Origin of the sequence: Streptomyces sp. NPDC018947 (assembly GCF_044390505.1) — a bacterium.
Classification (GTDB): domain Bacteria; phylum Actinomycetota; class Actinomycetes; order Streptomycetales; family Streptomycetaceae; genus Streptomyces.
In genome coordinates this window covers 115344-168274 of record NZ_JBIRZD010000019.1, presented here as the reverse complement: position 1 = coordinate 168274, position 52931 = coordinate 115344, and the positions used below count along the sequence as shown (strand labels likewise).

At 70.6% G+C, this 52931-nt stretch carries 56 protein-coding genes and 2 pseudogenes; 41 read left to right on the top strand and 17 right to left on the bottom strand.

The features are described 5' to 3' along the window. Positions 1–885: 885 nt before the first annotated feature. From ACH499_RS30460 to ACH499_RS30340, 25 genes are all read left to right on the top strand, one after another. A complete protein-coding gene (locus ACH499_RS30460) occupies positions 886–1257 on the top strand; it encodes a hypothetical protein (protein ID WP_399019876.1) in 372 nt (123 codons plus the stop codon). A 69-nt stretch (positions 1258–1326) separates the two neighbouring features. Continuing rightward, on the top strand, positions 1327–1875 hold the full coding sequence (locus ACH499_RS30455; RefSeq protein ID WP_399019874.1) for a hypothetical protein: 549 nt from the start codon (positions 1327–1329) through the stop codon (positions 1873–1875). Positions 1876–1994: 119 nt separating this feature from the next. Beyond that, positions 1995–3170: a DUF932 domain-containing protein gene (locus tag ACH499_RS30450; RefSeq protein ID WP_356207024.1), complete on the top strand. Its 1176-nt coding sequence runs from the start codon at positions 1995–1997 to the stop codon at positions 3168–3170. 293 nt (positions 3171–3463) lie between these two features. Further along, complete coding sequence (locus ACH499_RS30445) at positions 3464–3952, top strand: hypothetical protein (RefSeq protein ID WP_356207022.1); 489 nt, start codon at positions 3464–3466, stop codon at positions 3950–3952. Then, the gene (locus ACH499_RS30440) at positions 3945–4151 is read left to right on the top strand and encodes a hypothetical protein (protein WP_399019871.1); all 207 of its coding nucleotides are present in this window, start codon (positions 3945–3947) and stop codon (positions 4149–4151) included. The genes ACH499_RS30445 and ACH499_RS30440 overlap by 8 nt, the downstream gene beginning before the upstream one ends. 246 nt (positions 4152–4397) lie before the next feature. After that, positions 4398–4811: an SsgA family sporulation/cell division regulator gene (locus ACH499_RS30435; protein WP_399019869.1), complete on the top strand. Its 414-nt coding sequence runs from the start codon at positions 4398–4400 to the stop codon at positions 4809–4811. Positions 4812–4956: 145 nt separating this feature from the next. Continuing rightward, positions 4957–5766, top strand: a complete 810-nt coding sequence (locus ACH499_RS30430; protein ID WP_399019867.1) for a hypothetical protein — start codon at positions 4957–4959, stop codon at positions 5764–5766. Between the two features lie 148 nt (positions 5767–5914). Then, entirely contained in the window at positions 5915–6280 is a 366-nt protein-coding gene (locus ACH499_RS30425) for a hypothetical protein (RefSeq protein ID WP_399019865.1), read from the top strand. A 13-nt stretch (positions 6281–6293) separates the two neighbouring features. Beyond that, positions 6294–6587, top strand: a complete 294-nt coding sequence (locus ACH499_RS30420; RefSeq protein WP_399019863.1) for a hypothetical protein — start codon at positions 6294–6296, stop codon at positions 6585–6587. A gap of 181 nt (positions 6588–6768) precedes the next feature. Beyond that, positions 6769–7383 carry a hypothetical protein gene (locus ACH499_RS30415; RefSeq protein ID WP_399019861.1) on the top strand — a complete coding sequence of 205 codons (615 nt, stop codon included), beginning with the start codon at positions 6769–6771 and terminating at the stop codon, positions 7381–7383. Between the two features lie 2 nt (positions 7384–7385). Next, positions 7386–7715 carry a hypothetical protein gene (locus tag ACH499_RS30410; RefSeq protein WP_399019859.1) on the top strand — a complete coding sequence of 110 codons (330 nt, stop codon included), beginning with the start codon at positions 7386–7388 and terminating at the stop codon, positions 7713–7715. A 74-nt stretch (positions 7716–7789) separates the two neighbouring features. Next, positions 7790–8134, top strand: a complete 345-nt coding sequence (locus tag ACH499_RS30405; protein WP_399019857.1) for a hypothetical protein — start codon at positions 7790–7792, stop codon at positions 8132–8134. Between the two features lie 62 nt (positions 8135–8196). Further along, entirely contained in the window at positions 8197–8499 is a 303-nt protein-coding gene (locus tag ACH499_RS30400; protein ID WP_399019855.1) for a hypothetical protein, read from the top strand. After that, entirely contained in the window at positions 8496–8987 is a 492-nt protein-coding gene (locus tag ACH499_RS30395) for a hypothetical protein (protein ID WP_399019853.1), read from the top strand. The genes ACH499_RS30400 and ACH499_RS30395 overlap by 4 nt, the downstream gene beginning before the upstream one ends. A 228-nt stretch (positions 8988–9215) precedes the next feature. Further along, positions 9216–10685, top strand: a complete 1470-nt coding sequence (locus ACH499_RS30390; RefSeq protein ID WP_399019851.1) for a ParB/RepB/Spo0J family partition protein — start codon at positions 9216–9218, stop codon at positions 10683–10685. 90 nt (positions 10686–10775) lie between these two features. Next, positions 10776–11147, top strand: coding sequence for a hypothetical protein (locus tag ACH499_RS30385; RefSeq protein ID WP_399019849.1), 372 nt, complete (start codon positions 10776–10778; stop codon positions 11145–11147). Positions 11148–11315: 168 nt separating this feature from the next. Next, on the top strand, positions 11316–11858 hold the full coding sequence (locus ACH499_RS30380) for a hypothetical protein (RefSeq protein WP_399019847.1): 543 nt from the start codon (positions 11316–11318) through the stop codon (positions 11856–11858). A 191-nt stretch (positions 11859–12049) separates the two neighbouring features. Beyond that, on the top strand, positions 12050–12388 hold the full coding sequence (locus ACH499_RS30375) for a hypothetical protein (protein WP_399019845.1): 339 nt from the start codon (positions 12050–12052) through the stop codon (positions 12386–12388). Between the two features lie 64 nt (positions 12389–12452). After that, complete coding sequence (locus ACH499_RS30370; RefSeq protein WP_399019843.1) at positions 12453–13064, top strand: cell envelope biogenesis protein OmpA; 612 nt, start codon at positions 12453–12455, stop codon at positions 13062–13064. Positions 13065–13102: 38 nt separating this feature from the next. Then, on the top strand, positions 13103–13909 hold the full coding sequence (locus tag ACH499_RS30365; protein ID WP_399019841.1) for a hypothetical protein: 807 nt from the start codon (positions 13103–13105) through the stop codon (positions 13907–13909). 42 nt (positions 13910–13951) lie between these two features. Further along, entirely contained in the window at positions 13952–14482 is a 531-nt protein-coding gene (locus tag ACH499_RS30360; RefSeq protein WP_399019839.1) for a single-stranded DNA-binding protein, read from the top strand. A gap of 234 nt (positions 14483–14716) precedes the next feature. Beyond that, positions 14717–15088, top strand: a complete 372-nt coding sequence (locus tag ACH499_RS30355) for a hypothetical protein (RefSeq protein ID WP_399019837.1) — start codon at positions 14717–14719, stop codon at positions 15086–15088. 8 nt (positions 15089–15096) lie between these two features. Next, a complete protein-coding gene (locus ACH499_RS30350) occupies positions 15097–16539 on the top strand; it encodes a hypothetical protein (RefSeq protein WP_399019835.1) in 1443 nt (480 codons plus the stop codon). Positions 16540–16545: 6 nt separating this feature from the next. Next, positions 16546–18048, top strand: a complete 1503-nt coding sequence (locus ACH499_RS30345) for an FAD-binding oxidoreductase (protein WP_399019834.1) — start codon at positions 16546–16548, stop codon at positions 18046–18048. After that, on the top strand, positions 18045–18974 hold the full coding sequence (locus ACH499_RS30340; RefSeq protein WP_399019832.1) for a hypothetical protein: 930 nt from the start codon (positions 18045–18047) through the stop codon (positions 18972–18974). The genes ACH499_RS30345 and ACH499_RS30340 overlap by 4 nt, the downstream gene beginning before the upstream one ends. Here the strand turns inward: ACH499_RS30340 and ACH499_RS30335 are convergent. The 11 genes and pseudogenes from ACH499_RS30335 to ACH499_RS30285 all read right to left on the bottom strand — a co-directional run. After that, entirely contained in the window at positions 18949–22650 is a 3702-nt protein-coding gene (locus ACH499_RS30335) for a hypothetical protein (RefSeq protein WP_399019830.1), read from the bottom strand. The two genes, ACH499_RS30340 and ACH499_RS30335, sit on opposite strands and share 26 nt — an antisense overlap. 81 nt (positions 22651–22731) lie before the next feature. Then, on the bottom strand, positions 22732–24528 hold the full coding sequence (locus tag ACH499_RS30330; RefSeq protein WP_399019828.1) for a hypothetical protein: 1797 nt from the start codon (positions 24526–24528) through the stop codon (positions 22732–22734). Positions 24529–24617: 89 nt separating this feature from the next. Beyond that, positions 24618–25646 carry a polyprenyl synthetase family protein gene (locus tag ACH499_RS30325; RefSeq protein WP_399019826.1) on the bottom strand — a complete coding sequence of 343 codons (1029 nt, stop codon included), beginning with the start codon at positions 25644–25646 and terminating at the stop codon, positions 24618–24620. Positions 25647–25649: 3 nt separating this feature from the next. Continuing rightward, on the bottom strand, positions 25650–27068 hold the full coding sequence (locus ACH499_RS30320; protein ID WP_399019824.1) for a hypothetical protein: 1419 nt from the start codon (positions 27066–27068) through the stop codon (positions 25650–25652). Positions 27069–27102: 34 nt separating this feature from the next. Then, positions 27103–27468, bottom strand: coding sequence for a hypothetical protein (locus ACH499_RS30315; protein WP_399019822.1), 366 nt, complete (start codon positions 27466–27468; stop codon positions 27103–27105). 30 nt (positions 27469–27498) lie between these two features. Next, positions 27499–27879 (bottom strand): hypothetical protein, encoded by a 381-nt coding sequence (locus tag ACH499_RS30310; protein ID WP_399019820.1) that lies wholly within the window; start codon positions 27877–27879, stop codon positions 27499–27501. 41 nt (positions 27880–27920) lie between these two features. After that, positions 27921–28844 carry a hypothetical protein gene (locus ACH499_RS30305; RefSeq protein ID WP_399019818.1) on the bottom strand — a complete coding sequence of 308 codons (924 nt, stop codon included), beginning with the start codon at positions 28842–28844 and terminating at the stop codon, positions 27921–27923. 17 nt (positions 28845–28861) lie between these two features. Beyond that, positions 28862–29785, bottom strand: coding sequence for a hypothetical protein (locus ACH499_RS30300; RefSeq protein ID WP_399019817.1), 924 nt, complete (start codon positions 29783–29785; stop codon positions 28862–28864). 229 nt (positions 29786–30014) lie between these two features. Next, entirely contained in the window at positions 30015–30338 is a 324-nt protein-coding gene (trxA, locus tag ACH499_RS30295) for a thioredoxin (protein WP_399019815.1), read from the bottom strand. 447 nt (positions 30339–30785) lie between these two features. Further along, positions 30786–31022, bottom strand: coding sequence for a PIG-L deacetylase family protein (locus ACH499_RS30290; RefSeq protein ID WP_399019813.1), 237 nt, complete (start codon positions 31020–31022; stop codon positions 30786–30788). A gap of 92 nt (positions 31023–31114) precedes the next feature. Then, positions 31115–31207: pseudogene (locus tag ACH499_RS30285) on the bottom strand (hypothetical protein); the annotation flags it as partial. A gap of 382 nt (positions 31208–31589) precedes the next feature. Between ACH499_RS30285 and ACH499_RS30280 the strand changes: the two are divergent. From ACH499_RS30280 to ACH499_RS30235, 10 genes are all read left to right on the top strand, one after another. Then, a complete protein-coding gene (locus ACH499_RS30280) occupies positions 31590–32726 on the top strand; it encodes a hypothetical protein (protein WP_399019811.1) in 1137 nt (378 codons plus the stop codon). Positions 32727–32759: 33 nt separating this feature from the next. After that, positions 32760–33242, top strand: coding sequence for a hypothetical protein (locus ACH499_RS30275; protein WP_399019809.1), 483 nt, complete (start codon positions 32760–32762; stop codon positions 33240–33242). Between the two features lie 40 nt (positions 33243–33282). Next, positions 33283–33621: a hypothetical protein gene (locus tag ACH499_RS30270; RefSeq protein WP_399019807.1), complete on the top strand. Its 339-nt coding sequence runs from the start codon at positions 33283–33285 to the stop codon at positions 33619–33621. Positions 33622–33746: 125 nt separating this feature from the next. After that, positions 33747–34451: a hypothetical protein gene (locus tag ACH499_RS30265; protein WP_399019805.1), complete on the top strand. Its 705-nt coding sequence runs from the start codon at positions 33747–33749 to the stop codon at positions 34449–34451. Between the two features lie 414 nt (positions 34452–34865). Continuing rightward, positions 34866–35780 carry a replication-relaxation family protein gene (locus ACH499_RS30260; protein WP_399019803.1) on the top strand — a complete coding sequence of 305 codons (915 nt, stop codon included), beginning with the start codon at positions 34866–34868 and terminating at the stop codon, positions 35778–35780. A gap of 299 nt (positions 35781–36079) precedes the next feature. Beyond that, the gene (locus ACH499_RS30255; RefSeq protein WP_399019801.1) at positions 36080–36766 is read left to right on the top strand and encodes a hypothetical protein; all 687 of its coding nucleotides are present in this window, start codon (positions 36080–36082) and stop codon (positions 36764–36766) included. 443 nt (positions 36767–37209) lie between these two features. After that, a complete protein-coding gene (locus ACH499_RS30250) occupies positions 37210–37413 on the top strand; it encodes a cold-shock protein (protein WP_399019799.1) in 204 nt (67 codons plus the stop codon). Positions 37414–37760: 347 nt separating this feature from the next. Continuing rightward, positions 37761–39257, top strand: a complete 1497-nt coding sequence (locus ACH499_RS30245) for a DEAD/DEAH box helicase (RefSeq protein WP_399019797.1) — start codon at positions 37761–37763, stop codon at positions 39255–39257. A 106-nt stretch (positions 39258–39363) separates the two neighbouring features. After that, complete coding sequence (locus ACH499_RS30240) at positions 39364–39711, top strand: CBS domain-containing protein (protein ID WP_399019795.1); 348 nt, start codon at positions 39364–39366, stop codon at positions 39709–39711. A gap of 49 nt (positions 39712–39760) precedes the next feature. Then, positions 39761–40072 (top strand): SCO5918 family protein, encoded by a 312-nt coding sequence (locus ACH499_RS30235; protein WP_399019793.1) that lies wholly within the window; start codon positions 39761–39763, stop codon positions 40070–40072. A gap of 69 nt (positions 40073–40141) precedes the next feature. Here the strand turns inward: ACH499_RS30235 and ACH499_RS30230 are convergent, their stop codons facing one another. Together ACH499_RS30230 and ACH499_RS30225 are read right to left on the bottom strand one after the other, a co-directional pair. Continuing rightward, positions 40142–40918: a hemolysin III family protein gene (locus ACH499_RS30230; protein WP_399019791.1), complete on the bottom strand. Its 777-nt coding sequence runs from the start codon at positions 40916–40918 to the stop codon at positions 40142–40144. A 494-nt stretch (positions 40919–41412) separates the two neighbouring features. Next, positions 41413–41568, bottom strand: coding sequence for a hypothetical protein (locus ACH499_RS30225; RefSeq protein ID WP_171987478.1), 156 nt, complete (start codon positions 41566–41568; stop codon positions 41413–41415). Between the two features lie 893 nt (positions 41569–42461). On the opposite strand from ACH499_RS30225, the gene ACH499_RS30220 reads away from it, so the two are divergent. Next, on the top strand, positions 42462–42923 hold the full coding sequence (locus tag ACH499_RS30220) for an ATP-binding protein (protein ID WP_399019789.1): 462 nt from the start codon (positions 42462–42464) through the stop codon (positions 42921–42923). Positions 42924–43293: 370 nt separating this feature from the next. Further along, positions 43294–43653, top strand: coding sequence for an FhaA domain-containing protein (locus tag ACH499_RS30215; protein WP_399019787.1), 360 nt, complete (start codon positions 43294–43296; stop codon positions 43651–43653). Between the two features lie 34 nt (positions 43654–43687). On the opposite strand, the gene ACH499_RS30210 is transcribed toward ACH499_RS30215, so the two are convergent. Beyond that, positions 43688–44110, bottom strand: coding sequence for a winged helix-turn-helix transcriptional regulator (locus ACH499_RS30210; RefSeq protein WP_399019886.1), 423 nt, complete (start codon positions 44108–44110; stop codon positions 43688–43690). A gap of 85 nt (positions 44111–44195) precedes the next feature. Here ACH499_RS30210 and ACH499_RS30205 point away from each other — a divergent pair, with 85 nt between their 5' ends. Continuing rightward, complete coding sequence (locus tag ACH499_RS30205; protein WP_399019784.1) at positions 44196–45011, top strand: NAD(P)H-binding protein; 816 nt, start codon at positions 44196–44198, stop codon at positions 45009–45011. A gap of 5 nt (positions 45012–45016) precedes the next feature. After that, positions 45017–45512, top strand: a pseudogene (locus tag ACH499_RS30200) (helix-turn-helix domain-containing protein); the annotation flags it as partial. A 227-nt stretch (positions 45513–45739) separates the two neighbouring features. On the opposite strand, the gene ACH499_RS30195 reads toward ACH499_RS30200, so the two are convergent. Continuing rightward, positions 45740–46504, bottom strand: coding sequence for a GNAT family N-acetyltransferase (locus ACH499_RS30195; RefSeq protein WP_399019884.1), 765 nt, complete (start codon positions 46502–46504; stop codon positions 45740–45742). Between the two features lie 240 nt (positions 46505–46744). After that, positions 46745–47083, bottom strand: a complete 339-nt coding sequence (locus ACH499_RS30190) for a MerR family transcriptional regulator (protein WP_399019782.1) — start codon at positions 47081–47083, stop codon at positions 46745–46747. A gap of 1537 nt (positions 47084–48620) precedes the next feature. Here ACH499_RS30190 and ACH499_RS30185 point away from each other — a divergent pair. Together ACH499_RS30185 and ACH499_RS30180 are read left to right on the top strand one after the other, a co-directional pair. Then, positions 48621–49943, top strand: a complete 1323-nt coding sequence (locus ACH499_RS30185) for a protein kinase (RefSeq protein ID WP_399019780.1) — start codon at positions 48621–48623, stop codon at positions 49941–49943. Positions 49944–50756: 813 nt separating this feature from the next. Then, positions 50757–51929 (top strand): MFS transporter, encoded by a 1173-nt coding sequence (locus ACH499_RS30180; RefSeq protein WP_399019778.1) that lies wholly within the window; start codon positions 50757–50759, stop codon positions 51927–51929. A gap of 118 nt (positions 51930–52047) precedes the next feature. On the opposite strand, the gene ACH499_RS30175 is transcribed toward ACH499_RS30180, so the two are convergent. Then, positions 52048–52323 (bottom strand): DUF6417 family protein, encoded by a 276-nt coding sequence (locus tag ACH499_RS30175; protein WP_399019882.1) that lies wholly within the window; start codon positions 52321–52323, stop codon positions 52048–52050. Positions 52324–52931 lie beyond the last annotated feature (608 nt).

The following is a 52931-nucleotide window of genomic DNA, read 5'->3' as shown; positions in this document are numbered from 1 at the left end:
CCCGCGGAGCGGGTACCCCATCGCTGCGCGATGGGCAAGTGAACACCCGTGCTGCGCACGGGTGTTGCGCTCCCGCTCCGCGCTCGCGCTGCTGGCCGCTGCGCGGCCAGCTCACCTGCCTTGCTGCGCAAGGCAGGTGACGCTCCGTTCGCTGCGCTCCCGGAGCTGCGGGGACAAGTCCCCGCTAGGTGGCCTCCGCTGCGCTCCAGCCACCGGCCGTGCCCGCTGCGCGGGAACGGCCAACGGGCCTGCGGCCCTGGCAGCGAGGGGAGAGGGTGGCCGGGGTCGGTGACCTTGCATCAGGTGATGCAATATGTAGCTTTGGTAGAACCAGGCCACTCCCGTGCTTCAAAGCGCAGGCCCAGACTGATTCTGGAGACAGCACGCGCCCCCGCTGCTCCGGAGCGGAACAACACAACAGGCCCGACGAGGAATGGGAACGCCTAGCTCTGAGCCTTTAGCCCGTGACGCCGCTTGCGGCTTCCGGTCCCCGTTCTGGGCCCAGATCGAGCCCAGTTCCCCCACTCCCAGCGCGGCGGCTCCGGCCGACGCGCAAGCAGAATCCAGGCCGCCCGATCCCCGAGGCCGCCGCTCGCACCGCGCCCGCCCGCCTCACTCATCCTTCAACCCTTCGGGGACAAGTGGCAGCAGAGGGGATGTCAGCTCCCCGACCATGCGCTATCACGCTTCTGACCTGGCGTTATGTTAAGGCCGGCCATTGGGGGGTGCAACACCCACCGCAACCTCTAGTGCAACGTCCTGACGCAACATCAGGCGCAACACGCTGCGCAACAGGGCTTCCCTTCCCGCCCCAGACACACTATTATTTGAAGTCCTGGGGGAGGCGACCCCCGGGAACCGCAGAAGACCAACGAAGGGGAAAACGTGGAAATCCAGATCACTGAGGGAATCGTCCGCCGCGTTCACGGCGGACAGGACGCGCCCATGACCGGTCTGGCGATTCAGGCCCGGACCATCGCCAATTTCCTGCCTCTTTCTTGCGTGCGAGTTGGGGCGAACATCGTGCACAACTCGGACGCGAATTACACCGGGATTCGCTTCGACACCAAGGTTGGCCCGGTCGTTCTGGAAATGCCGTCGGACGAAGGCCCGTACCGGCTCGTTCACGAGCTGATCGAGCCGGACGAGCAGGGCCGGACCGAAGTCGAGATGCGCCGCTTCCCGCAGATCTACAAGCCGCGCGGAGTCGCCCACATCACGGCTGAGTTCCTGCGCACTCGCGGCTTCCTGAGGTAACCCGCCCGGGGGCGCCCCGCTGGGGCGCCCCCCTCCACCCGGCAAGCGTCGAGACGAGGAGGGGAAGTCATGGAGAGCACGCGAATCGCGGAGCAGGCCGAGGAGACCGGAGCGCCGCTCACGGCAGCAGAGGAAGAGCAGGCCGGTTACGCCCTGCGGGAGCTGACCACCAAGCCGGGGGACGCGGATACAGCACTTGTGTCGCGTGAGTGGCTGACACTGGTGCAGCCGTTCTTCGAGCTGGGCTGGGCAATGGGTGTTCGTACCGGGAGCACCGGGTTTGCCATGGTGGGTGTGCCCGTGGACGGTGCCACCGTGGCCCATGCGTTCGCGCAGTTGAACGGGGAGCGGGCGGCAGACCTCTTGGCCCGTGGTCTGGAAGACCCGCAGAATGCCGGACCGTCGATCTGGCAGCGAGTGCGCTACCACGGCAGTCTGACGCAGGCTCACGGTACCTACTGGGTCAGTGCCATCCACGCTCATGGTGACCCGGTGAGCATGGTGCCGACGCTGCGGTACGACCTGTGCGAGTTGCAGGGTGAGACGCCGGTGCCCGTGGTCAGCAACGTGCGGCGGGTGAGCCTGACCCCGTTGGGCGAGTGGTTGACCGCCCTCTAAAAGGGCAGGTCAGGGGCGGGTTCACACACACCCAAAACACACTATTATTGAGGTTGTCTGGGGGGCGGTGGCCCCGCCCCCCGGGGCCGCAGAAACCAACAACGAAGGGGAAACACCGCATGACTCAGCAGTTCGCCGAACGCGCCACGGACGTTGCCCCCACCGGCGCCCGCAACGCCCAGCTTTCCGACCTGGTCCGCATCCTGGACGACCAGCAGCGTCACAAGCTGGACGTGATCGCCCCCGCGTCCGCTCTGCGCCTGCGTGAAGGCAACGTGCACGTGCAGGGTGTGGAGTCCCTGATCACAGAGGACGGAGTGACGGAGGTGGACGGCGTCTACCGGCCCACCGCCGTGGCCGACGAGGGAATTGCCGACAAGCTCCGCATCCCGCTCGCCTACCTGCGCCGCATGCGCACCGGCAACGTCCCGCTGCTGGACGAGAACGTGAACGCGTGGCTGCGCCAGGAGCCGGAGCGCCGTTTCATGCTCCGCGCGTTCCGTGGCGAGGGAGGGCCGGGCAGGCCGGCCGAAGGGGTGGCCCGTGCGCTGCTGTCCGACAGCTACAAGCTCATGGACAACTTCGATCTGCTGCTGGCCGCTCTGGACGGGGTGAAGCAGTCCGGGCACCCCACCCGGGTGACCGGCTGTGACCTGACCGACCGGCGGATGTATGTACGCGTGGAGTCCGAAGCGGTCGCCGTCCAGGCCCGCGAGCTGCTGCGCGGCTACCGCTCCCCGTTCGACGGCCGCAGCGGTGACGAACTGCCGATGATCTCCGCCGGTTTCGTCATCACCAACAGCGAGGTAGGAGCGGGGGCGTACTCGATCACCCCGCGCGCGGTCATCCAGGTATGCCGCAACGGCCTGACCATGAGCAAGGACGTCATGCGCGCCGTGCACCTGGGAGGCAAGCAGGACGAAGGCATCATTTCCTGGTCCGGTCAGACCCAGCGCAAGACGCTGGAGCTGATCACGTCCAAGACCACCGACGCCGTGCGCACCTTCCTGTCACGGGAGTACGTCGAGGCGAAGCTGTCCGAGATGGAGGACGCGGCCGGTAAGAGGCTGGCCGAGCCGACGAAGACCATCGAGCACGTGACCAAGACGCTCAGCATCGGAGCCGAGGCCAAGGACATGATCCTTGCTCACTTCGTCCAGGGCGGGCAGATGACGGCCGGAGGCGTCATGAACGCCGTCACGTCGGCCGCCCAGACCCTCACCGATGCCGACCAGGCCGCCGCCCTGGAGGCACTCGCCGTGCCCGCCCTCACGGCAGCCGCCGCGCACGGCTGACAGACCCCCGTGCGGGCCGGGTCCCCTCCCCCCTGCCCGGCCCGCACGGGACCCCGCGCCACCGGGCGCGCAGCGCCCCACCCGAGAAGGGAGCGCGCAGCGCGCCCGCCCCGCCCCCTGCGGACCGCGCAGCGGCCCGCCAGCCGTCCCCGAAGCGCAGCGCAGGGGACCGCCTCACTCACCGGCGCGCGCAGCGCGCCGCCCCCTGCTCCGGGCGCAGCCCGGAGCACCCCGCTGCGCGGGAGTCAGAGAGCAACGCCCCGGCCAACCACCGAAGCAAGGAGTGATGCGCCATGTCCGCTCGCCCGGCACTGGTGCGCCCCGACGATGTCGCCATCGCCGCCGCCGCGCGCTGTACCCTGCGTGCGCTTGCGACGCTGTTTCGGGCACTCGGCGACGGCGAGCACACGCTCAGCCTCGTGATCGACCGTGCCGACGACGTCATGATTCCCGCCCGTGCCGATGTCTCCGTCGGCAACGCCCCCGCACGGCTGGCCGTGCTGGACGAGGACGAGTTCCAGTCCCTGTGCACGCTGGTGACATTTGCGCTGGAGGGCAGCACCGTACGCCGCGCCGTCCTGGTGGCCACCACCGCCGCCGAGCCGCAGCCCCGTGCATGCGGCTGGACCGTGCGGGACGGGTGGCTGCACCCCATGGACACCGCCGAGCTGCGCCGCGCCGTCATCCCGTGCCCCGGCGCCAACGCCGTTCACCGCCAGGTCTACGACGCCCCGAACCTGCCTCAGAACGCCGATAACGACGAGGAGAATCCTCGTGCCTGACGCACCCGCCGTCACCGCCACCGGCCACTGCACCAACACGACACCCGTGCCCGGCACCATCCGCACGGTCAACGCCGCGAACACCGGTCCCAAGTTCTTCCACCTCCACGGCCGTCGCTACGGCATGTGCCCGTGCGGCAAAGAGGTGTCCCTGACCGAACGGGACAACCTCCGCCGGCACAAGCCGCCGCAGGCGTAGCCCGCAACTGCCGCCCGCCCCTCCCCGGGGACGGGCGGCCTACCCGGCCAGGTGCTCACTGGCCGAGTGCCTGCCGCCCGTCGCTCGCCCTTTCCCCTTCAGCAAGCGACGGGCGGCGGGCAAGCCCCTCCCCGCAGTTCCCGCTCACAGGACACCCGCCGGGCGGTGTCACCGCACCGGCCGCGCCACCCACCGCCCGTCCCGGCCAGCCCGAAAGCGCACACTGAGCGAAAGGCCCAGCCGCACATGGACACCACCATCAGCTGCGAACTGCACCTGCGCCTGATTCTGTCGAGTGACTCTTCACTGCCCGTCCGGACGAGTCTGCGGTACGACACGGCCGACCCGTACGCCGTCCATGCCGCCTTCCACACCGGAGCCGAGGAGACCGTGGACTGGGTGTTCGCCCGCGAGTCTCTCGCCGAAGGCCTCCACCGCCCCGCCGGGATCGGTGACGTCCAGATCTGGCCGTGCCGCAGTCGTGGCCTGGACGTCGTGTGTATCGCCCTGGCCTCCGAGGAGGGCGAGGCACTGTTTCACGCCCCGGCGCGAGTCTTGAAAGGCTTCCTGGAGCGCACGGCCGCCGTCGTGCCGCCCGGCACCGAGCACGGTCACCTGTGCCTCGACGAGGAGCTTTCGCGCCTGTTGGCGGAGAGCTAGGCGAGACCCGCACGCACGCCGGTGCCGTCGCCTCGGGTGACGGCACCGGCCCCGAGCGACCACACGCCCCGAGCCCTTCTCACCGGCCCCGGCACCTGCCGGGGTCCCTCCCGAAGCCACCGCGAACGCCCAGGAGGCACCGCCCGTGAACCGCGACAGCCTGACCGTCGAGACCCCCGCAGGCACCGTGCACGCCACCGCCGGCCCCCGCCGAGGTGACGCCGTCGTGTTCGAGCTGGGCGGCGCGATGCGCGGCAGCGTGCACGTCACCGGCACGCACCACCCCCGGCACTGGGACCGGTTCACCGCCGTCCGCGCCTGTCTCGGCCCCGTCAACGCGTACCAGACCACCGCCCCCGACGACGCGCTGCCCCGCCTGACCCGCGGCCACACCGGCTACCGAGGAAGCCTCACGCTGTACAGCGACGTCGTCAGCCGCCCCGAGGTGTCGGTCTACCCGATGGAGACTGCCGCCGGTCACGAGCCGTCCCAGAAGACGGCCGCGACGCTCACCGCCGTCCTGCGTGCCTGCGCCGAGCACGTCATGCAGCGCGAGGACCTGCCCGCCATCCTCACCGCCTCCCGGCAGCGGGACACCCCCGCCCTGCTGCGCTTCCTCGACTGGTCGGTCACCCACCATCAAGCCGAAGCCGCACGCCTTGAAGCGGAAGCCAGGGCTACCCGTTCCGCCCGGCGCGTGGCCGTGGCCGCTTGGTGGAGGGCTGCGCGCTGGTTCACCGCCTCCCCGCACCCGGTGCTGCTGGTGATGCTGGCCGACTACCACGGCTCCCTGTCCCGCGACGTCTCCGTGATGGAATGGTTGGCCCCCTACTGCCTGACCGCTGCCGGTCGCGAACACGACCAGGCCCACCGTGTCCGGACCGAGGCCGCCTGCCTACGAAACCAGCAGCTTCGCCGGCGAACCCGGGATCAGAACTTGGTCAGCAGCCCCTGAATTAGAGAACCCGCAGGTCAGGGGTGGGTTCACACCCAACAGAAAGACACTATTATTAGCAATGCGAGAGGGGGCGCCCCTCCTCCGGCCCGCCCCCTCTTGCACCCTCCGCGGCCCAGATCACCGCCCGACAGGAGACAGACCGCCCATGCGCTGGCTGATGACCCTGGGAGAACGCTCCCGCCCCGACCTTCCCCGCTTCGCCGAGATCCCCGCCCTCCACCAGGCCCGCGCGCTGGCCCTGGTCGACGACTTCGACCGCCTCTTCCTCATCCTGCGGAAATGGCGTCAGGCGTACGGCGACGAGCTGACCGCCTGGGCCGTGCAGGTCGAGGTCGACGACGTGACCGATCTCCCCGCCCGACTCGTCGGCGCGTGGGAGGAGGAGGGCGACCTCCTCCGTCTCGACACCGAACGCGGCGGATACGTGCGGGTGGCCGACTACCGCGACATTCCCGTGCGCGCGGCCATCAGCGCCCGTACCGATCTGCCCGTGTGGACCACCGCCGAGTGAAAGGACCTGCCCTGTGGCCACTTTCACCCACGCCACCCCCGAACGCTGCGCCCAGCTCAGCAGCGCCCTCACCGCCGCCGGCCTCACCTGGAGCGACAACGGCCAGCAAGGCGACCCCCGGTTCCTGACCTACACCGTCACCGACCCCCACGGCCGCATGTGGCGGATCGGCCCCGCCACCAACTTCCAGGCCTCCCCCTCCAGTCCGGGGCGGATCTGGGAGGCAAGCTGCCCCGCACTGATGACCACCACACGCGTCCTGTCCGCCCGCCAGGTGGCCGCGCACATCCGCGGCGTCCAGGCATGAGCAGCCCACCGCCACCGTTCCGCCCCGAAGACTTCGCAGAACGCTGCGAGAGCTGCGGCGCCTTGCCGGGGCAGTTCTGCCACGCCTGGTGCGACACCGGATACACCGCTGCCGACGCCCGCGCCGACGCCGAGCGTCGTGACTCCCAGAACGACACCACCCGCAGGAGTGAGGGGCCGACGTGCCGCATGAGTTGACCACCCAGGAACAGTTCGACGCGTTCGCGGCCGAAGTGGCGCGCGAACTGGGCACGCACTGCCGTACGGCCGCGCTGCCCGCGGACGGGCGCGGGCGGGCGCGGCTCATCATCGATGACGACGGCCGCGCGCTGCGCCTGTTCCAGCCGGACCGCAGGCGCCCCGAGCGGCTGAAGGTCTACGCCGCACTGCCGGAGGAGGCCGAGGTGGTGGCGCCGTCGATCGGAGTCACGGCGAGCAGCGCCCGGCATGTGGCGCGCGAGATCGCCAGGCGGCTGTATCCGCTGCACGCCGAGGCCGCACAGCACGCGGCAGACATCACCGCCCTGCGGCAGGCGGAAGAAGACGCCCGCCGCGCGGCGGCTGAGGCCGTGACCCGCGCGCTCCCCGGCGCCCTGGTCCAGGAGCAGCACCGGCGCACCCTGATCGAGTGGCAGCGCGAGGCCGGGCCGCAGGGCGAGTGCGGTCCCGTCCAGGTCGACCTTGTGTGGGCCGTCGTCGGCGCGTCCGGGACGTCCGTGCGGCTCGAGGTGTCCAGCCGTCCCGACACGGTGATCTCCATGCTCGCGGCTTTCGCCCGGGCCCACGAAAGGGGCTGAACATGGACCCGTCGCCACAGCGCCCGTTCTTCGTCATCGGTCAGTGGTCCGGCGCAGGCATTGAGGTCTGGGCAGTGCAGGAGGCGCCGCGTGACGATGGCGAGCGGTCCGAGAGGTGGGAGGAGTACTGCCTGGACGCAGAGGAGGCATTCGGCAGCGTCGAGGTGGTCTATGCCGCCAGCGCCGGAGAGGCCGCGGTGAACGCGCGCATCGAGGCGGTACAGACTGCCGCGAGGATCCGCCGCGATCTGGCCTCCGCCGGCCGGAATGCCGCTCCGCGAACCCGCAGGTCAGAGGTGGGTTCACACAATCGCATATCACACTATTATTAGTAGTGAGTTCGAGGCCGCCGCCTGGCGGCACTCCGCTTCCCCCCTCCTCTCCGTCTCCAGTTCCCAGAGTTGCCATGCTGCGAGCGCTGCGCCGTGCCCTGCGACCGGCCCGTCTGCGTATCCCCGCCCGCCGCTTCACGGCCGGGATCGCGGCACTGCCGCCCACCGCCCGCGACGCGTTCGACACCGACGCCACCGCTGCGGAGGCCATCGCCTACAACCGCAGCCGCGTGGCCACCGCGACGGCCGTCGCCCTCTACAGCAGCGGGCACGCGCTGCCGGTGCCCGACGACCACCTGGACGACGCCGTGCGCGCCCTGGACTTCCCGTACTCGGCCCCGAGCCCGGAGACCCGTGCCGCCATCCGTGCCGCCCTGGCCGTCCTGGAGGCCGACTACACGGTCACCGTCGCCCACTGACTCTGCCCACGCCGACCTGCGGGCCGCCCGTCACCGGGTGGCCCGCAGAGGAAGGAGCCCCGGTGTTCCTGGTCACTCCCGACCGAACCTACGGCCTGGTGGCCGCCCCCCGCGCCCCGGAAGACCTCACCCCCGGCACCGAAGAGGCCCTCACCGCCCAGAACTTCACCTGGAACAGTGAGATCGAGGCCTACACCCGCCCGACCGGCCACGACCCCGAGGGCGTGGATCGCACCGCCGGCACGCTGCGGGGGCTCGGCCACTTCGTCCTGCTCTCCTACACGCCGTCGCCCGTGGGCCGACCTCAGCGCCCGGGCCAGGCAGGGCCCCGCCCCCTCCCTCCGGGCCGAGGAGACCGCCCGTGAAGCCCCTGGAACTTGCCGAACTGTTGACTGCCCCGGCCGAGCATCCGGTCCGGGAGGCGCTGCGTGAACTCGCCCCCAGGGAGCTGGACGCGCTGGTCATCGAAGCGCTGGCGGCCACCGAGGAGGCGTGGCGGCAGGTGGTGGTGAGCCGGGTCAAGGCTTTCGCGGCCGGGCAGCCCGGCAGCGGACGCCCGGCAGTGGCCGCCTACTTCACCGCCACGGAACGCCGCGCGGCCGAAGGCATGCACCTGGGCTGGAGCCCCTTCGTCGCCGCCCTCTCAGGCACTGAGGCCGTTCCGGATCTCCGGCCCGCCCGGACCACGGTGACCGCCGTGCCTGTGGGGGAAGCCGCGCTGGCGGAAGAGATCTTCGCCGACCCGGAACTGGCCGCCGCGCTCAACCGGCTCGCGGCACTGGACCCGCCCGGCCACGGGGACATCCTGCGTGTCCACCTCCCCACCCGCGCGGTCACCCGCATCAGCCGCTGACCGCCGGTCCGTGCGGACGTCTTGGCGTCCGCACGGGCCGGGGCGGCAGCCGGCCAGCAGTCCGTCCGCCCCCAGGGGTCACCGGGCGGACAGAGCGACAAGCAGCGCGCTCGGCATTTGTGCAGGTCAGGTGGTGTCTACCCCTCACTCAGAAAGTCACTATTATTTGAAGTGTTGCGGGGTTGGACCCCGCCCGTTCGCCATCAAGGCAAGGAGAAGGAGAGCCATATGGCCACCGCCGTCTCACCCCAGACCGACGCCCCCGGCGCGCACGAGGACGCCACGCCGCAGATCGTCCAGCTCGACCCGCAGCTCCTGGTGCGCGACACGTGCAACGCACGCGAGCACGACACCGAACCCGACGAAAAGCTCATCGCCTCCGTCAAGGAACTCGGCGTCGAGGAGCCCATCAGCGTCCGGCCCCTGCCCGACGGCACCTACGCGGTCTTCAAGGGCTGGCGGCGCGCCCAGGCTGCGCAGGCCGCCAACGCCTCAGCCGAGCAGGACGGCCGTCCCGTACGCTTGGTCAACGCCTACGTGCGCGAGGACCTGATCGGCCGCGACGGCTGGACTCGGCTCCTGTCCCTGGTCGAGAACGACCACCGCGAGAGCATGAGCGAACGGGACACCCTGCGCGCGCAGGAACTCGCCCTGATCGACATGAACGACGTCGACCGTCGCACGGCCGCCAAGGCCCTCGGGGTGGGGCGGAGCGCGGCCAAGCAGGCCAAGGCGGCGCAGAAGCTGGACGACGCCGCGCTGCGCCGGGCGGCAGCCGGGGGCATGGACCTGGAGCAGACCGCCCAGCTCGCCGAGGTCCAGGACGTGCGCGGCGCCGAGCACCGGCTGCTGCGTGCGCTCCAGCGCGACCAGGAGAAGGGCAACGGCGGGCGCGGCCACTGGGGCCAGGAGCTGGCGCTGCTGCGCGCCGAGCAGACCGATGCCGCCGCCCGTGCCAAGGCCCTTGCAGAGCTGGAGGCTGCGGGCATCCCGCTGGTGAAGGGGCCGCTCTACGGGCAGAAGGACCCCTCGCACCCGCTGTCCGAACTCACCACGGCCCTGGGCAACCCGCTCACCGAGGACAGCCACAAGGGCTGCCCCGGCCACAGCGCCCGGCTGGACGACGAGCACCAGCCCGTCTGGTACTGCGCCAACCCGGCTGAGCACGGCCACAAGGTTCGCCCGAAGCCGAAGAAGCCGCGCACGGAGCAGGACGAGAAGGCGGCGGAGGAGCGCCGGAAGGTCATCGCCTGCAACCGGGCGTGGAAGGCCGCTGCGGGGCCGCGCCAGGACTTCGTCACCCGCCTGGTGCGGATGAAGACGCTGCCGGAAGCGGCCCGTGTCTTCGCGCAAGAGGTCCTGCTGACCCTCCCGTACTACTACAGCTCGTGGGTCGACAAGCACGAGTCGGAGGCCGTCGCGCGCTTCCTGGGACTCAAGGACCCCGAGAAGGCCGACCTGACGGAGACGGCGGCGCAGCTTCCCAAGGCCCGTGTCGTCAACGCGATGTTCGCGCACGTCGCCGCCGCGTGCGAGTACGGCATCCGCGAGCCGAAGACGTGGTCGCACCTCACGCCCTGGCAGGCCCGTTACCTGCTGCTGCTGGAGTCTCTCGGCCAGGCCGACAACGGCAGCTACCAGCTCTCCGAGGTCGAGCAGCAGGCCGTGACCGGCCACCGCCCCGACGCCGCCGCCTGACCTTCGTCCCCCCTTCTTCCCGAAGCCTCCGGCCGGGCACACCCGGTGCCCGGCCGGTCATCCCCCTCCCGTCAGAGAGGAAGAACCACCATGTCCATCGGTATCGACGACGTGTGCGCCTTCATCGGACAGCTGCCCGACGCGGCAGCCGTCGCGCAGGTGCAGGAGGCCGCCGCCCGGCGGCTCGGCGAACTGGACAGGTCCGCCCACGACAGCATCGTGGCCGGTCGCCGGGCCCGCATCACCGACTCCCTGCGCCCGGCGTGCCTGCGCCGCCTGACCGGCACCGTGCAGGAGCGCAACCGCACCGGCACGCGTGCGGGCTTCCTGCTGGACGAGGAGTCCACCCGGCTGCTGCGCACCGACCCGCGAAACCGCTACCGCATCCCCGAGGGAGCCAGGCGGTTCCGGCTGCCCGGCAACGGCGTCCCCCTCTCCTGCCTGGAGCTCATCGAGGACTGAGCGCCCCCTGCACCGCCGGGCAGGGCAGAGCAACGCGGCCCCGCCCTGCCCGGCGGCCGACAGCCGCCAGAGTGCGGCCTTCCCTTCACCAGACCGTTCCACAGATCAGAGGCGACCATGGTCATCTCTCCCAGCACCGTTGCAGCCGCCCGGACCTACGCGAGCGCCATGAGCGGCGCACCCCTGCCCCAGCCCTCGCCCGCCGATGCGGACAGCCGCTCGATGGAACCGGCACACGAAGCGGCCTACTACTTGAGCATGGGGGAAACGTTCCGCATCCTCACCCGTCCCGGTGAGCAGGCCAGGCCAGACGTGAAGGAACTGAGCACGGCGGTGCGGGCGGTATCCGGCGGCGGTATCTGGTACCGCCGTGGCGAAGAGGCGGCCCGCCGGATCATCGCCTCCGACCAGCGCATCCGGCATCTTCCCCAGGACCCCGACCAGCTATGGGCGCTGCTGGCCGACGTGCTCCAGGCCCTGGACCTGCTGGGCGAGGCCCCGCAACTGGACGGCAGCAACCTGCGGCGCCACCTGCCCGGCCGCCCGGCGGCGATCCGCCGCACCGACCCGACCGGAGGCTGGGGCCCCGTGCGCGTGAAGTGGAGCCCGGACGGCGCCTGCCGCTGGACAGACCTCCGCCACGGCAGTTGGCAGTGGCCCAGCCAGACGGCCGAACCCGCCGCGCCGGCCCTGACACCACCACGCGACTGACCGCCTCCCCCACCGGCAGACCCGTCCTGCCCTCCACTCGGCTGACCAGACCGGCGCGGGGCGGGACCGCCTCTCCAGGCGGCCCCGCCCCGCCTCCCCGGCCCCGTCCATGACAGGTGACGAAAGCGAGGCGCCCCGTCATGCCCTACTCAGCGCCAGTGCCCGAGGAGCGGGCACGAACACCGATTCTGGTGATCAGCGACAGCACCGACGACGATCCGATCGGACTCCTTCCCTCCCCCATCCCCCTGCGGCGCCTGCCCTCCCCGCTGTTCAGCACCGAGGAGTACCGGCTTGCCCCGCTCGCCCTCCTGGACGACCGCTCCTACACCGCCTTCACACTGCGCCACATGCCCCAGCGCCCCGGCCTGATCCTCACGCTCGCCACGCGGGCGACGACACGGTCCACCCCCGGGCCGCGGCCATCGGTGCCGAAGCCGTCCTCCACGCCGGACAGGACCCGGCCTGGCTGCACCTGCGCCTGCACGAAGCGACCAACTGCCGCTACGCCCGCTGGGAGGACCTCCTGACCGGCCCGCCCCCACCGCCCGGCAGCTGACCCGGCCGCCCCGACCCTGTGATCCGGAGGAACCAATGCACTCCATACCCCAACGCTGTGCGCGCCGGCCGCTGTCGGGCGGTCTGGTCGTGCCGTGGGTGTCCCTGGTCCACGGCGGCCACGCCGCCTTCGGCAGCCTCGACGCCGGCCGGGCCCGCACGGCCATCCTGCGGTGCTTGTGCCAGATCTGCGGCCAGGCTCTGCAAGAGCGGTGCTACCTGATCGTCCGCCCGGCCGACGCCGCCCGCGGCCGCTCCCCCGAACCGGCGCTGCACCCCGAATGCCTGCCGTATGCCGCCGCGCACTGCCCCATGCTCAACGGCACGGCCACCCACTACCGCCACCGCCCCGTCCTGGCCACCCACCCCGCCGGACGGCCCTGCACCGATCCGTCCTGCCCCTGCCCGTCCCGCTCTCCCAACGAGGACCATCCCGCGCGCAGCGGCAGCCCCGCCGACCGCTACGAGGCTTGGATGATCCGCACCCGCACCTACCTCCCGGTCTATGCACCCGACCGGACCGATGTGCCCATCGGCATCAGCATCGCTGTGCCGGTCCTGCGCCGGCGCCTCCTGCGCACAGCGGTCCTCACCCCCGAGCAGCAGCGGCTGATGGACCTGTGGCACGCCCTCATGGGCGAGTCCTGATGCCCTCCCGGTCCCCGTACTGCACGAAGGAGCCTTCTGTGCTGATCAAACCGAACCCGGCCACGCCCGAAGGGCAGGCCATCATCGAACTGGCCGATCTGATGGACGGCCTCCAGGAACGCACCGGCGAATGGCCGGGCGCGGATGCCTGCACCATCCTCGGTGAGTGGCTGAGCCGTTTCAGCTTCGAGTCCTCGAAGGACGCCGCCGCACAGGCGACCGGCCGCGCGTGGGTGCTGCGCCGTTGGGACCGGCACAGCGACGAGCTGACGCTGTGGTCCGATGAAGCGTCCGCCCTGGCCGCACTGGCGCAGCACGCACGCAGTTGCTGGGACGACGTGGCGGGCAAGAACGGTGCGCCCTACCGTCCTCCCGCCGACGACCGGACGGCTGTGGACGTCTATTACGGCCCGGTGGAGGACCGGTGCGACGAGGACTATACGCTGCGCGCGTACGACGTCCTCCGTCATGAGGACGCTTCCCGCATCCTCAGTCTCAAAGACGCCCAGGCCTGCACGGAGGCCAACCGTGCGGCGGTGTTCCACCCGATGAAGGGACCCGACGACGAAGGCCTGCCGTGCATCGAGATCTCCGGGGTCCTCGTGTTCGCCTACCTCGACGCCGGCACAGAGGCCGTGCGGGTCTCCGTCCACTTGGACACCGCGGACGAGCATCTGGCCCTGGCCGACGGCACGGTCCCGGTACAGGTCGACGTCGAGGACGCCACGGTGTTCACCCATCCCGCTGCACCGCCGGCGCCGCCGGTGTCCGAGCGGAGGGCCCTCCTCGGGTGGCTCGCCCGTCTCGCCGCGCGGCCCGCCCGGGTGCGGCGGCAGGGGGGTTGACCCACACGAGACACACTATTATTTGCATAGGAGGTGTTTCGCATGGCCCCTTCCGTCACGCATGTCTGCGGCACCGTCACCGGCGACGTGGAGGTCCGCTTCACCGAATCCGGCGTCGCCGTCTGCCGCTTCCGCCTCACCGACACACCCTCGCAGTGGGACGCCGCCGCGCAGAGGTGGCGTGACGGCGCCCCGATCCACTACGTCTGCACCGCCTGGCGTGACCTGGCCCGCAACGCCGCAGAGTCCCTCGTGAACGGGGTTCACATCCTGGTCAAGGGACGGATCACCGAGATCCGGGACAACGCCGTCTACCTGAGCGCCGACGACATCGGCATCAGCCTGCGCAAGCGCATCGCCTACACCGAGACCAGCCTGCCCAGCCCGGCCGCCGCCGCGCCGGTCACCCCGCACTCCCCGCCCACACCCGCATCGCCGTCCCCGTCCCACCCGGCCACCAGGCGGCCGGGCAACCCGCCCGCCTGGTGGGAAAAGCGAAGGTCCTCCGGCTGGACCGACAACGGCACCCCCTCCGCAGCCGCCGACGGCATTCCCCTTCACGCCGGCGGCTGACCACCCACCCGTTCCATCCGCCACCCGGCGCGGCACCGGTTCGCCTGCCGGTGCCGCGCCCTGCGCGAACACCACCCGCCGCACCAGCGGCCCCCTTCTCGGCGCCGTGCCCGAAACAGGACGTCGCCCTGGCCCGGCCCCGGGCACCCCTCGCCCTGCTCCAGGCCCCGCCCCCGTCGCTCCCCGTGGCGAAAGCCCCTGCCGCGCTCAACGAGACAGAGAGGACCGCCCCCTGTGTGCGAGAACGTCGACTTCTTCAAGGCCGTCGTCACTTCCTACCCCCAGGACGCCGACCACGCCCCGCTGCTGCAGGACCCCGTCCACGCGCGCGTGGCCAGGGCCGGCGACGTCGCCGACGGCGACCTGATCCTGGCCGCTGTCTCACTGCGCGGCACCGACTACTTCAACGACCAGTACATCGCGCACCCCGAGCCCTACGACCCGGCCTGCCAGTGCGGGGTGTGCTGCCACCTCACCCACGAGAAGAGCGACGTGGTCGTGCTGTCCAACGGCCGCCCCTGGACGACCTGCGACCCCTGGCTCGCCGACGAGCTGGCCCTCATCGTCCCCTCCCTGCGCCTGCCCGACCCGAACGTCAAGGAGTGACCGCCGCCATGGCCCGCACCGCGTACGCGCCGTCGCTGCCCGGCCTCAGCACCACCGACGGCCTGGACACCGTCATCAACTGGGGCCTCGGCGCCGACTCCACCGCCTACCTCGCACGGATGCTCACCGCCCCCGGCGCGCACGGCATCGACCTGGACCGCACCGCCGTCCTCTACATGGCCACCGGCAGCGAGTGGCCCGAGACCCGGCTCCTGATCGAGGAGTTCATGCTGCCGCTGCTGCGCGAGCACGGCGTGCGCCTGGTGCAACTGGCGCGCAACGGGCACAGGAAGGAGGACGGGTTCACGGTCCTGGACGACTCCCGCCGACCCGAGCGGCTCATCGTCCGCGGGCCGTGGACGCTGTGGGACGACCTGGAGTCCGTCGGCACGGTTCCCCAGCAGGCCGGCACCCGCAAGTGCAGCCTGTGGGCCAAGGGCGCGGTCGGTGACTGGTGGCTCACCCAGGTCTTCGGCGGCCGCCCGTTCCGGCAGTTCATGGGCTTCAACGCCGACGAAAAAGGGCGCTGCCTGCGGGACGAGACCGCGTCCAAGCTCCCCGGACGGGCCGGTCTCTACCCGCTCGTCGACTGGGGCTGGGGACGGCAGCAGGTCGAGGACTACCTGCTGGCGCGGTTCGGCGTGCACTGGCCCAAGAGCTACTGCACGTTCTGCTGCTTCCCCGTCTCCATGGGCGCCCTCCCCGCCCACCTGGAGCGCATGCGCGCCCACCCGGACATCGCCGGTGAGGTGCTGCGCCTGGAGTACACGGCGATGAGCCTCAACCCGAACGCGAAGCTGTACGGCCGCACGACCCTGCTCAAGTTCTTCGACCGCGCGCAGCCCCGGGACCGGGCGTGCCTGGAGGCCTTCGAGCGGGAGCTGGACATGCCGTGGGCGCTCTACCACGTGCGCCGGCTGTTCCTCGTGTCGGCCGACGGAGGTCGGCGCCCGGTGATGCGCTCCACCGAGCGCGTCGACATCGGCCGCCCGCAGCAGCTCGCCCGTCGGCTGATCTCCGTCTCCCGGCGGCACCGCGTCGACGTCGAGCACGACCCGGTGTACGGACGCGCCCGGGCCTGGGTCCGCCCCCGCGGCACGGCCTGGCCGATGGCCGAGGAGCTGTTCGCCACCGCGCGCGCCCGCGTGATCGACAAGCAGGACAAGAACTTCGAGCCGGAACGGCACGCCCTGACCTCCGGCCCCACCGCCCGGGGCCTGGCCTGCCTGCTCCTGCGTAACCTGCGTCCCCTGCGGGAGCTCCCCCTTGGTGCGGAGGGCAACTCCCCCCACTGGGGGATGCCTTCTGGCGGACCTGCAGCCCACACCGGCCACCGACGCCCCCGGGCGTCCCTCGTCCGAGTGGTCCCCCGCCCGCAGAGACCCGACGGGGTGGCCGCGCGGGCAGAAGCCGGTTGCGGGGGCGACCAGGCTCCCTCTGCGGGGTGGTGATGACCGATGACCGAAGACATGGACACGGTCCGGGGGCTGTCCGGCCCGGGCCCGCGGTTGCCCACCGCTGCCGTGGCGGCCTGGCGCCGGGTGCTGGGAGAGGCGCACGTGCTCACCGGGCCGGAGGACCGCGCGGCCGCCGGGCGGTGCACCTTCCCGGCCCCGCTGCCGGCGGCGGTCCTGCGTCCCGCCGACGCGGCTCAGACCCGGGACTGCCTGCGGATCGCCCACCGCCACGGCATCCGTGTCCATCCGGTCAGCACCGGCAGGAACTGGGGATACGGCTCAGGCTGCCCGCCCACCGACCACATCGTGGTGCTGCGGCTGGCTCGGCTGGACCGAATCCTCGGCCACGACGAGCAGCTCGGTTTGGTCACCGTGGAGCCGGGTGTCACCTTCGGGCAGCTGGCCGGGGCCCTTCGGCGGCGCTCGTCGCACCTGCTGCCCCCGTCCACCGGGGCCGGAGGGGGCACCTCCGTCCTGGCCAACGCCCTGCAACGCGGCATCGGGCAGGGACCGTACCAGGACATGGCCTCCCACCTGCGGCGGCTGGAGGTCGTCCGCCCGGACGGCAGCCGCCTGTCGACCGGCCCGGGCCCGGGCCCCGCGCTGACCGGGCTGTTCCTCCAGGGCGGCCCGGGTGTCGTGGTGTCCGCCGAGCTGTGGCTGCATCCCCGTCCCGGGCTGACCCGGACCGTGGTCTTCCGGCTGCCCGATCAGCGCCGCCTCCCGGAAACCGTCGACGCGGCCCGGCGGCTGCTGCAACGCACCTCGGGCGGCGTCGCCGTGAGCCTGTGGAACCGCGCCCGGCTGGCCGCGCAGCTGCTGCCGGCGCCACGGAGCCACCCGCCCGAACCCTTCGACGGACCGTGGACCGGTCACGCCCAGCTGTGGGCCGACGACCCCAGGGCGCTGGACCTGCTGCACGAGTCCGTACTGCGCGCCTTCGCCCCGTACGCAGACCACTGGGACACCGGTGACGCCGCCGCCCTGGACGCCGGGGGGCCGCCTGGCGGTGCGGGACCGCGTGACAGCGCGCCGGGCCTGGCGAGTGCCTACCGCCACAAGCCGGGCGGCCCGCTGCACGTTCCGCCCGACCGGGAACGGGACCCCGACCGGGACGGTTGCGGCGTGCTCTGGTTCGCCCCGCTGCTGCCCATGACGGGGACGAGGGCTGCCGCCGTACTGCGACTGGTGGAGAGGATCATGACCGACCGCGGCGTGGAACCGTGCCTCGCCCTCCGCCTCGGTGCGCGGGACCTGCACTGCGTCGCCGGGCTCTTCTGGGACCGGGACGAGCCGGGAGGCGACGTACGGGCGCTGGAGTGCCGCCGGGAACTGGTGCGCAGGTGCGCGCGCGTCGGGGTCCACCCTTACCGGCCGGTGCTCGGCGAGGACCTGGGGGACGCCGGGAATCCGGGGAGCCGGCTGCTGCTGGACCAGATGGCCTCGGCGCTCGACCCGCGAGGGGTCCTGCGGGCGCCGCCCGGTCGGGGCGCCGACCGGTGAGCGGGACCGTTCACGCCGCCGCCCCGGCACCGGGCTTCGGTGCGGTGCTGGAGACACCGGACGTCTCGGCACTCCGAAGCCGCCTCCACAGCCGGGTGCTGGAGGTCGTCCACCGGATGCCGGGGCCCCTGGCGGACAGCGCCGCCGCCCTGCTGGACCGGCACGGCCGGACCCAGACAGCCGATCAGGGGGACCTGTTCGTGCTGTTCCCCGCACCGGTGTGGTCCTTCCTGCACTGGGTGCCCGCCGCCCGGCACCCGCACGCCGAGCGGCTGCACGCCGCCGCGCTGCTGCTCCACCTGTGGGACGACCATCTGACGGATCGGCAGCTCGCACCGGATCTCGCGGCCTTGCAGCTGCGTACCGAACTGTGGCGGTGCGTCGAGCAGGACGGGGCGGCGCTCTGCGCCGACTGGGGCGCGGCTCCCGGGCTCGTCGCCCGGCACACCGAGCGGTACCTGTGCGCCACGCATGCCCCGCGGCCGCCCGTCGACCTGGACGCCTACTGCGCCGCCGCGCGTGAGCAGGCCGCGGTGTGGACGCTGCTGCCCCGGCTGCTGGAGACCGGCGGCCGCACCACGGCCGGGTGGTCCGCGCTGGTGGAGGAATTCGCCCTGGCGTGGCGGCTGGTGGACGACGCGGCGGACGTGCACCGCGACGCCGCCGCGGGGATCCGCTCGGCGGTGTGGTGGGAACTGCCCGGTGCCGGGCGAGCCCGGTGGGACGCGGCGTCCCGGCGTGCCGGGGGCGCCGCCCCTTTCGTGGCCGCCGGATGCGCGGAGGCCGTCGGCCGGGTGCTCGCCCGCGCCGCCGCCCTGCTGGGCGCCGCGGCCGAGCGGGCCGCGGCGGCCGGGGAGGAGGGCGCGGCCACGGAGTTGCTGACCGCCCGGGCGGGGGTGCTCACATCAGCGCGCCGGCCGTCGTGAGGGCGCAGTTCTTGGCGGTCTCCCAGACATCGGTGGCGACTTTCTCCAGGAGCTTGGCCGGGTCGTTCTCCAGGACGCCCACCACGTCGTCCCAGGACCGGATGCCGAACTCCACTGTGGCGTTGGTCGAGATGAGCGTGGTGTCGAGGGCTTGCAGGGAGAAGGCGCCGCTGAGCCGGACCATCGCCCCTGTGGTGACGTCGATCTCGATCGTGCCCCGTACGTGCACCCCGATCAGCAGTCCGACACCAAGCGGCACCCCTGCGATCTGCGCGTCCCGGGGCAGGGTGATGGCGAAGTCGAGCTCGACACCGGCGCTGGCCTTGAGCCCCTTCTCGTTGAGGCGGCAGTGGACGTTCACCCGGGCGGTGACGATGTTCACGGCGACGTCGAAGGCGAACCCGCCCGTCTCCAGCAGCGCTTCGACGGCGAGAACGCGGTGGCCGAGGAGCGAGAGGCTGCCCGAGAGGTAGAAGATCTTCTCCGGCAGCTGCCCCTGTTTGAGGTCTCCCGTGTCGAGGTGGAACTGTGGACCGGTGGTGCCGTCGTTCCCGGCGAAGCTGAAGACGCCGCCCAGTTCGATGGGGTACTGCACCTGGCTGCTGATGTAGAGGCCGGCGGGGTGGATGCGCACCTGGAACCGCCAGGTGTTGCCGCCCAGCGAGATGTCGCCCCTGGCGTAGAAGCCCGGCTCCCAGCGCTGCTGGGTAGCGGCGTTGGTCCAGCCGTCCGGGTCGGCGACGGCGCACAGGGTGAGTTCGCGGACGACCACGCCGTCCAGCGGGCTCAGAGCGGACGGCGGATCCGGCTCGATGATCTTGACCAGGTCGAGGACGGTCACTCCGCGCTCGGGGGAGGTCCCGGTCAGGGAGAAGTAGAAGGCGCTGACCGACGGCGGGGAGACCCTGCCGTGTACGGCCAGTTCCAGGGACGCTGGGCCGATGTCGACGGAGCCGCCGCCGCCCAGCTTGAACCCGCCGAGAGGGCTGTAGGCCATCTCCAGGTAGAAGTAGGCGATGTTGAAGCCTTCGATGCCGAAGGCGTTCTCCCAGGTTCGCCGTTGGGCAGCGGGCGCTGCCGGTACGGCGGAGGGCATCCCGCCGTCGGCCGGGACGGCCGCCGCAAAGTGCCCGGGCCCCATGCCAGGCAGCAGGATGTGCCCGGGCTCGTCGAGGTCGACCACGCAGAGCTGCCTGCGATCGGGTTGCCCGGCCAGGGCTGGACCGTAGGTCTCCTCTGCCGCCGCAAGGACGAGGCTGAGGCTGAAGGACCAGCCGGTGTCGGTCTTCTCCACCGCGCCGGCGGCGACGAAGCGCAGGCTGGTCCCGGACGGCGACCCGAGGGCCGAGACGTCGAGGAAGAACGTGGTGGCGAGCTTGATCTTGAGGTTCTTCGGCACGATGGTCAGGCTGAGGGAGCCGAACCCGGGCTTGGTCTCCTCGTCGCCGATGACGGCGGTGAACTCCGAGTCCGCGATCGAGCGGGCGAGCCGGGCGGTCAGCTGGATGCCTTCGGTGTCGGGGAAGATCTCCCGCAGGAACGCCAGGGACTCGCCGTAGGTGACCTCGGTGAAGAAAGTCAGCCCACGGCCCAGCTTTTCGGGCAGGGTGTCGGGCAGCTTCGCACCGGCGTCCAGGGTGACGCCGTCCGCGGTGCAGACGGCCAGGCCCGACTTGCGGAAGGACAGGTCGCCGAGGATGCCCAGGACGTCTCCCCAGCCTTCGACGTCCTTGGGTGACCACGTCCAGTCCTGCTGCCAGAGGGCGGCGGCGAAGAAGGTGCCGTCGGCGGACCGGCCGGCCTTGCCGGTGAGCGTCAGGGGATGCCGGGTTCGGGACCCGAACGCGACCGTCGTGCGCAGACCGAGTTCGTAGTGCACGTCCGAGGCCGGCTGCCCGGCCATCGCCTTGCCGGCGCGCAGCGTGGCCTTGGAGTCCTTCAGGAACACGGCCGGAGTCCCGTACGGGAGTTCCAGAGGGCAGGACAAGTGGTCGAGCAGCTCGGTCAGTTCGATCTCGGGGAGGGTCCCCTCCAGGGCGAACGACCGGGGGAGGGTCCAGGTCGCCGTGAAGTCGACGCTCGTGTCGCCGCCTACGGGGCGGAGCTTCGCCGTGGCCGACACCGCGCCGGTGACCTCGTGGGTGGGGTCCGGGCGATCCGTCGACTCCGGTTCGCCCTCCTTCTTGTCCGCACGCTCCTGCTGTTCCCCCGCCGTCCCCCCTCCGTTCTCTCCGTTCTCTCTGTTCTCTCCGTTTCTCTTCTTTTCCTCTTTCTTTTTCTTCTTCCGGTCGAGCTTGAGTTCGGCGCCGGTCAGCTCCACTTCGGCCGCCCCCAGCGAGAGGGACCACGAGGTGGCGACCTTGGCCGTGAGGGAGTACTCGCCTTCCCTGGGGGTGGCGGAGCCGCTGAACCCGCTCAGCGTCAGTTCGGGCAGACCGGCCGGCGCCGGGAGTAGGAAACCCGCGAGTACGTCGGAGAGCCTGGCGGTGGTGTCCTTGTGCTGGGTGAGCCGGAACGTGCCGGGCGGGATGCGGGCGGTGGCGGTCATCCGGAGGGCGGGGCCAACGGTGAACGTCCCGTACCCGGTCACAGTGGCGCCGGACTTGCGGGTCAGCGGTCGGGTGACGGCGAGTTCGGCGCCCACTTCGGTGACCTCGACGGTGTTCGCTACCGTCCAGGCGACCGTCGGTCTGGCGGTGGCCTTGACGGTGACCTCGGTGACCGCCTCCTTCAGCCCGTCCTGGAGCTTGCCCGGGTCGATGACGAGGCCGAGTTCGGTGAGCAGCACGGTGTCGCCCAGTTCGAAGCCCTGACCGGCCAGTTGCCGCATCGCGCTGCCGCTGCCCTCCCAGGAGGCCAGGGACGTGGCCGGCAGGTACTCGCCCGGCAGGACCTCCGCGGTGAAGGTCACCTTTCCTTTTCCGGTGGGCAGCGGTGTGCTGACCGTCGCCGTGATGCCATGGTCGAGAGCGAGGTCGGCGCGCAGGTGGACCGGGTGGGCCACGGTGCGTGAGCCGTCGTCGGCGCGGCTGGTGCGTGAGCCCGCCCAAACGTAGAAGGACGCCCCGAGAACTCCGGTGCCCCGTGGGGGAGAGGTCAGCGCGATGTCGGCCCGGCGTGTGCCCTTGGGACCGGGCGTGCGGGCGATGGGCCCGGTGAGCGCGAGGGCGCCGGGGGCGGTTGCGAGCAGTTCGGCGAGCCATTCCGGGATGTCCGCCGTCGTTACTTCGGCGCCGTGGAAGGTCAACCCGGGGAGCAGGGACGGGCGCCCGTCGGCCGCTGGCCGGACGGTGGAGCTGAGCAGGAACTCCGGTTCCGTGGCGAAGGCGAGTCCGGCCAGGTCGCTGCCCTTGGTCTCCGGGAAGGAAGCGGTGAACCTCCACGTCGTGGGAAGCGTGAAGGGGAGGTAGAGCGAGGGCCGCTGATCGGCGGGGTCGAGACCGATCTCGATGCCGCTGACGGGTCGGCCCTTCACTCCGAGCAGGCTGGTGGTTCCCCTCAGCACGACGGTTCCATCGGTGCGTGCACTGCGCCGCACCCCCGTGACGGTGAGTGTGCCGCCGAGCCACTCGGTCACCAGAGGCGCGGCAGCGCAGCCGAAGTCGTCGCTGCCGAGGCTGATGGCGTCACCTGTGGTGCGTCTGTCGAGGAGATCGTGCAGTTCCTGTACGTGCATGGGGGGTCCCGGGGGTTCTGCCGCGGGGCGGCGGGCGGAGGGGGACGGCGAGGGCGGGCCGTGTGCCCGCCCGGGGTGCGGCTATTGCGTGAGCTTGGCGGCGATGATGCGGCGTGTGGCGGTGGTCAGCCCGTCGGCGATCTCGTCCTTGCGGGCGAGCGTCCGCTCGCGGATCCCCTTGAGGATGACGGTCTTGACTGGGGTGGAGTCGAACAGCGCTCGGATCACCTCCCGGAAGAGGTCACCCGCGGTCACCTCCACCGTCAGCTCCTCGGCGGCGACTTCGAGGTCGAGGGAGCCCAGGGAGATCCGCAGGGCGTCGGCGTCGGGGCCGCTGAAGACCAGTCCCGCCAGCAGCGAGGGCCGCGTGAGCGAGGCCGTGATGTCCCCGCGGAGCACGTCGTCCTCGTCGTCGCCGCTCGGGGGGAAGACCGCCTCGAACCGGCCGGTGAGGACCAGCGGCGGTTCGGGTACGCAGTGCGACGAGCCGTCCGGTCCGCGGGTGCCCGGGATGACGGGCCGACCGGTGATGCGGCCGAATCGCAGGGCCAGGTCGATGCCGTCGGCTGTCAGCCGTGCGTCCTCCGGCGGGATCAGCAGGTTGGGAAGGCCCTGGACGGTGACGTCGCGCAGGCAGACGCTGCTCAGTTCGATGTCGTCGACGGACTGCGGACCCAGATCGAGGTCCGCGATCCGGAGAGGGACGAGCCCGGGGTCTTCCACGGAATGGACGAGGGCCGGCGGGTAGAAGTCGGACGAAGGGGAGCTCATCGCGAGCCGAACCCGGTCGAACAGGTACTGCTCCACCGGCCCCGGTCCGGCGGACTCCCCGGTGGGCAAGGCGCCGGCCGGTACGGAGCCCAGGAAGCCGTTGAGCACCGCGGCCAGCTGCTCGGTGATGGCGGCCGAGAACTCGGCGCGCTGCCTGGGGTCCGACAAGGCGGACTCGATGGCGGCCCTGAGCGCCTTGCCGGCTTCGCCGCTCTTGAACGCGGTCACGGCCGCCTGCTTCCAGCCCTCGATCTTTCTGGCGCTGGTCCCCTCGTCCTCGATGGTCACGTCCTGCTCGGTCAGTTTGAAGGTGGGGGCGCTGTCGGCTGCGACGTTGATGGAGTCCACCTGGGCCGCCAGGACACGGTGTGGACCGCTGTCCGCAACGCGGAGGGTGGTGTGGACGTCGAACGCGAGGCCCTGGACGGTGAGTGCGACCGTCCCGCGCCCTTCCACCACCTGTGTGGGCCAGGTGACCCCTTCCAGCCCGCGTACCGCTGTCGTCGTCGGGGGCAGCGGGCCGGTGGAGCCGTCTGCCGGGACGTCGGCGGCGACGACTTCCTGGCGCAGCAGGTAGCCGCCCTTGATCCTGATCTGGCTGTTGTCCTTCCACTCGCCGGTGTCGTAGGCCCCCAGCGTGATCCGGACCGTCCCCTGGTAGCCGTCGGCGGTCTTGGTGAGCCCGGTGAGGTCCCCCACGGCGGCGTTGGGCAGGTGGTGGATCTCGACGGAGGAGAAGGACAGCGAGGGAAACGGGTGGGCCGCGCTCGGGCGGGAGGTGAAGGCGCGGAGGTTCTCGGGGAGATCCTTGAGGTCCGGTGGCACCTCGTGCCCGTCCTTCTCCAGCTGCGCCTTGCGCTTGCGTGCGCGCGTATGGGCGGCTCCGACGACGAACCACCAGCCGTCCGCGATGGTGGCGCCCACCGTCGCGCCCTGCTGGTCTGCGATCGCGCCGAGGTTCCACTCCGGTGCCCGGAGCGGGGTCAGGGTGCCCCCGTCCGGGGTCTTCACCTGCTGGAGCAGAGTCGGCAGCCAGTAGCGGCTGCGAGGGTTGTTCAGCCGCTTCCTCATGGTGTCGTAGACGAAGCTGATCAGGGTGGTTCCCATGGTGTCTCCCGGTGACGGGCCCGGCTTCCCGGGCGTCGCGGGGGACGGCCGGGCCGGGGCGCGGAGTGGGGCGGGTGGCGGGGCTCCGCTCAGGGGGACCGGTCCACCATGTGCAGGGTCAGGTCGTGCAGCGCGCGGCGGTAGCGGTTGTCGGGGAAGGGGCGCAGGAACTCCAGGGCGTCGAGCGCCTGGGTGCGGGCGTCCGCGTAGGCACGGGCGAAGCCGCCGGTGGCACGGACCTGCGCGAGGAGCCTGTCCAGCGCCGGCGGGTCGGCGGGTTCGCCGCGCATCACCCGGGTGACCCGGTGGGCCGGCCCCAGCTCGGCCATGGCGTAGATCAGCGGCAGGGAGGCACGGCCGCGCAGCAGGTCCACCCCGCACGGTTTGCCGGATGCGTCCTCGGCCCGGGCGAGGTCGAACAGGTCGTCCATGACCTGGAAGGCGCGGCCGAGTCCGCGCCCGAAGAAACCGGCCCGGCGGGCGTCGCTGCTGTGCCCGTCGGCCAGGACGACCCCGGACTCGGCCGCCAGCCCGAAGAGGACAGCCGTCTTGCGGTCCGCGGTCTCCCAGTAACGCCGCACGAGTACGGCAGGCTTCTGGGAGAGGTCGGTGCGCAGTTCGTCCAGCTCACCGCGGCAGGTCTCGAACGCACTGTCCAGCACCAGTTTGACCAGGGTCATGTCCTTGTCGCGGTCGATGGCGTGAACGAACCCGCGGATCGCCTGGACGAACTGGAGGTCGCCGACGATCACCGCGGTCCCCGGTCCGCGCGCCGCGTTCACCGACGGCATACCCCTGCGCAGCATGGAGCCGTCCACCACGTCGTCGTGGATGAGGGTGGCGACGTGCAGCATCTCCAGGGAGACGGCGCCCTGGAGCACCTTGACCGGCAGCGGGCCCGGCCCCTGCGCCATGTGAGCGGCGAGCAGCAGGACCGCCGGACGCAGCCTTTTGCCTCGCCGGTAGATGGTGTACTCGGCGTCGCTGAGGTACTCCCGCTGCGGTTCCAGTGCCTCTTCCAGGATCGCTTCGTAGCGGATCAGGTCCTCCGCCAGCAGCTCCGCCCAGACGGTACGGGCCGCGTCCTCCGGGGCCGCGTGCCTGTCGAGGATCAGCACCGGTCAGTCCTCCTGTGCGGGGAGCGCGAATCCGGGCATGCCCGCGAGGACGCTGTGGCGCAGCGCCTCGGCCATGGCGTCGCGCAGCAGCCCGAGCAGGAACGTCATCCCGGCGAGGCGCTCCCTGGCCACCTCCCCGGCGTTCCCCTCCCACTGCTCGTCCTGCACACCGAGGTCGAATTCCGGCAGGGCGACCTCGACATCCTCCAGCTCGGCCGCGGGAGCGCCGGGGCCGGCCGGGAGGCGCAGGGTGATCCGGACGTCGTCGAGCCGGGCCGTAAGGCGCCCCAGGTGCAGCGTGTTGTCGGCGGGCTCCGCTTCGGCGGCCTGTTGTCGGTAGTGGGCCCGGTGGAAGCGCTCGATCACCGCGTGGTCGTCCGCGGTCAGTTCCACCCAGCCGTCGGGTGTCGTACCGGCGGAGCCGCCTGGCCGCCCCTCCGGCCCGGGCTCGCCCAGTACGGTGGGCAGCCGGTAGGGCGCCATGGCCTCCGGGGGCGGCTGCTGCACTGCTCCCGAGTGCTCCTCGACGGTCTGGAAGACCTGCTGCCGGGTCATCGGCGCCACGTCCCGGCCCCCGTTCCCCATCTGCTCGACTTCCTTGCTGAAGGACAGGGCAGCCTTCGCCGCCGCCTCGTAGCGCTCGCAGGCCTCGGCGTCGTCGTCCTCCTCCGCCAGGTCCGCCTTCGCGTTGAGAGCCGTCACCAGGGCGGTCCGCTGACGCCAGGCATGGGCGTTGAAGGTGAGGGCGGGGTCGGCGGGGTCGGTCCACTGGTTGACCGGTTGCTGCTCAGAGGGGGGAACGCCGGGGTCGGTGACGGAGTACGTGTGCTCCCCCATGCGCCGGGTGACGCCGCCGCTGCGCCAGATGTCCCTCAGTGTCTCGCTGGCGAAGTCGCTGCCCGCGAAGACCTCGCAGTACGTGTCGTTGTGCTTCCCGTACTCGGCCAGCAGTTTCCTGCCGTTCTCCGTCCTCGTCAGGGCCTCGCGGTGCGCGCGGGCCCGTCCGTGCCATCGTTGCTGGGTCTGTTCGTCGGGCGGTGTGCGGGCGGCGGGGGCCGCGGGGAACGTCGGCTGCCGCTGCTCCGCAGTCAGCGGCTGGAACGGGTTGCCGCCGGCGTCGATCGTGCTGATCTCGTCCGGCCGCGCGTCGATCGCGTACCGGCCGGTCAGCGACAGGGCCGGGATGCGGTAGGTGACCTTGGTGAACCCCGCCAGGACTTCGGTGGCCTCCGGCACCGGTGCCGCGAGGGGGCGCAGGGCGAGGTCGCCGAAGCGGATGCTCAGGGCCCCGGTGTCGTAGGGGACGGTGTCGATGTCGGCCGTGTCCACACCGCGGGCCAGGGGATAGCCGGGTGTGTCGGCGAGGCGGACGGGGTCGGCGGCGTAGGAATCGCCGCCGGGCGAGAGCTGCGGGTCGTTCATCGGAGGAGGGGCTCCTGGGAGGTGGACGGGCGGGTCAGGAGACGGAGGCGGTGCCGCTGATCATGAGCATTCCCTGGTGGGAGCCGAGTTCGGGCCGGTCGAGCCGCACCCTCACCTCGGTGTCACCGGCGGGGAAGGAGGCCCCCAGGAGCTGACCGAGCGGCACCTCGAAAGTCCGGTTCTCGAAGGACCTCCTGAGGGCCGAGGTGGCGAGATTCGCCAGCCCCGTGGCCGGGAGCCATGCGGCGAGGGCGCCCTCGTTCGTCGGCAGCAGGCGGATGGCGGAGAGATCCAGGTGCACGACCTTCAGCGTGAGGTTCGTGTCGGACAGAGCGTCGGCCTGGACGGTGACCCGTGGGGGGTCGGGCTCGGTGCGCACCGTGAAGTCCATGAGGGCCATGTGCAGTCCTGTTCCGTTCGGGAGTGGGGGTCAGGTCAGCCTGGGCGTGGCCGTGAAACTGAGCATGCCGTCGCGGGCGCTCAGCGACGGGTTGTCCAGGACGGGGGTGAGGCGCCGGCCGTTCACGTGCAGGGGTGGTGGTGCGGGCAGTGGCAGCAGGTCGAAGGACTGCCCCGCGAGGAGCCGGTGGCCGACCTGGGGCAGCAGCACTCCGAGGGTCTGGGCCACGGGCCAGGCGATACCGGAGAGGATCTGCTCACCGACGTTGCCGACCGGGCGGAGGACGGCGACGAAGCCAGGGACGTCTTCCAGCGTCGCCCGGACGGTGGTGTCGGACAGGCTCAGCCGGACACGCACCCGCAGCGGTGCGGGGGTGACGGAGGCGTCGTAGGAGATGCCGATGTCGGCCATGGGATTCCTCGGGGAGGCGCGGATGAAGGGCGGACGTGCCGTCAGTAGCTGGACACGGCGCGGCCGATGCTCTCCGCGATGTGGTTCAGGGTCTCTTCGATGTCGGGGAAGAGGTCGACGCCGGCCTCGGCGTGGACGGACAGGTTGATGTCGACGTCCAGTTCCAGCGGACTGCCGGTGACCCCCGCGGCGGCCGCGTCCACTTGGACGCGGCCCTGGTACTGGGCCCGCCCGATCCCGAAGCTGGAGCTGCCGCCGGTGGCATCGGAACGGCCGACCAGGTCGGAGACCGCGACGCGGGCGGCGCGCTGGAGGGCTGCGCGGGACAGCAGTACTTCGAAGGCCGGGGCCCGCGGGAAGAGGGCGGCCAGATCGGGAGCCGGGGCGGGAGTGCGGTCGTCGGTGTTCGCGGCGGCGACCACCATGCCCGCGCCGGCGGCCAGGGCGAAGTCACCGAAGGAGACCCCCGCCACTTCGATCCGGGGCAGCACGGTCCGGCCCAGCAGGGCCAGTGCGGCCTTCAGCGCCTTGGGCACCACGATGTGCCGGTAGACGGCCCGGTCGCCCTGGTCGGGCACGTTCTCCAGGTCCACCTCGGCGCCCAGCGGGGTGAGGACAGGCGTCCCGGACCGCATGGCGAGCGTGCAGAGGACCTTCACCGTCCGAGTGGCCCGTGCGATGCCCGGTCCGCCGGCAGTCAGCTCGGGCAGCAGCACGGTGAAGGCGCCCGCCACCCGGCCGGGCGGCACACCGCGAGGGCCGATCGCCGCCTGCCATTCGGCTTCGGCGGGCTCGTGCAGTGAGAGCACCGGGGGCTTGTCGAGCGACCAGTCGAGCGGGATGTCCCGGTGGCCGACGGGCACGTGAAGGCTGCCTGCCAGGAGGCCGGGGCGGGAGCCCAGGCTGACGAGAAGGTCGTTGAGGGTGTCCTGCCCCAGGGCCACCACGAGATCGGATGCGGTCATGTCGCCGTGCTCCCTCGTCACATGTTCTGGCTGGCCTCGACGAGCGCGCAGCCCCCGTCGACGAAGGAGAACAGCTGGACGGCGCCCTTCCAGGCGACGTCCACACCGGCGGAGAGCCGTCTCGGGTTCTGGGCGTCCACATGCAGGTTCTTGAGCCCGCGGAAATGCGCTACGAGTGTGGCGTCGGCAAGGCCCGCCACTGACTCCTTCTCGTTGACGACCGGCTCCTTCTTGTCCGCCTCCTGCTGCGCCGCCGCGCCGACGAGCGTCGTCATCAGCGCAGGGCCGGCCAGGATGAAGACTTCCTTGTCCGCCGGCCAGTCGATGGCCGTGTCCTCGGCGGACCGGGGCGGCAGCGCGGCCGCGACGACCAGGTGGCTGCCGGTGACGTCCACCAGAACGGGCGCGAGGTCCACGGACGTGCCGAAGAGGCGCTGGGCGGGGATCCTGAGCTCCTTCAGCCGGGCACTGCCCATACCGAGGAGCTTGGGGACGAGGACCCTCCGCAGGACCAAGCGGTCGTTGCTGTCGGCCGGGGGGGACTCCATCCACACTCCCAGCAGCTCGACCCGGATCGCGCCGTCGACGGCCAGCAGGCGGGCGGGCACGGCCACCCCGCAGCTCAGCTCGCGGGACGTGCCGCCGTCCGGCCACCACCGGAGCCGCACCTTCGGCATCACCAGCTGGACCACCCCGGAGGAGGGCAGCGCACTGACGCCCTTCTGCTTCCAGGTCTTCGCCCAGCGAGCGGCGTCAGGAGCGCACAAGGAGATCTCCGGCGGTTCCTCGAGGTCCCATTCCAGGGAGTACCGGACGCCGGAGACGGTTGCCGTGTGGCCGCCCTTGAGCAGTCCCCGGTGACCGACGTGCAGCTGCTTCAGCCCAGCGTCCACGGTCTCGGCGGTGACTCCGACGGCGAGATCGAACGCTGCGCTTCCCATATACGGACCATGCCACGCAAATATTCGCTTACTCGGACATTTCTCCCCCCCTCACTCGATCGGACGGGCGCGACCCGGTCCGCGCGAGCCGTGGCGGTGCACCGTGTCCGGGAGCCGAGGAACGGACTCCGGCAGCCCGGGCGCCTCGTGCGTCAGGCGGGGGGAGGCGCCCGGAGGCCGCGGCTACGGCTACGGCTACGGCTACGGCTACGGCGCGGACGGCCGTGGGTTACTTCAAGAGCCGCGAAACCGCCGCCTCGATGACTCTTTTCGGAACGGCGCCGACCACCTTTTCCGCCGGCTGGCCACCGGCGAAGACGATCAGCGTCGGGATGGACAGCACGTCGTAGTTCGAGGCGGTGGTCTGATTGTCGTCGACGTTGAGCTTCGCGACCACGAGATCGTCATGCTCTGCGGCGAGCGATTTCACCGAGGGTTCGAGCACCCGGCACGGGCCGCACCAGGGCGCCCAGAAATCGACGAGGACCGGCTTGTCGCTCTTGAGGACCACCTCTTCGAAGTTCGCGTCGGTGGCGGTGACGATGTCGGCCATGCACTTTCTCCTGTTCTGAGGCCGGCTTCCCGCCGGACACGCGTATGCGATGACACCGGAACACCAGCCTTCACCGGTCCCCCTGCCGGTGGTGGGACGAGCCCCCTGTCACGGTGTGTCGCCCGCACCGAGCCGAGCGATGCGGCAGTCGCACATCCTGGCCCGGAGCGCGATTCAGCGGTTCAGTCCCGGACGCTGATGATGTGCCTGTGGCGCGATGCCGAGAGGGGTGAAGTACTCGGTGCCCAGATCCGCGCGCGGCTGTCGCCGTCGATCCGTACGAGGAGGCCGGGCAGGGAGCGTCCGCTGTCCGTCTGGCTGCGATGCGAGCAGATCGCCCTCCACTTCTGATCGAGCCAGGCTGAGACGTCCACGGTGGTGGTCGCGTACGTGTTCGGGACACTCGCAGGGATTTGCCGACCTGCTGCAAGAGTGGCCCCAGGTCGCCTAGTGAGGAGTGGGGATGTGTAGCTGTGTGAAGAGCCGTCGTCTGCCACGGTTTGCCGCTTCGGGACAGAGCTGGGCGACGGCGGCGGCCTCCACGGCGAGGAGGGCCACCTGGTGGGTGCGCCGATGGTCCGGGTGCCCCGTGAGCTGACCGAGTACGTCATGGGTGACGACGACTTCGGGGCGGAACTGCCGGATCTGCGCGACCACTTGGGCGACGGCCTCATCGAGGTCCACGTCGCACCAGCGTGCCCGGGGGCCGAAGCCGCGTTGTGGGCGTCGCGAAATCCGAGCATCTGCGGTGCGCCGGCGCCGAGCGCTTCCAGGGCGTCGGCGAGCTCGGCGGCCCGCGGGCTGTCAGGCGCCCAGGTCGTTGTGACGACCGCCGTACGGGCACCGGCGGCGGCGTGCAGGGCGAACACGCCACCTGCCAGAAGGCTCTCGTCGTCGGGGTGGGCGAACACGCCGAGCAGGGAGGCAGGCCTTGAACCGACAGGCGTGGCACGCCGACGCCTTCGTGACGCTGGTGGACCGACGACTCGGCACCCGACGCGGTCGACTGGGCCGACACGCCGCTCCTGCTCGCTGTTCGTCTTAGCCCCCTTCGCGACGCGCTGTCCCTTGGCCGACCTCTACGCCGAGGTGGGCGAGGTCCGACCGGCAGGAGCTACACGCCGCTTGAACTGCGAGCTCACCAACCCCGACATCAACCTGTCGATCACATCGTTGACTCACAGGCAGAACACCCAGTGACCTGCGAGATGCACGTCTACCGGTGCGCAGAACAGGCCCTTCACCGAGTCCGTGGAATGTTCCCGCTTCGTCCTGCTGGACGAGTGTCCGGGCAACGCCGAAAGCTGGTTCCTCGCCCGCTGCTTCGGCCTTCTTCTCGCCGAGGGAGTGCGCTGGGTCGTCTCGTTCGCCGACCCGGTCCTGCGGCGAACCGCGTCCGGAACCCTGGTCATGCCCGGTCACGTCGGGACGATCTATGCGGCGACGAACGCCCTGTACACCGGCCGCGCGACCGCCCGCACGGTAAAGCTCTTGCCGGACGGCACCGTCTTCCATGACCGGACGGCGCAGAAGATCCGCCGCCAGGAGCAGGGCCACGAGTACGCCGCAGCTCAGCTCATCGCACTCGGTGCACCGAGGCCCCGGCCCGGGTGCGACCCGGCGCGGTGGCTCCGCGAGGCCCTGGCGGCGGTAGGCGCCCGCAACGTCCGCCACCGCGGTGCCCACCGCTGGGTCTTCCGGCTCGGCCGTACCGGCGCGAGCGGGAGGACATCAAGCTCGGCGTCCCCTCGCTCCGGCCCTACCCCAAGCGCCCCGACCCCGAGCACACGGCGGCATGAGCGGCTCACCAACACCGACGCCCGCCTGGCTCGCCTGACCCGTCACACCGCCCAGTCCCTCGCCCCCTGGAGCTCTGTCATGCCTTCGCATCCCGCTACGCCCAGTGCACCCGACCTGACCTCGTACGATCTTCTGGCACCTCAGCTGTCCGGCGGCAAGGACAGCGCGGTCATGACGGCCGTGTTCATGGACGCCGCCCGGGCCGCCGGCGTCGACGACCGGGTGATCTCCTACCACTCCAGCCTGGGAGTGCTGGAGTGGCCGCCGGTCGTCTTCGACGGCGTCCGCTACCCGGGGGTGTCCGAGCTCGCCGCGCTGCAGAGCGCCGCCTTCGGGGTGCCGGCCGACCGGCACGTCGGGGTCACCCGCACGATGCCGGGCCCGGACGGCACACGGATGCCGCACAGTCTGCTCACCGAGATCGCGGCCTACGGGCGGTTCCCCCGCATGGGCAGCCCGTACTGCCGCAAGGCCGCGAAGGAGGGCGTGGTCTCCAGCACCTGGACGCCGATGGTCAGCCGCCTGACCCGCGAGCTCGGCCGGCCGGTACGGATCCTGAAGGTCCTGGGCCTGCGAAGCGACGAGTGAGCCGACCGCATAAAGCGCCCGGCCTTCCGCAGGGTGCAGGCCAACAGCGCGCGGATCGTGGACGAGTGGCTGCCCGTCAAGGACTGGCCGACCGAAGCAGTCAAGGAGTGGCACACCAACGCGCCAGTGCGCTACTGCTGGACCTACGACTCCGTACCCGGCGCCGGTGACTGGCTGGGCAGCTCCCGCTGCTCCTGCTCGCTGTGCGTCTTCGCCTCCCGTCGCGACCTGCTGCTCGCCATCGGGCGGCGGCCGCGGCTGGCCGACCTGTACGCCGAGGTCGAGCAGGCGCGTGGCGACAGCTTCCGCCCGGACTGGCGGATCACCGACCTGATCCGGCACGCCGCACACTGCGAGGCGCCCGAGCCCGGCATCGTCTGCCCGGACGACGGACCGGAGTTCACCGCCCTCCAGGACCAGGTGCGCCAGGCACTCAGGCGCGAACCCCGCAAGGAACCGGAGCTGGCCCGCCGCACAGGCCGTGCGCTGTGCGACGGCTGTGCCCCACCTCACTGATCACGCCCGCCGATCCCTCCTGAAGGGCATACTGCTGCTGATGACGACCACGCAGCGCCTCCTCGACCTGGCCGCGGCCGCCCCGGAGAGCCACGACGCTGACCTGATGCTGCTCCTGCACGAAGCCAGCGAGCTGTACCAGCAGGGTTTCGCCGACCTGCGCGACGCGGTGGCAGCCAGCTTCTCCGGCCTGTCCGACGAGAATCTAATGGCGGCTGCGGCCGCGGCCGGCGTGCCGTGCGATGCGTCCCAGGACCGCGACGAGCTGGTGTTGCTGCTCGCCCTTGCCGAGTGGGAGATGACCCCGGCGGCCCTTGCCTACTCAGAGATGGCCGAGGACGCAGCGCGACGTGGCGTGTGCCTGATCCCGGAGCAATGAAACCTTCCCCACGCCGGAGGGGAAAGGCTGGGCGGCGTACTGGACCCTCAACCCAAACTCCTGCCATTATGTGAGTTGCGAGCCGGGCAGGCCGGCTCGCCTCCGACAGGACGGACGGTTCAGCCATGACCTCGCGCCGTGAGCCTCGCCTGGCCGACGCTGCCGAGATCGCGGCTGAACAGGGCCTGACGCCCGCGCGGATCAGCAGCCTCTACACCGACCGAGCCGAGAACGGATTCCCGGAAGTCGCCGCCATGCGCGGACGCGCCCGCCTGTGGGACCACGCGGAAGTCACCAAGTGGTTCGCCAACCGCCCGCCGGCACGCCTGCGCACGCACACACCGCCCGCCCGTGACCCGCAGGAACTGCTGAACGGGGCAGAGGCCTCGAGGTTTCTGGGCTACAAGAACCCCAACCAGGTCACCACCTTCGTCCGCGACCACCCCGGGTACTTCCCCGACCCGGACGTCGTCGAAGAGATGGGCACCGCCGAAAACCCCTACCGCCGGCAGCTGTGGCGCGTGCAGACCTTGCTGGACTGGATGGCCACTCGGCCCGGCCGCGGACGGCAAACCGGTGTGAAGCGCACCGCCTCCGCACTGCCCGACGTCCCCGTCGACGGTGATCCCCACGAGCTCCTGGGAGCGACTCAGGCCGCGGCACTGCTGGGGTTCAAAAGCATCAACTCCTTCTCCAGCAGTCTGTCCCAGGGCAACCTGCCCCTGCTGGAAACTCCCGATGCCCTCACGGAGAAGGGGGGACGCCGGCGGTGGACACGTCGGCGGATCCTCGAGCAGGCGGCACAGCGCCGAGGGAAGAACCGGCGGTGAGCACATCTTCGCCCACCGCCCCATAGACGCGGCATCCGGTTACGGGATTGTTGGTCCCTTGCGGGCCGGGTGCCGCACGATGGCCGGCATGACGCGGCTCGCCACCGCGTCCCGCAGCAGCTGCGGCTGCTGCGGACCGGCCATCGCCCACCTTCCCCGGCCGGCCCTCGTGAAGGGCGCGTCCGCTCCCTTGCCCCGGCCCGGGCGCCCAGGTCCACGCGGCCGTCTGCCTTGCCGCCCGGGCGTCCCGACCCGTGGTCGGGATCGAACATGCCGACCACCGCACCACGCCTGGTCCGTTACGCGTTCGTGACCGTGGTCGGGGTTCCGTGGTCGGGGTTCTGGTCGGGGGCGAAGGGTCTGCTGAGCGGCGGCGGAGCCGCCCCCAGGCTCGCGCACGTCGGAAGGATCGGTATGACCAGCCTGGTACAGAAAACTGCACCCGCCAGCCTGTCCCCCAGCCCGGCCGAACCCCTGCGTCTGCAGGTGCTGGCCGCCCTGGCCCAGCACCGCATCGCCACCACCAGTCAGCTGCGCTGCATGCTGCGTCCTGAGGGCACACGCCAGCTGATGTCCAGGGTCTTGAACAAGCTGCGTTCCGACGGCTTCGTCGACTACACGGTGCTGCCGGAGGCAAACCGCTCCCGTACCAACGCCTGGTATCTCACACCGGAAGGAGCCCGCCTGACGCGCGATCTGCCCGCCTTGCGGGGCCGGCCTCCCTACCCCATCACCTCGGCAACCGCCGCATCGCTGAAGACCAGCCACACGCTCGCCGTCGTACGCGCTCACCTGGCCTTCGCCGCCGACGCCCGTCGCCTCGGACACGAACACGGCCCGTGGGACTGGACCCCAGAGGTGTCCCACTCCATCGGCGAAGGAGAACGGGTCATGGCCGACGCGGTCATGTACTACACCGTCACCGGCCCCGGCCACCGGCAGAAGCTGCGCGCCTTCATCGAAGTCGACCGCACGACCATGAGCAGCGAACGACTGGCCGTGAAACTGATCGAATACGCCCGGCTGTTCCAGTACGAGGCCCAGCCCGTCGGCCGCCGAAGGACGAACACGGCAGCGCCGGCCTGGCTCCGCTGGTACCCGGTCTTTCCTCGCGTCCTCTTCCTTCTCACCGGCGCCTCCCGCACCAGGCTCGACAACCGGATCAGCGACCTCCAGGCGATGGTCGCCCAGCACCCGCTCGTAGCCCACCTCGCCCGCGAAGTACGCCTCGGAGCGGCCATCCTCGAAGACATCGAGCAGCACGGCCTCTCCCAGGCGGTGTGGGTCCCCCTGACCGGCGGCAAGCCCCGACCGTGGACCGACCTGTGACAACGCCGCTCCCTGCCGACCATACGATCGGTTCCTGGGGCACCGTTGCGAGCACGTGCTCATTGTCCTGCCGACCTCAGCCGCCGAGCGGACCGATCATGGAGCGAAGAGCGGCCGCAGCGGAAGCCGGTCATGTCCTGCACGTACTGATCGACCCGCTCGTACCTGCAGAGGACGCGGCGCTCATTGCCGGCGTTCCGCCGGAGCTGCTCCCCCCTCCTGAGGGTCCCGTTCCCGACAGGCCGCGCTGGGCAGGCCGGCCGCCGAAACGGCGGGAGCGGGGCGATTCGTACAGGTGGTTGTGCTACCAGGACGGCTACCGGGCTGCGGCCCGCCACCGCGGCGGCTATCGCATCGTCAACAAGCCCGTGCTGCCCGTCCGGTTGCAGCCGTACCAGGACAGCCTCGACCGTCTTGTCGCCACCGCAGTCCCCGAGGAGCTGGCTCGCGCCACCGTGCGGGACGAGGTGTGGGCGCTGACACAACTGCTGTGGTCCTGCGCAGAACTGACAGCCAAGGTCTCCGCGCTGGAGGAGCAGGCCGACAGCATCGACGCGAGCGCACCGCCGAACACTCCAGTCCAGGCACTCGACGCGGCGCGGGGCGCGATCGCCGGACGGATTCGCCGTCTGGAGCACTACGTTCAGACCGTGCAGGCGGCGGAGCGGGCCGGGCAGGACGCCGTCGACCGTGAGGAACGACGTGTCGCCCTGCAGCCCTTGCTGCGTGATCAGGCTGCCCAGTACGGCGGTGAAGCCCTCGACCTGCTGGCCCGGGCAAGTGCGGGCTCCCTGGCTCCCAACCTTCCGGCTCCCACGGCCGAAGCCGGACCACCCGGGCCCGCCCAGGATCCCCTGCATGCGATCCGGCGCATGGCCGGCGACCTGGCGGGACGCATCGAGGCGCTGGGGGCCGGCGCACCGGCCGAGCTCGCCGCGGCCGCACAGCACCTCCATGCCTGGCTGGACAACCCGCGCCAGACATAGACCGGCCTGGATGAGTCCGGTGGCCCCAGCCGGGTGGGGTTGGCGTCATGGCCGGGCCTGTCTGCCCCTGCGGCGGTGCGACCCGTGCAGTAGCGGAGAGCGTGGTGGGGACCGGATCACGCGAGCGCGGCATGCAATATATGGCGTCGCGCGGGTGGGTCAATATCTGTGCGCGCGGTTTGAGTTTTCATCGGAGCATGCGGATAGATTCTCTGCCGCAATAAGCAGGGTGGCGTTCTTCGCCGCACAGTGGCTGCTGTGGCGTGCTACTGTCGATGTCAGTTGCAGTTGTGGTTCCCGAGACTTCAAGTGCTCCGGTCGGCTCTGTGCCCCTTGGAAGCGCTTTTGTATCTCCGGTCTTTTTCCGGACGGGGTGATCATCGCGGCGACATGAGGTTCGCACGGTGCGGATCCCGTATGCACTGCCCCAAAGGAGAAATGACATGGCTGTTGGTACCGTGAAGTGGTTTAACGCGGAAAAGGGCTTCGGCTTCATCGAGCAGGACGGTGGCGGCGCTGATGTGTTCGCCCACTACTCGAACATCGCCGCCCAGGGCTTCCGCGAGCTGCTGGAGGGCCAGAAGGTGAGCTTCGACATCGCGCAGGGCCAGAAGGGCCCGACGGCCGAGAACATCGTTCCCGCCTGACGCTGACTGTCACACACTTGTAGCTGGGGCCCGCATCCTTCGGGGTGCGGGCCCCAGCTACATGCGTTTCCCGCAGTGATTTCGCCTGTGGGCGACAACCCGGACATCGTGTGCTTACCGCACACGGATCGTCCTTCGAGGGTGCAGACGCACCCTCACAGCTACAGCGCAGTGGGCGCTTCGAATATCGAGCCCACAGTGCACCCAATCATTCTAGCGTCTGCGCCCGCACGGTTTTTCTGTTGGCCAGTTCGCTTTCAAGGCCCACCGGCCCATTCTTGCGATTCTCCGTGCTGCTCATTGCTTCGGGAATTCCTTGATATGTGCCGCATCGAGGAAGGTTCCGCATGAACCGCACACGCACGAACGACCGCTTCGCCCGCGCCCGTAATGGCAGTGCCGACTCCGGAAAGGGCGGCAGCCGCTTCGGCTCGCCGCCGCCGCGCCGGTCGGCCGGACCCAGCCGCTCAGGCGGTTACGGACGCCGGCCCGCCGCCGTCCAGGGGGAGTTCGCTCCCCCTCGGACGATCACCCCCGCGCTTCCGGCCGTGGAGGGCTTCGCCGATCTCGACATGCCCGGTGAGCTGCTGGCCGCGCTCGGCTCGGCCGGCGTCACCGTACCGTTCCCGATCCAGGCCGCGACCCTGCCGAACTCCCTCGCCGGCCGCGACGTCCTCGGCCGCGGGCGCACCGGTTCCGGAAAGACTCTCGCCTTCGGGCTGGCCCTGCTGGCCCGCACGGCCGGACGGCGGGCCGAGCCTCGGCAGCCGCTGGGGCTGGTCCTCGTACCGACACGTGAGCTGGCGCAGCAGGTCACCGACGCGCTCACCCCGTACGCCCGCTCTGTGAAGCTGCGGCTGGCCACCGTCGTGGGCGGGATGTCGATCGGCAGGCAGGCGTCGGCGCTGCGCGGTGGCGCCGAGGTCGTCGTCGCCACCCCGGGGCGTCTCAAGGACCTCATCGACCGCGGCGACTGCCGGCTGAACCAGGTCTCCATCACCGTCCTCGACGAGGCCGACCAGATGGCCGACATGGGCTTCATGCCGCAGGTCACCGCCCTGCTCGACCAGGTCCGCCGTGAAGGCCAGCGCATGCTGTTCTCCGCCACCCTCGACCGCAACGTCGACCTGCTCGTACGCCGCTACCTGACCGATCCCGTCGTGCACTCCGTCGACCCCTCGGCCGGCGCCGTTACGACGATGGAGCACCACGTACTCCACGTCCACGCCGCCGACAAACACACGGCGACCACCGAGATCGCCGCACGCGACGGCCGCGTCATCATGTTCCTCGACACCAAGCACGCCGTCGACAGGCTGACCCAGGACCTGCTCAACAGCGGGGTACGGGCCGCCGCCCTGCACGGCGGCAAGTCCCAGCCGCAGCGCACCCGCACCCTGGCGCAGTTCAAGAGCGGACACGTCACCGTGCTGGTGGCGACCAACGTCGCGGCGCGCGGTATCCACGTCGACCACCTCGACCTCGTCGTCAACGTCGATCCGCCGACCGACCACAAGGACTACCTCCACCGGGGCGGGCGCACGGCCCGCGCCGGCGAGTCCGGCAGCGTCGTCACGCTCGTCACCCCGAGCCAGCGCCGCGGCATGGTCCGCCTCATGTCGGACGCCGGGATCCGGCCGCAGACCACCCAGGTCCGCTCGGGCGGCGAGGCCCTCAGCCGGATCACCGGAGCCCAGGCCCCGACCGGCATCCCGGTCGTCATCACCGCCCCGGTGACCGAACGCCCCAAGAAGCGCGGCGCCACCTCACGCGGCCGGCGCCGCCCCGCCTCGGCGACCCGGCGTACCCCCGCGCTCAAGTCCACGGCGGGCGCGGCCGCGTAGAACCGTCCTGATCAGGAACCCCGCCCGTCTGCGCAGGAGGCACCCCTTGACGACGCTAGGACAGTTGCACGATCGCCCGGTAGGCGCTCGCCCATTGCACGGCACGGTGGCCGACGTCATGGACGCCGCCGGGCCGCAGGTCTGGTACGACATGACCGTCGAGGTGGCGCTGTCTGTGATGGCCGCTGCCCGTGCCGAGCATCTGGTCGTTTGCGACGAAGATGCCCGGTGCGTCGGCCTGGTCACCCAGGCCCGGCTCACCGCCGTCCGGGACAGCTCCCGATACACCGACCGGCTCCGCCTCGGTGACATCACCGACGACAGCAAGCCCTTCGTCCTACCGTTGGCCACGAGGGAAGAAGCCGAGGACGCGGTGCCCTTCGGACGGCTCGGGCTGGTGCCCGTGGTCGACGAACACGGCAGCGTCCTGGGCGTCCTCGCTCTCTCCCGCTGAACCGCCGGACGGCGGCCAGCCCCGTATCCTCTCCTGCCTGTGAGGCATCATGCGCTGTGTCATTGCCCGCTTCCCGTTCGACCTGACCAAGAGCGGCGTGCTGGAATCGATGAAGGGCGTCAAACCCGAACCGGTCACCGGCGAGTCCGTGATCATCGGACGACGCCACTACCCCGCCAAGCAGGTCGGCCAGGTCATCACCCGCCAGGACCGCCGCGACTTCAGCGCCGGCGAAGTCCTAAAGGCCATGGCCCAGCTGGGCTTCACCTGCCGCACCCTTCCCGAGGCCGCCCCCGCGCGCAGCGACAGTCCGTTGCAGCGGGCTTCCGCGATGCTCGGCGCCCCCCACCTGTCCGTCTGACCGACGCGACAGGCGCGCGCCGACACCAAAACAGCGGCCGTGACGCCGTAGTGCATCCTGCTGCTGCGGTCAGCAGACGGCGAGGGAGATGGCGATGTAGTGCGCGGTGAAGGCTGCCACGGTCAGAACGTGGAATACCTCGTGGAAGCCGAACCAGCGGGGCGAGGGGTTGGGGCGCTGGACCGCGTACACCACCGCTCCCGCACTGTAGAGAAGACCGCCGGCCACGATCAGGGTGACTACAGCCGCTCCGCCGGTGTGCAGGAAGTCGGGCAGGTAACGCACCGGTGCCCATCCCAGGGCCAGGTAGCAGGGGGTGTACAGCCAGCGGGGAGCGTTGACCCACAGGACCCGGAAGGTGATGCCGACCAGCGCCCCCGTCCACACGATCCACAGCAGCAGGGCCTGGCGGTCAGCGGGGAGGAGCACGGCCAGAGGCGTGCAGGTTCCCGCGGTGATCAGAAAGATGTTGGCGTGGTCGAGACGCCGCAGAATCGCCTCGCCCAGCCTCCCCCAGGTGCCCAGATGATAGACGGCGCTCGTTCCGAACAGCAGCCAGGCAGTCGCGGCGTACACGGCGCAGGCCCAGGTCGCCGGCGTTCGGGCCAGGCAGATCAGGATGATGCCGGCACTCAACGAGGCCGGGACCATAGCGGCGTGGAGCCAGCCACGCAGCTTCGGCTTGACCGGCTCGACCAGGTCCGCCGCCCACCCGGCCAGGTCGGCAACAGGACGAGAGTTCTCCCCAACACCGCCACGGCGTGATCCGCCGGAGAGACCGGCTACAGCCTCCCCCGCCCCAACTCTCCGTGCTGTCTCGCTCCTATGGGCATCATCGAAAACCATCCGATCATGCTAAAAGCATGCCCGAAACAACCGCCCCGAAGGCCGAGCCCCACCACCGCCAGACCGGCATCGCCAGGCGGGGTCAGTACTGCCTCAAGGAAGCGCCGGTGCCGGCGGCCTGCCGCCGCTGGGACAGTGAAAGCCGTGCAGGTCGGCCGGCCGACGAGGTCTCCTCGGCCGCCTTCGGCGAGCCAGTCCTTCACCACCTGCTCTTCACCCGGCAACGCACGCCGGGCAAGAGGCGGGCGACTCCTCCCTCGGCGTTCTCGTGGACAGCCAGCAGCCGCGCCAGGCGGCGGAACGCGGCGCGGCCTCTTCACCCTGCGTGGCCCCGGCCTCGTCGCAGAGACCGCCACGGCGCCTCCGCCCCAGGCGATTGACGCGTATAGGTGGCGCCATGCACCGGTGCGGGGTTCGTACGGCTGGTTCCGTTCCATGGCCGACGGCTCAGAAATGCGTGTGAGGACGGTACGGGTTGCCTGCGTTCGTGCAGGTCAGCCTTCCGGCATCTCGGCCCACACACGGGCGGCCATTGCCTCGGCCTCGTCCTGCGGTGTTCCCGCCCGCACCAAGATGATCCCGCGAGACTGGTCCGGGAACGTGACCTCCCGCATTGCCGTACCCAACGGGCCCGTCGGATCGTCCGACATGGCGCCTCCCTTCGGCGGCTGCCGCCCACGCTAAAGGGATGTCGCCCGGAAGACGAGGACCCTCGCCCAGACGGGGGACAGCCCTGGGTCGCGGACAGCACGGGATCACCTGCGATCTGACGGACGCCTGCAGCACGGTTTCGGAAAGGAGGTCCCGCTAGCCTTTCTGTCCATGGAACTCACCATGGACAGTGCTTAACCCCTGGCGTTGGCCGTACAGTCGGCCCACATCCGAGGAAGTTTGTCGCCTTCATATCGCCACACGGGCGACGGCACAGGGCGAGACGGTGGTGCCGCAGGGGCGGGTGCGGCGAGCCAGTCGTAGGTGGCGCTCCAGGCGGCTTGCGTCCGCACCAGAGTGCCGGGGACATCGATCACGTTCATACCGGCACACATGAGATCGCTCGTTCGCAGCATGTGCCGCCTTGGACACGCCGCGCGTGTAGCTGTGGTCGGGGTCGCGCGGCGCCGTGGTCGGCCTCATGGTCGGGCTTGAGTTAGCCCGGACTGCGACAGTCCAGCCCGTTCCTGAGCGCCACAGGCCGGTGGTCTCCCGGGTCGCTCCTCGCGGGCGGAACGGTACAACTGCGCCAGTACACCCCCGACGTCGAGTGCCTACGGGGGGCAGCCCGGATCAGGTGGACGACACGCTGGCGGAACCCGGGCGGGTGGCGGAAGCCGGTATCGATGTCCCCCGGTGACACCTCCGCCGCCGGCACTGGCATCGCCCCGTCCCGACCTCTCCCCCACCGACGTTTCCCACCTGACAACGCGCCGCACTCGAGTGATTTATGCAACCGTGACACGAGGGTTGCATGTAGGCGGGGTTTCAGGGCAGTTGGGCGTCCACAAGCCGGATTGCTCAGGACGAGGGGGGCGGTATGGGGCCAGTGGTGCACGAAGACGCGGATCAGTCGCTGGCCGGCCGCCCTCTGCTGTCCGCGGTCGCTCTGGAGGGCGGAGAGCGGATCGGTCAGGCCCGGGATGTGACCCGCCGTTTCATGGCCCGGACACAGGCCGTGCACGGGATCCCGGTGTCGGAGCGCGCGATGGGCCTGGCGGAGCTGGTGGTCAGTGAACTGGTGACCAACGCATACAAGTTCGCGCCTGGACCGTGCCTGCTGGATCTGGAGATCAGCGACGGTGCCGTGGAGATCAGTGTCTGGGACAGCGACCCGGGCCTGCCGGTGCCGCAGGCGACCGACCCGGACCGGGTCGGCAAGCACGGCCTGGAGATCGTGATGGCCGTGTGCCGCACCTTCGAGATCCGCCGCGAGCCGGTGGGCAAGCGCGTCAAAACCGCCATCGTGCTGGCCGACGATCCCGGCGGGCACCCGGCAGGGCGACTGCTGTGACGGTGACCGACCCGGTTGTCGGACTGCCTCCACGTCTCCCCAGTGCCGTGATTCCGCGGCCCAGGCCCGGCGGCCCCGCCGGCCGACACCCAACCGCACTCGAGCGCGTTCCGGTCCAGCGGCCTCAGCCCTCCCCTCCCGTCCGGCCGCACGCCGGCGTCACACGGACGCGGCCGTAACCCTTCGCATGGATGGTTGGCGCAGTCCTCGCAGAGCCGCTCTCGGCCCAAGTGCTGGTTCCCCTACTCCCGTGCGCACCCGGCAGCAGTCGGGCCACCTCATACCGAAGTGCACCCATGCGGGTGAGCCTGCTCAGGGCGCGGTGGGGCAGGCGCCTTCGATGGGTTTCCTCGGAACAAGTGAACGCCTCATGGAGCAGTGGACAACGCGTATGTGGCGCTGCATGCTGCCGGTCAGGCAAGAGCAGGGCGAAGCGTTGACCACGCTTTTACGGCAGTGCGACGCCAACACCCTGATCGTCGGCCGGCGACGCGTCGTGGCTCCCAACGACTTCGTCATCGAACTGCTCCCGGAGATCCACCGGCTGATCGCGGCCAGCCCTCTGCCCGTGGCACCGGCCCTCGCCGGCCAGGTGCGCCGCCACGCCGCCGAACACGGATACACCTTCGCCGGCCCTGTCGCCATCGACCTGCGCCCCGCGCCCGACGACACTGCCGTCCGGTTCCGCGTCCACAGCCGCATCGCTCCGGCAAGAAGACGGGAGTCCTAGGTGTTGCGGGTCATGACGTTGTTGACGCCGACTGTCATCGGATCTCGTTGTCGGGATGCTGCGCGTCGTAAGCCTGGCGGGCATGGGCGATGGTGTCTCGGTGCTCGAGTGACCAGTCGGCCAGTGCCTTGACGAGGTGGGTCAGGCTTGCGCCGGTCTCGGTGAGTCGGTAGTCGACCTGGGCAGGCACGGTTGGGTGGACGGTCCGAAGTACCAGCCCGTCGCGTTCCAGCCGGCGCACGGTCAGCGTCAGCATCCGCTGGGAGATTCCATCGATGGCGCGCTGAAGTTGCCGGAAGCGCCGCGCCCCGTTCGCAAGCTCGACGATCACGAGGACCGACCACTTGTCGCCCACGCGGTCGAGAACGTCGCGGATCCCGCAGTCGGGGTGGTCCGGCTGCCCGCACGGTTCCAGCTCTGCGGGGCCAGCGGTTACATCGGTGTGCGTCACTGACATGAAACTGCCTCCTTGTGGGCCGACCGCGGCCGGTTCAGGATCGCCGTAGTTACTGAAGAGAACCACGGCAGGAGATTGAGCCGCAATGATTATGGTGACCGGCGCGAACGGACAGCTTGCCTCCCTCACGCTCCAGGAGTTGGCCGACCGGAAGGTGCCCGCCCTGGGTGGCAGCCGAACACCCGCCGACGGGCAGCGCCACCTGGACTTCGACGACCCCACCAGCCTGGACCTCACCGGTGTCTCGACGTTGGTCCTGGTCTCAGCCGGGTATGCCGAGGACGACCAGGTCATCGCTCGCCACCGGGCCCTTCTTGACGCTGCGGTCCGCGACGGCGTCGCGCACGTGATCTACACCAGCCTGACCGGCACCGGGGATCATCTCGGGTTCGCGCTCGCCCACCGCGCCACTGAGGACCTGGTCAAGGCCAGCGGTCTCGGGTGGACGATCCTGCGCAACGGGCTCTACGCCGAGCTCTTCGGAGCGTTGTTGACGTGGACACCCGATGGCCTCGAGTCAGCTTTTGGCGATGGCGCTCTCTCTGCGGTGGCTCGGGCGGACCTGGCCGCAGCCGCAGCCATCGTTGCCAGCCACCCGACCGCGCACGTCGACAAGACCTACGACCTGGTCGGCGACCCGATCACCGTCGGCGACGTCGCCGAACGTCTCGACGTCGCCCACCGAGCGATCGGGCTCAGCGAGTACCGCGCCCGGCTCCTCGCGCACGACGCACTGCTGCCGTTCCAGCCGCCGATGCTCGCCTCGATCGCCACCAGCATCCGCCATGGGTTCCTCAGCAACTCCAGCCCCGACCTCGTGGGACTGCTCGACCGACCGCTCACCGACGCGCTGGCCGTTGCGGCGGACACCGCGGCTGCGATGCGTCCCGGCGCACGCTGACGCGGATGGTTCATCGCAACGCGCCGCTGTCCCTCGAAGGTCGTCGGCGGCTGGTCGAACGCTGCCTTACCCGTCCCATCGCACACGTGGCCGCTGAGATGGGCATCTCTCGTGCGTGCGCATCGAAGTGGGTCAACCGCTACCGCCAGGATGGGGAGCTCGGCCTCCTGGATCGCTCCTCGGCCCCTCACCGCCTGCCGACAGCAATCTCTGCGGACGCCGTGGGACGGATCGAGGACCTACGTCGCACGCAGAAGTGGTCCGCCTCCCGTATCGCCTTCGAACTCCAAGACGAGGGCATCAAGGTCAGCCGTCGCACGGTCTCTCGTCACCTTCTCGCCCTGGGGCTGAACCGCCGCAAGTTCATCGACCCGAACGACTCCTCAAACCGCGAACCACGCAAGATCATCGCTCGACGGCCCGGCCACATGGTCCACATTGACGTGAAGAAGGTCGGCCGAATCCCCGACGGCGGCGGCTGGCGAGTCCACGGCCGGGGGATTGGCTCGCGCGGTGGCCGGCCGCCCGGGTTCAACGCCGAGGACTACAAGGCTCGGCATGCCGTCGAGTTCGGCATCAACCGCCTCAAAAGGAATCGGGCTGTGGCCACGAGATTCGACAAGCTCGCGGGCCGCTACGAGGCCACTGTCCTCGTAGCGGCCATCAATGAATGGCTGTAACCAGCTCAATCAGGGGCGACGGACGGATGTCCGTGGAGTTGTGGAGGTTCAGGTGTTGATGGCATGTTCGACGAACTGGCCGCAGGCGCGGAACCCCAGGCGGCGGTACACAGGCTCCCCGTCGACCGACGCCTGCAGGACCGCGATGCTGTGATCTCGCTCGCGGGCAGCGTGAAGAGCCGCGAGCGTGATGGCTCCGCCGTAGCCGCGCCGGCGGTGGGCGGCCAAGGTGGAGATGTTGTAGATGCCGGCGACTCCCGCATGGTGGAACACCTCGGCAGAGCAGACCGGACGGTTCTCCACGTAGCCCACCAGGTACCGGGCCGGGCAGGTCGTGGCCAGCGCCTGGGAAGCAGCCCGGGCGAAGAAGTCGCGGACGGTTTCGGCGGGTGGATTCCAGTTCGCGGCGAGGACCGTGGCGTAGTCGGCGAGCTGTTCGCGCGTGGTCACCGTTCGAATGTCCAGACCCGGGACAGAGGGAATCGGCAGGGTGTCGTCCAACTCGGCCCACATCGCCGTCTCTCGCTCTGACACCGGCAGACCGGCCGCCGTCAGGCGGGCGGTGAGGTCTGTCGGAGTCGAGGCAGGTCCCACCCACCAGGAGAAACCGCGGCCGGTGCCAGCCAGCGTTGCGACGGTCTCGGAGATGCGGGCCGCGGCGTCGCTGGTGGTGAAGCAGGCCGCGGCGACGATGTTGAACGTGTCGTCGTCCAGGCCGCTGTCCGCGACCAGGAGGTCACCGGTCTCTGCGACGGTCGCACCGGACATGCTCCGGTGCAGATGGCAGGCGTGTTCCGCCAGGTTCCGTTCCATCCTGTCCGTCAAGCCGGCTTCATCGAGAAAGTAATCATTCATAGGGATCGATGCCAGCACGACCGAGCGAAGACTGCATGTCATTTTAGGCGGTGCCACGCCGACGACCAGCACTTTCGATACGCGCCCTAGCCAGGACCGGGCCCAGCGCATCGGTGCGGACGGCTGCCTCTTCGGTTACGGCAAGGGCTTCCCGTCCTGGCAGCCGGGCCCTCACAGGACCGGCTGGCAGATGCGGCCTCAGCCGCCGGCCTTGTCCACCAGGCCGGCGGGGCGCCTCTGCAGTTCCTCGTTGATACGCCGCGCTTCTTGGAGCTGGTCTTCCAGGATGACGATGCGGCAGGCAGCCTCGACGGGGGTGCCCTGGTCGACGAGTTCGCGGGCGCGGGCCGCGATGCGCAACTGGTAGCGGGAGTAGCGGCGGTGGCCGCCCTCCGAGCGGAGCGGCGTGATCAGTCGGGCTTCCCCGACGGCCCGCAGGAAGGCGGGGGTCGTGCCGAGCATCTCGGCCGCCCGCCCCATGGTGCAGGCGGGGTAATCGTCGTCGTCGAGACGGCCGTACGAATCGTCTGCTGTCATCTGCACCTCTCTGCGGAACGCGTGGAGGGGCCCTGGTGCCATACGGCACCAGGGCCCCGAAGGAACTCCTACACCATCTGCCGGCCCTGATACTGCGCCGGCCTTCTGTGTCCGCGGACCCAACCTGTCTGCTGCCGGGGGCGCGGGGATCGCGGTTGCTTGACCGGAGACCACCTCACTATCGATGTCCTGCGGTACCCGGGCCCAAAACTCCGCCCGGGCGATCCTGATGGCGCTTCGTTCCTCCGTTCTTCCCTCTAGTACAGCTCTACTGCTGGTGATACGAACCTCTCAGTGACCTGTGACAGCGCCACTCTTCGACAGCCAGCCCCGTTGCCCGTCCTGCGTCTGCTCTGGCTTAGAACCCCACTGCCGAACCTCCCGGTGCGCGCGTCCGCAGCCGACGCCTTCACCGAGGTACCGCTCACTGACTTCACTGCTGGGTACTGCCACTACGGTGGCGGCCCCTGATCACTGCGGGCCGCCCGGTCCGGTCGTCAGTCCCGTCGCCGTCCTGCAACATCCTGGCTTCGACACTCCACCACCGCACCGTCCTGCAACTGCGGGTACTGCTGCCCGGCAGTTCGTCTCTGCCGGGCCCTGCGGTCCTTCTGGGTTACAGAAGAAACATAACCACACCACTGACCAATGTCTACTCCCGCTGGTATAGATTTTCGCGTGCTCGATAGTGAGGTAGTCACTCTCGAACAGTGATGGGTGCTGGGGTGAGCCGGGTTGACGGGCCGCAGCCGGGGCACAAGCCCCGGGTAGACAGGTCAGACGTCGCCGATCCAGAGACCGGGGTGCCCTGACGGATACGGTGAGCGTCAAAGTCGCAGCCCTCCGCTCAGCGGCATCCGTAGCGGCGCCCGCGACAGCGCCAGGGAGTTCCTCGAAGGTCTCGTACCAGGGCTCGCACCCGGGACCGCCGACACGGTGATTCTGGTGGTCCGGCCGGGACAGTGTCGCTCGTGCAGTGCGGGCTGCTGGTGCGGCGGTTCCAGGTGTAGGTGACGCTGAGCGAGCCGTCGCAGGTCAGCAGCAGCAAGCGCTGCTCGAAGAACGGGCAGCACTGCTGCCCGGCAGCCGCCAGTTCGGCGATCCGCGCGGCCCGGCCTACGGGCAGGGGCAACCGCAGGCCCTCGGGTACCGCGGCGCCACGGGGACGCACGGGCTTCCCTATACGCGCAGGAGCGAGCCGGCACGGGGGGACCAGCCCGCTCCTGCGGTCGGCGCCCACTACTTCCCCACGAGAGCGGGCGCCTCGACCCTCATGATCGGGTCACTCCTTCCAGCGCACGGGGCCCCGGGTGCGTCACTGGCGGCGGACGATGGTCACCAAAACCCAACACCTTTTGAAGACGAAGGCTCGGTGCCGTCACGGCTCCGCCCGGAACCACGCCGCCCCGGAAAGGCACCGTTGCAGGGCCATTAGGCTGGAGCCGCTGCGGCACCCCCAACTGCCCTCCGCGCTCTGCGCGGTGAGTCATGGGCTGCGGCGATCGAGACGTCATGCAGGCATGAGGATGAGGCACAGGTGCTGATAGCGGGCCGGTACCGGCTGCAGGACCCCATCGGGCGAGGCGCGATGGGAGAGGTGTGGCGGGCCTTCAACGAGACGCTCGGCCGACCGGTCGCCGTCAAGTTCCTCCTCCCCCAGGCCTCCGACCCCACCGCCGCCTCGCGGTTCCGTCTGGAGGCCCAGACCGCCGGCCGGCTCAGCCACCCGAACGTCGTCGGCGTCCTCGACTTCGGCACGTACGAGGACCGGCTGTTCCTGGTGATGGAGCTGATCGAGGGCGACAGTCTCGCCCGGGTGCTCGACGCTCAGGGAGCGCTCCCCGCCGAGCAAGTGGCCCGTATCGCCGCCGAAACCGCCGCCGGGCTCGCGGCCGCCCACCAGCAGGGCATCGTGCACAGGGACATCAAGCCCGCCAACCTCCTGTTGGACGCCGACGGCACCCTGAAGATCGGCGACTTCGGCATCGCCCGCTTCCTCGACGACCCCGGTGCCGCTCTCACCGCAACCGGTCAGATCGTCGGCACCAGCCTCTACCTCGCCCCCGAACGAGCCCTGGGCCGCCCCGCGGCCCCGGCCTCCGACGTGTACTCCCTGGGCTGCGTGGTCTACCAACTCCTCGCCGGACGACCCCCGTTCCAGGCGGACACTGCCCTGGCGACACTCCACCAGCACCTCGATGCCTCCCCGGTACCACCCCGGCAACTCGGCGCCGACCTCCCGCCCGCCTTCGAGAACTACCTGCTCAGCCTCCTGGCCAAGGAGCCCCAAGGCCGGCCCACGGCCGAGGAGATCGCCGACTGGTTCGGGCGCGGAGCCTGGCGCGGAACCCCACAACCCCTGCCACGCGAACACCAGGAACCCAGACACCAGGGCACATCGCGGGTCACCGGACCGACGGCCGCCGCCCCCACGGACTCCGCTCCCACACAGAGCACCTTCACTCCGGTGGCCGGCACCGAGTGGAAGACGAGCGTGCACCGGGCAGCGTCCCGCCGCTCGCGCCCGCCGCTCCTGCGCCGTTCCCGGCTGGTGGCCGCGCTGGGCGGTGCCGCTCTGTTCACCGTGGCACTGCTGGCGGGGCTGGCCTGGTTCTCTCCCGACGCCGGCTCGGCACCGGGTCCGCACACCTCCCCGACCGCAACCCCCACCATGTCGCCGTCCGCTGCGCCGGCCACGCCATCCTCTTCAACACCAAACGGCACCACTCCCCCACCGTCGCCCGCGTCGACGCGCTCCTCATCTCCGGCGCAGCCCGCCGACCAGGAGAGGGAGAAGGCGACCGACGCCCAGCCGAAACCCGAGAAGGCCGACAAAGGCGGAGGCAAGGGCAAGCATTGACCGGCCCCAGGCACGAAGCGTGTGAGCCGAGGCGAGGAAACGTATCGCTGTGACGCGGTTGCGTCGTTCCTCCGCAGGAGTGAAGCCCTGGCCATGGTGGGTGAGGTTATGGCTAGTCGTTGCGACGCTGCAGAACGGACGCGCGGCGGGAAGGGACCGCAACGTCCGAGTCTGCGATGTGTCTGTGGGGTGTCAGCTGCGGCGGTCGCCGGATGACGGCCTGGCCGTGGTGACGGAGCGGATGCCCGCATATCACTGACAGTGGCCAGGAAGGGTGCGGAAGGCGGGTCCGATGACATCGCGCCCGAACGTGTCGCGGACCGGTCGACGGCCTTCTCCGGCACCAGCCACCCAGCCCGGCCACCTGCGGATTGGGGCCTTCTCGTGCTCGCCTCGGCATGCATGACCTCGGCTTACCCGGCGTAAGGTGCAGCAAGTTGATCATGCTCTTATAGGCGTGCCGGTTGATCACCGGTGTAAGTCACAGCGTCCACGCGCCCTTGTGGGCTGCACGACGTCGGGCGCCCGCCCCGTCTTGCCGGGGAGCGGGTCCGCTCATGGTCACCACGGTCCGGAATGTGGCCTGGCCGGCTCCCGCAGGACGGGGTTCGCCGAGAAGAAGCACTTTGTCACAGCTTGTCCCTCTTCCTGTACGGGTCGATCACTGACCACCGCCACCGTTCACAGAGAAAGCACGTCTCGTTGATACCTACGAAAGTCCGGTCTGTTCCGCCCCGACATGCACGCACCGTCACCCATGGCCGGGTACGGGGTGTGTATCTGCCTCGTCTCGCGGATGCGGCCGCAGGCTCCATGGCCACCTACGGCATCCCCTTGCTGGTGCTGGGCACGACGAACTCCTCGTCGCTGACCGGGATCGCCTTCATGCTGGCGTGGGCGCCCCGGCTGTGCACGTTCAGTCTGGCCGGCGCGGCCGTCGACCGTTTCGGACCCGCACGGGTTTTCCGGCTGGCCGCCACAGCCCGGGCACTGGTCGCAGGCCTTGCGGCCCCTGCCTTGGCCATGACCGACGACGACACGGCCTCGAGCCTGGTGATGCTCCTGGCGGCGTGCGCGGGGTGTCTGACCCAGTTCAGCTACATCGCGGCCGAGAGCGTCGGCGCGGTCGCCAGCCGCGACGCCGCCGGTGCGGCACACCGCGTCCAGTCGGTCCTGCTGGGCATCGACCAGGCAGCCGCTCTGGCCGGCCCCGCGGCAGGCGGCCTCCTCCTGCAGTGGGGCGGCTCCAGCGGCATGCTCGCGGTGATCAGCGGCTTATCGATGCTCACGGCCGCTATCGCCCCGCGCACCCGTCACGCGCCCCCGCAAGCACCGGAAGCAGCCGGACGCATGACACGGGGATGGCGGACTGGCTGGTCCACCCTGCGCGCGCTGCCGAGGCTGGCGTGGCTGGTGGCGGGGCTGGCACTGTCCAACCTGGCCCTCGGTCTCCTGGAAGCGGCAACCCCGGTGATCGTGGTGAAGCAACTCGGCCAGTCCAGCGCCTCCGTCGGCCTGGTGTGGTCCTGCGCGGCCGCCGCCTCGCTGCTGGCAGTCACGACCTGCCGCATCACCATCGACCGGTGGGGACTGACAAGGGTGGGCCGCTGTGCCGCTCTGGTGACGATCGTGCCGTGCTTCCTCATCGCGCACGCCGGCTCCTACCCCACCTACCTGATACTGACCGCCGTCTTCATGGCCGGCGACAGCGTCCTGGCCGTCGTGCTGCGCACCCTGCGATCCCAGCTCATCCCCGCCGAAGTGTTCGGCAGCACCCTGTCCGTGACCGTGCTGATCCTCCTGTTGCCCTACCCCCTCGCCGGGATCCTCATGGCACTCGTCAACCCGGCAGACATCCACACCGTGATCACCGTCTGCGCCGTCCTGCAATGCCTCGGCCTCCTCTGCGCCTTCACCCGCGGCGCCCGCCCCCGGCCCCGCCACGGCAAGCACCGCAGACGAGGCAACACAAGCCCCCGCCGATGAGGCAGGCAGCCGCCCACACGTCCCAGCGGTAGACCGCGTCGCGCAGACGGGAGAAAGGCCCGAACACCGACGTCCACGGTCCCCCGTCCACGAACACAACGAGGCCGCGAGCAGTGGATCACAGGTGTAGCGCCTGCGCACGCTCCGGGTCTGGCGCGCTATGTGGGTGCAGCGCCTGCACCCACTGCCAGCCTGACGTCCAGCTCCCCATCATCGGCTTAGCGCCGGCCCGTAACGCCCGGGCCCGGCCGGCCCACCGGCGGCAGTTCCCCGACGGGATACGGACCGCGATCGCTTTCACCAGCCGGTCCGCTGCCCGCCACAGCGGGCCGCTCTCCTGCGCGACCGTCACCAACAGGCGCAGCACGTCGTAGGCCTCCTCGAGTGTCAGCAGCGCCAGGCGCTCCCGCTGCCCCCATCGGCATGGAGAGGATCTCGTCCAGGTCGCGGCCGTCGAGGGCGAGGGGGTCGTAGTCGTCCATGACCGGGCAACGCACCCGGCACCGTCCTGGTCACGCGGACACCAGGCACACGCAGATCAGCCCCGGCCGGCGTGCGCCGGCCGGGGCTGATCGAAGGATGCGGTTGTGAAGGGCGGTCGCCTACGCGGCGAAAGGCTCTGCAGGGCTTCAGCCGAACGATCGTCCCTGCAGGCAATAGGTGAGGCCCGGGGACACTGTCCCCTCCACAACCACGCTCATCCCAACACGGACACACCCGCCGTCATTCCCCGGCGAGAACACCGTCCGCGCTGTCCTCGGGGAAGCTGCCGTGCCCCGGCTGTGTGGAGGTGCCGGACCGCCGTTCGCCGCGGACGGCGCGCTGCCCCTATAGGGGGGCGCGCCGGGTGGTGCGGTGGCGGTGCCGGTGCGGTTCTCCGGCGCCGCCGGATGCCAGTGACGGCCGCTGCGGCGCGGATGTCGTCGGGCGGGTTGGTGCCAGCGTTCCCATGGCGGAAGGCCCGGTCGTAACCGTCGCGGACTCGCTGCCCACCGGCAGTGC

Bases quoted from the DNA above. Each gene is read 5' to 3' on its own strand.
- ACH499_RS30455 (WP_399019874.1), top strand. From the start codon at position 1,327: ATGGAGAGCACGCGAATCGCGGAGCAGGCCGAGGAGACCGGAGCGCCG.
- ACH499_RS30450 (WP_356207024.1), top strand. From the start codon at position 1,995: ATGACTCAGCAGTTCGCCGAACGCGCCACGGACGTTGCCCCCACCGGC.
- ACH499_RS30445 (WP_356207022.1), top strand. From the start codon at position 3,464: ATGTCCGCTCGCCCGGCACTGGTGCGCCCCGACGATGTCGCCATCGCC.
- ACH499_RS30435 (WP_399019869.1), top strand. From the start codon at position 4,398: ATGGACACCACCATCAGCTGCGAACTGCACCTGCGCCTGATTCTGTCG.
- ACH499_RS30425 (WP_399019865.1), top strand. From the start codon at position 5,915: ATGCGCTGGCTGATGACCCTGGGAGAACGCTCCCGCCCCGACCTTCCC.
- ACH499_RS30410 (WP_399019859.1), top strand. From the start codon at position 7,386: ATGGACCCGTCGCCACAGCGCCCGTTCTTCGTCATCGGTCAGTGGTCC.
- ACH499_RS30405 (WP_399019857.1), top strand. From the start codon at position 7,790: ATGCTGCGAGCGCTGCGCCGTGCCCTGCGACCGGCCCGTCTGCGTATC.
- ACH499_RS30390 (WP_399019851.1), top strand. From the start codon at position 9,216: ATGGCCACCGCCGTCTCACCCCAGACCGACGCCCCCGGCGCGCACGAG.
- ACH499_RS30385 (WP_399019849.1), top strand. From the start codon at position 10,776: ATGTCCATCGGTATCGACGACGTGTGCGCCTTCATCGGACAGCTGCCC.
- ACH499_RS30380 (WP_399019847.1), top strand. From the start codon at position 11,316: ATGAGCGGCGCACCCCTGCCCCAGCCCTCGCCCGCCGATGCGGACAGC.
- ACH499_RS30370 (WP_399019843.1), top strand. From the start codon at position 12,453: ATGCACTCCATACCCCAACGCTGTGCGCGCCGGCCGCTGTCGGGCGGT.
- ACH499_RS30360 (WP_399019839.1), top strand. From the start codon at position 13,952: ATGGCCCCTTCCGTCACGCATGTCTGCGGCACCGTCACCGGCGACGTG.
- ACH499_RS30350 (WP_399019835.1), top strand. From the start codon at position 15,097: ATGGCCCGCACCGCGTACGCGCCGTCGCTGCCCGGCCTCAGCACCACC.
- ACH499_RS30345 (WP_399019834.1), top strand. From the start codon at position 16,546: ATGACCGAAGACATGGACACGGTCCGGGGGCTGTCCGGCCCGGGCCCG.
- ACH499_RS30335 (WP_399019830.1), bottom strand. From the start codon at position 22,650: ATGCACGTACAGGAACTGCACGATCTCCTCGACAGACGCACCACAGGT.
- ACH499_RS30330 (WP_399019828.1), bottom strand. From the start codon at position 24,528: ATGGGAACCACCCTGATCAGCTTCGTCTACGACACCATGAGGAAGCGG.
- ACH499_RS30320 (WP_399019824.1), bottom strand. From the start codon at position 27,068: ATGAACGACCCGCAGCTCTCGCCCGGCGGCGATTCCTACGCCGCCGAC.
- ACH499_RS30315 (WP_399019822.1), bottom strand. From the start codon at position 27,468: ATGGCCCTCATGGACTTCACGGTGCGCACCGAGCCCGACCCCCCACGG.
- ACH499_RS30310 (WP_399019820.1), bottom strand. From the start codon at position 27,879: ATGGCCGACATCGGCATCTCCTACGACGCCTCCGTCACCCCCGCACCG.
- ACH499_RS30305 (WP_399019818.1), bottom strand. From the start codon at position 28,844: ATGACCGCATCCGATCTCGTGGTGGCCCTGGGGCAGGACACCCTCAAC.
- ACH499_RS30300 (WP_399019817.1), bottom strand. From the start codon at position 29,785: ATGGGAAGCGCAGCGTTCGATCTCGCCGTCGGAGTCACCGCCGAGACC.
- trxA (WP_399019815.1), bottom strand. From the start codon at position 30,338: ATGGCCGACATCGTCACCGCCACCGACGCGAACTTCGAAGAGGTGGTC.
- ACH499_RS30270 (WP_399019807.1), top strand. From the start codon at position 33,283: ATGACGACCACGCAGCGCCTCCTCGACCTGGCCGCGGCCGCCCCGGAG.
- ACH499_RS30265 (WP_399019805.1), top strand. From the start codon at position 33,747: ATGACCTCGCGCCGTGAGCCTCGCCTGGCCGACGCTGCCGAGATCGCG.
- ACH499_RS30260 (WP_399019803.1), top strand. From the start codon at position 34,866: ATGACCAGCCTGGTACAGAAAACTGCACCCGCCAGCCTGTCCCCCAGC.
- ACH499_RS30250 (WP_399019799.1), top strand. From the start codon at position 37,210: ATGGCTGTTGGTACCGTGAAGTGGTTTAACGCGGAAAAGGGCTTCGGC.
- ACH499_RS30245 (WP_399019797.1), top strand. From the start codon at position 37,761: ATGAACCGCACACGCACGAACGACCGCTTCGCCCGCGCCCGTAATGGC.
- ACH499_RS30235 (WP_399019793.1), top strand. From the start codon at position 39,761: ATGCGCTGTGTCATTGCCCGCTTCCCGTTCGACCTGACCAAGAGCGGC.
- ACH499_RS30230 (WP_399019791.1), bottom strand. From the start codon at position 40,918: ATGGTTTTCGATGATGCCCATAGGAGCGAGACAGCACGGAGAGTTGGG.
- ACH499_RS30225 (WP_171987478.1), bottom strand. From the start codon at position 41,568: ATGTCGGACGATCCGACGGGCCCGTTGGGTACGGCAATGCGGGAGGTC.
- ACH499_RS30215 (WP_399019787.1), top strand. From the start codon at position 43,294: ATGGAGCAGTGGACAACGCGTATGTGGCGCTGCATGCTGCCGGTCAGG.
- ACH499_RS30210 (WP_399019886.1), bottom strand. From the start codon at position 44,110: ATGTCAGTGACGCACACCGATGTAACCGCTGGCCCCGCAGAGCTGGAA.
- ACH499_RS30205 (WP_399019784.1), top strand. From the start codon at position 44,196: ATGATTATGGTGACCGGCGCGAACGGACAGCTTGCCTCCCTCACGCTC.
- ACH499_RS30195 (WP_399019884.1), bottom strand. From the start codon at position 46,504: ATGGAACGGAACCTGGCGGAACACGCCTGCCATCTGCACCGGAGCATG.
- ACH499_RS30190 (WP_399019782.1), bottom strand. From the start codon at position 47,083: ATGACAGCAGACGATTCGTACGGCCGTCTCGACGACGACGATTACCCC.
- ACH499_RS30180 (WP_399019778.1), top strand. From the start codon at position 50,757: ATGGCCACCTACGGCATCCCCTTGCTGGTGCTGGGCACGACGAACTCC.